Origin of the sequence: Rhodoferax potami (assembly GCF_032193805.1) — a bacterium.
Taxonomy (GTDB): domain Bacteria; phylum Pseudomonadota; class Gammaproteobacteria; order Burkholderiales; family Burkholderiaceae_C; genus Allorhodoferax; species Allorhodoferax potami_A.
In genome coordinates, this window is record NZ_JAVBIK010000001.1 from 3,416,562 (window position 1) to 3,473,744 (window position 57,183).

Consider the following 57,183-nt stretch of genomic DNA (forward strand, 5'->3'; position numbering starts at 1 on the left):
AGCTTGTGTGTGCAGGTCTGCCCGACCGGTATTGATATCCGCAAGGGGCTGCAGTACGAGTGCATTGGCTGTGGTGCCTGTGCCGATGTGTGCGACACCGTCATGGACAAAATGGGCTACGCCCGTGGTCTGGTGAAGTACTCGACCCAGAATGCAGTGAACCAGCGCTGGAGTGGTGCCGATATATTGCGCCATGTGCTGCGCCCCCGGGTGCTGGTGTACAGCAGTGTCCTGCTGGCGGTGGTGCTGGCGATGCTGGTCAGCCTGTGGATGCGCGCGCCTTTCAAGGTGGACGTGGAGCGCGACCGCAGCACACTGGCCCGCATCGTGTCGGGCGGCCGGCTGGAGAATGTGTACCGCCTGCAGATCATGAACGCCCGGGAGACCCACCAAACCTTTGAGGTGAGCGCCGAGGGCTTGCCGGACCTGACGCTTTCCACCGATTCCAGCATGGAAGTCGGCCCGACCGAATCCCGCTGGATTGCGATTCGCGTGCAGTTGCCGTATGAAGGTGCAACTCCGGGATCGCATCCCATCCATTTCACGGTGAAATCGGCCCCTGACGCTGCCGTGGTAACCGAGAAGTCCGTATTCATAGTTCCGCGTTAAGAAAGCCACTTTATGACCAACCCGTCAAGCTCATCGACCCCCGCAGCCCCCTGGTGGAAGTTCGGCCATGTGTGGCTGGTGGTGTCCGGCCCGCTGATCGTGGTGGTGGCGAGCTTCCTGACTTTCTATCTGGCCGCCCGCGGTATGGACCCGGTCGTCGATGAAAACTATTACCAGACTGGCCTGGACATTAACAAGACCCTGGCCACCCAACCTGAAAGCCTGGCACCCGCCATGCAGGCCCGTAACCATGCAGCTACTGGCATCGTGCCAGCCGCTGCGCCTGCCCGTTGAGCGGTAGGCAAGGAGCAACGTGATGCCGAGAGCCCCATGGATGGCTGTCGTGTGGCCCGCTTTTCTGGCGGCAGGCGTGCTGGAAATCGTGGTGTTCGCATTCATCGATCCCCACGATCTGCATTGGAACGACGCGGCTTTGCCGCTGTCACGCCAAGGAATTTACACCGTGGCGTTTTTCGTGTTCTGGGGGGTGACGCTGGCTTCTAGCGCGCTCACGGCTTTGCTCGCTATGAGCGCTGCAGACGTCAACAACTAGCGAGCGTGTTATCGCTCAGTTGCAGACTTTGGGGTTGACGATGTCTTTGAGGGCATCGGTGTTCAGGATGCGCACGTGCCGTTGCTTGACTTCCACAATTCCGTCGTCCACGAACTTGGAGAAGGTGCGGCTCACGGTTTCGAGTTTCAAGCCCAAGTAACTGCCAATTTCTTCACGCGTCATCCGCAGCACCAGTTCTGACTGCGAGAAGCCGCGGGCGTGCAGGCGTTGCACCAGGTTCAGCAGAAATGCGGCGAGTCGCTCTTCGGCCCGCATGCTGCCCAAGAGGAGCATGACGCCATTTTCGCGCACGATTTCGCGGCTCATGATTTTGTGGACATGGCGCTGCAGCGAAGTCACCTCGCGCGACAGCTCTTCAATCCGGTCGAAGGGCATGACGCAGACCTCTGCGTCTTCCAGAGCCACGGCGTCGCAAGTGTGGTGGTCGTTCACGATGCCATCGAGTCCGACGACCTCTCCCGCCATTTGAAAACCGGTGACCTGGTCGCGCCCGTCTTCAGAGGCTACGCAGGTTTTGAAGAAACCGGTGCGGATGGCATAGAGGCTGGTGAACTTTTCACCGTTGCGAAACAGGGTTGCGCCGCGTTTGATTTTGCGGCGGCTTGCGACCACGTCGTCGATTTTGTCGAGTTCGGCGGGGCTCAGGCCCAAGGGCATGCACAGCTCGCGCAGGTTGCAGTTGGAGCATGCGACCTTGATGGTGTGGGTATTCAATGCCCCGGCTCCCACCGGCGTGATGGCGATAGAAGCGTGGGCGTCCTGAGACTTGGCGGTAGGCATTGCGTGTTCGAGCATGGTGTTCCCCTGATGCAAGTCAATTATGGTCCGGGTCATCCTGAAACTCCTTGATGTAAATCAAGGAGCCTGAAGGCTGTTTCGTTCACAGTCTGTGCGCTAGCTTGGAGTATTCATGAACGCAGCCCTTGGTTCCGCACCCATTTCAGAACAACTGTTGACCCGCTTTGATGTTTCCGGGCCACGTTACACCTCGTACCCGACCGCCGACCGCTTTGTAGAGGCGTTCAGCGCGGACGATTACTCCCAAGCACTATTGCAACGCCGCTCCGGTGCTGCCGCGCTGGCCTTACCTTTGTCTTTGTATGTGCACATTCCGTTTTGCGAATCGCTGTGCTACTACTGCGCCTGCAACAAAATTATCACCAAGCACCATGACAAAGCGGCCACGTATTTACGCTATTTGACACGGGAGGTGGAGTTACACACCCGGTTGATGGGTACTGGGCAGTCCGTCAGCCAGTTGCACCTCGGGGGCGGTAGCCCCACCTTTTTGAGTGACACCGAGCTGCGGGAGCTGATGGCGATGCTGCGCCGCAACTTCAGCTTTGTCGCCGGTGGTGAGTATTCCATTGAAGTAGATCCCCGGACGGTAGACGCTGCGCGCCTGGATACCCTGGCCGAACTCGGCTTCAACCGCCTGAGCTTCGGGGTGCAGGATTTTGACCCTGCGGTGCAAAAGGCCGTACACCGGGTGCAACCTGCCGATCAGGTGTTTGCCTTGGTAGAGGCGGCACGCGCACGCGGGTTTGAGTCCATCAATGTGGACCTGATTTACGGCTTGCCCCGCCAGAGCCCCGAGTCGTTTGACCGCACATTGGCTCAGGTGAACGCTTTGCGGCCGGACCGTATCGCGCTATATGCCTACGCCCATTTGCCTGAGCGCTTCAAGCCTCAGCGCCGTATTGCGACTGTGGAGTTGCCGGGTGCTGCTTCCAAGGTCTCCATGTTGGCGCATTCCTTGGCGTCTTTCATGGGGGCGGGCTATGTGTATGTGGGCATGGATCACTTTGCACTGCCGGACGATTCGTTGGCAGTGGCGAAGCGGCAAGGGCGCCTGCACCGCAACTTCCAAGGCTACAGCACCCAGCCCGACTGCGACTTGATCGCTTTGGGCGTGTCTGCCATCGGCCGCATCGGCGCTACCTACAGCCAGAACGCTAAAACGCTGGAAGAGTATTACGACTACCTGGACCAAGGCCGTTTTCCCATCGTGCGGGGAATGGCGGTTACGCGGGACGATCTGGTTCGTCGCGCAGTGATCATGGCGCTGATGTGCCAAGGCAATTTGCAGTTTGAGTCGATCAATCTTGCCTATTTGCTGGACTTCAAGAGCTACTTTGCCGCCGAGCTCGAAACCTTGCGGGGGCTGGAAGAGCAGGGACTGGTGTCCTTGGACGACACGGGAATTCAAGTCACCAGCCAGGGCTGGTTTTTTGTGCGGGCCGTGGCCATGGTGTTTGACCGTTATCTCCAGACGGACCGCACCCGTGCCCGCTTCTCCAAAATCATTTGACGCGTCCGGATGCAATCTTCTTTGGCAGTGACAGCATTGCTCATGGGCTTGGTGGGTGGGCCTCACTGCATTGCTATGTGCGGTGCGGCGTGCGCCGGCATCGGGCAGGCAGCTGGACCCCGGCGGACACCGGCCATGTTGAGCTTCCAGGCGGGCAGGGTCATTGGCTATGCCGCACTCGGTGCCTTGGCCGCAGCATCGGTGCAGGGTTTGGGTTGGCTCACCGTGCAGTCTGCTGCGCTCCGGCCAGTGTGGTCTTTGCTTCATGTGGCCGCCACTGTATTGGGGTTGGTGCTTTTGTTTTCTGGGCGTCAGCCCCTGTGGTTGCAGGCAGGGGCGCGTAGCGTCTGGGCCAGGGTGCGCAAAGTCGGGGCAGGGGGCGTGTTGGCCGCTCCCCTGGGGTTGGGGGTGGTGTGGTCCCTGTTGCCTTGCGGCTTGCTGTATTCGGCGTTGCTGCTGGCATCCCTGTCGGGCGAGCCCTTGTCCGGTGCAGCAACCATGGCACTTTTCGCCCTGGGCACCTCGCTGACCATGATGGCGGGGCCGTGGTTGTGGCTGCGCTTGGGTTTGTCCCGCATGGGCGATGGAACGTGGGGTATCCGCCTGGCCGGCGCGGCCTTGGCAGTAGCCTCAGGGTGGGCTTTGTGGATGGGATTGGTGCACAATAAAGCTCCGTGGTGCGCCACCGGCTAGCCCTGAACAACCCCGTTTTCAGGCGGCCTACTGCTTACGCAGACCCAACGAAAGTCCGCCTGCATGCTAGACCCCTCCCACTCGGAAGAGAAGCTTCGGATCGAAGACCTGCGCAGCTTCAAGATTCTGGATACCCCTGCTGAGCAGGCCTATGACGATGTGGTCAAGCTGGCCTCTTACATTTGCGACACGCCGATCGCCCTGATCTCCCTAATTGATGAAGACCGCCAGTGGTTCAAGGCCCGTGTGGGCCTGAATGCGATGGAAACGCCGCGAGGTCAGGCCTTTTGTGCCCACGCCATTCTGGATCCGGACCGGGTGATGGAGGTGCCAGACACCCAGCAGGACGCGCGCTTTGTAGACAACCCACTGGTGACTGGCGACCCGGGTATCCGGTTTTATGCCGGCGCGCCGCTGCTCACCCCTTCGGGTGCAGCACTCGGCACGGTATGCGTGATCGACAGGGTGCCCCGCAAATTGACCGAGCGCCAGTCAGAGGCCTTGCAGGCCCTCTCCCGCCAGGTGGTGCAGTTGTTGGCGTTACGCCGCGTGAATGCCGAGCTGGAGCTAGTGACCAAGGCGCAGACATTGCGCCACCAGCAACTGGAGAACCAGCAGCGTCGCATTGAAGAGCTCAACCATGACCTGCAGGAGCAGACCCTGACGGATCCCTTGACGGCTTTGAAAAACCGCCGCGCTTTTGATACCTTGTTGTCCCATGAGTTTGCGCGCTCCCTGCGCTCCAAATCGCCGCTGTGCCTGTTGATGGTGGATGCAGACCATTTCAAAGCCTACAACGATGCCTTTGGCCATGTGGCGGGCGATCAGGCCTTGATGTTCATCGCACTGGCAATCAAAAGCCAGGCGCGCGCTTATGACCACGTGGCACGCTATGGTGGCGAGGAGTTTTGCGTCATCCTGCCCGATACCCAGCTGAACGAAGCGCTGGTGGTGGCCGAACGCATCCGGGATTCGATCAAGTCCATCCACGGCCTGCGCAGGCCCATGTCTGCCAGCATTGGTGTGGCGTATTCCGAAGGCATCAGCAGCCCCAAGCGGTTGGTGGAGCTGGCGGACCGCGCCATGTACCTGGCCAAGCAGGGCGGGCGTGACCGGGTAGAGATTTTTCTGCCTCCGACCTGAGCCCGCGGCAGGGTGGGCGCGAGGCTGGGATAATCCGGCCATGCCCGCTTTAGAAAACAAGTCTGCTGTGCCGGACTCCCTGTGGCGCCTGTCCGTGGCGCCGATGATGGACTGGACTGATAGACATTGCCGCTATTTCCACCGCCTATTGAGCCGCCATGCGCTGCTGTACACCGAGATGGTGACCACGGGTGCGCTCATCCATGGGGATGTGCCGCGCCATTTGCGCTTTAACGCCGAAGAACACCCCGTCGCCTTGCAGCTGGGCGGGAGCGAGCCTGCTGATCTGGCGCGTGCTGCCAAGTTGGGCCAGGAGTGGGGTTATGACGAGATCAACATCAACTGCGGCTGCCCGTCCGAGCGGGTGCAGCGCGGCGCATTTGGCGCCTGCCTGATGAACGAAGCCCCGCTAGTGGCGGACTGCGTGAAGGCGATGGTGGATGCGGTGGATGTGCCGGTGACCGTGAAGCACCGCATCGGGATTGACAAGGAAGAAAGCTACGGCTTTGTCCGCGACTTTGTGGGTACCGTGGCCGATGCCGGTTGCACCGTGTTCATTGCCCACGCGCGCAACGCGTGGCTCAAAGGCCTGAGCCCCAAAGAGAACCGCGAAATACCGCCCCTGCGCTACGAGCTGGTGTACCAGCTCAAAAAAGACTTTCCGCACCTCACCATTGCCATCAATGGCGGCATTACCAAAACAGCCCAAGTGGCGGGACATCTGGAGCACGTAGACGGCGTGATGCTGGGGCGCGAGGCGTACCACAACCCCTGGTGGTTGGCCGAATGGGACAGCGCGTTTTACGGCGCCCCCGAGCGGGACATTACCCGCGAGATGGTGGAAGCGCAGATGGTGGACTACATGGAGCGTGAGGCCGCGCAACACGGTACCCACTGGTACAGCATTGCGCGCCACATGCTGGGTTTGCGCCACGGCTTGCCCGGTGCCCGGCGCTGGCGGCAGGTGTGGACCGATCACCGCCTCAAGCACCTTGGCGCCCGCGAGGTGATGGCCCTTGCTCATCTACCAGAGTCAAATAGGGCTCCAGCGCCCGTATAGCCTGCGGGAGGTGCTACTAATTCAGTAGCGTTTCAGCGACTTCTGTGGGTTGGGTGCCGGCCAGGATGGACTTGGCCCGCGCCACTTCGTCGTCACTGCCGTGCACCATCAGCACGTATTTGTCGGCCTTGAGGGCGGTCTCGTACACGATGACTTGGTCCTTGGGAACACCCAGCTGGCTCAAGGCGGCGCCTACTGCCGAGAGGCCCCCAACCAACACCGCGCCTTCGAGCGCGCTGATGACGACCGACACAATCGGCCCTGCCATGGCGATCATGCCCAAGGGCGGCAGCATGAAGACGGCAGGTGCCATCAAAATGCCCCACATGCTGCCCCAGAAGGCGCCGGTGCTGCCCCAGGCGCGGATCTTGTCGCCGGTGCTGTAGAAGCCCACCGGGTGCTCTTCGCTGTGGTAGCCCTTGCCGATGAGCGAGAGTTTTCTCACATCAAAGCCGAACTTCTTGAGCGTTTGAATAGCGGTCTCTGCCTCCTCGTGGGAGTTGCAGATGGACACTGAAGCGTTGGTATGGGCTTGCATGTGCTGCCCTCAGAAGGTCATGGTCATTTTGTCGACCACGCTAGTCACACCGGGCGTGCTCCAGGCGGCTTCTTTGGCGGTGTCCCGCTCGGTCCAGTTGCTGACATTGCCAGTCAGGGTGAGGGTGCTGCCGTCAATGTCGATGTTGATCTTGCCGGCGTCCGTGTGGGCGCGGCGCACCAAGGCGGCTTCGATGTCGGCTTTGGCCGCGCTGAGCTTGGTGCCGGGCTGCAAAATGATCTGGTTGGACACCCCATTCACGCCCATCAGGTAGCGCACAGCTACAGCGGCAGCCAGTTTCTGGAACTGCCATTCGGTTTGGCCTGTCAGGGTGATCCAGCCTTTTTCAACGGTGACGTTCACCTTGTTGCCCAGTGGGGTGGACATCCATTGCAGCGCGTTTTTGGCGGAGTTGGCAATGTCGCTGTCGTTGCGGATGCCACTGGAGGCCAGCTTTACATCGATTTCAACGGCCAAGGCGCGCACGCCTACTACGCGGCGCGCGGCTTTTTCGGCGTGGTATTTCTCTTGGTAAGTCATCACATGGCCGGCCAGAGTGACGACGCCATCTTTGGCTTCCACGCCGATGTTCTCAGCGTGGACCGAGGGTTCCCAGTGGAGTTCAGCCAGCACGTCTTGTTGGAGTTGGAGATCGGTTTTCATGGGTTTCCTTGGGTGGTTGGAGGAGGGGGCAAGGTCAGGGGGTTAGTAGTGGTAGCGCAGGCCGAGCTTGGTGGCGCTGATGCGGTCGGTGCTGCCGCCGGGGAACTTCATGGTGTGCTCCTCGTACATCAACACGCCGGACCATTGGGCTGCCAACTGCAGCTCCACGCCCAGGCCATAGCTCCAGCCAAAATCACGTTCGCTGCCGGATTGCACGCCGGACGTAGGCGCGCTGCTGACATCGGTGCGGCCGTAGGTGGTACCCACCTTGCCCAGTAGGTTCCAGGAGGGGTTGAGCGGCATGCGGCCGATCAGGTTCAGGTTGATGCCATCCGCGGTGGTGCGGCCGCCGGCACGGTTGACCGAGCCGAAGTCGGTGTAACCCACCTCCAAACCCCAGTTGGGGCTGAACACATAGTTGCCCATGCTGACGCTGTAGGCGGTGGCCCGTTGGTCATTGTCGAAAATGCCGAATCCGTTGCTGGGTTTGGAATAGTCGGATGAGCCGACACTGATGTCGATATAGCCCGGGCTGTAGGCGTTGCCGCGGGCGGGTGACATCTGGGCGGCGGCGGGCGCCATGGCAAACGGCGCGGCAAGACACAAGGCCAGTCCTGCCAACGTGGCGCCTCGAGCGCGCGGGGTGTGGCGGGGGGCGGGGATACGGGGTGTGTGCATAGTGAGCAGCCTTTAAAGAGAAAAGAACCGGATCACTCCGGGAGACAACCTCACTGTGGGCGACTTAAGCGCCGCCATCTGTGCGCAAGCGCGCCTAGGCAGCACGGATCTGATAAATCGACACACCCGTGACAGACGGCTGCCAACAGGTGCGGCACTATGTACTTTGTAGTTGGCGATTTTTAAGCCAAATTGGCATGTAGCGCAGGCAGAATATGCGCGAGTAGCTATTAAAAAAGGAGCAAATTCCCATGGCAGATAACCCGCAGAAACCCGCGTTCGATGGCGACATGGCGGCGTACACCGCATTGGGCGGCGCGGTGTACCGCGCATCTGCGCTCACGCGCGGCCCCTGGCACCCGCAGCAACAACACGCCGGCCCGCCGATCGCCCTGGTGAGCCACGCCTTGGAGGCCGCGGCCCAAGCGCATGGGCTGCACCACCTAGCCCGCTTGACTGCCAATTTGTTGCGCCCCGTGCCGATTGCCGATATCGAAGTCAGGGTACAAGAAGACTATGTGGGTCGAAATGCCGGCCACTTCTCTGCGGTCGCCCTGGCGGATGGCAAAGAGCTGATTCGCGCCACCGCACTGTTTCAGCGCGAGGACGAGGTCGGCCTGCCCGATGGCCTGCCCGGTCACCCCTTGCCGCTGGCACCCAAGCAGCCGGATGTGTCACCCGTGCAGCGCTTCCCGTTTGCGCACCATGAATGGGGCTACCCCGATCTGGTGGAAACGCGCACGGCCCAGGGCCGTATGTTTGACGGCCCGAGCGCGGTGTGGTTTCGCATGAGCCATCCGCTGGTGATGGGCCAAACGCCTAGCGCCTACCAGCGTGTGGCGGTGGCAGCCGACTCGGGCAACGGCATCAGCGCGATTCTGGATTTGTCCACCCACGTGTTTGTGAACTCCGACCTCACCATCAACCTGCTGCGCAAACCGGTGGGTGAGTGGGTGTGCTTGGACGCTCGCACCCATTTGTCCAGCCATGGCGGAGGGCTGGCGGAGTCGGCTCTGTACGACGAGCTGGGATTGATCGGGAGGGCTACGCAGAGCTTGTTTGTGAGGCGTCGCTACAGCGCGTAGCGGTGGCGGCCGACTCGGGCAACGGCATCAGCGCGATTCTGGATTTGTCGACCCACGTGTTTGTGAACTCCGACCTCACCATCAACCTGCTGCGCAAACCGGTGGGTGAGTGGGTGTGCTTGGATGCCCGCACCCATTTGTCCAGCCACGGCGGGGGGCTGGCGGAGTCGGCTCTGTACGACGAGCTGGGATTGATCGGGCGGGCGACGAAGAGTTAGTTTGTGAGGAAACGATAGCTAGGTGGTTTGGGGGATCGTCCTTTCCGAGCAGGGTAGACTAGAGGAGTTTTGGCTTGGTGCTGCTGATGGGCAATAAAAGACCCAGGCGCGCTTTCATCGGCACCACTTAAGACTGGTGGCCTAGTTGTGTTGATCTAGAGCTGATGCCGGATTGATGAACCCGTTCCAATGGCTCCTGAAGTGTGCTACCCGCGCTATTGCTTGGCGGTCCTCGTGTACCTTAGCGCCGGAGGCCTGATAGATATTCTTAGTCGAAGTTTTATTTCTGGTTAGGCGTGTTTCTTATGAAGTTTTCGTATTTTTTATCCCGAATCACACTGGCCTTGGGTGTGTTGGGCTGTGCTTCTGTCGTCAACGCCCAGTTCGGCAATCCCAGCACTTTTTCTAATGCAGGCCAGGTTGGAGCAGAAGCGCCCGTTCGCAACTTGCCATCTACCGCCAATGGTGCCGCAAGCGCTCCCAATCAAGTCAGGGGCGTTGCTTTGCCCAGCAGGCAGGCTAGGTCCAATGAACCGCCTGTCGCCAGTGAGTCGGCGTTGACGTTGCCTGAAACGGGTGGTGCGGCATGGAAAGAAGAGCCACCGAGCCAATTTCAGAAGTTTGCCCAAGAGTCGACAGGGACTTTGCTTCCGATATTCGGAAGTCAGCTTTTTGAGTTTCCTCAGAGCTATGCACCCGATGCGGGCCTCGCCGCGCCGGCAAACTATGTACTTGGCCCAGGCGACGAAGTGCAGGTACAAATTTGGGGCGCGATAGACGAGTCCGCCTCGTTCGTATTGGACCGCGAAGGCCGAATTTTCATTCCTAAGGTCGGGTCGCTTTCGTTGGCCGGCGTGACCAGTGTCAATCTTGAGTCCGCCCTGAAAGGGCACCTCAGCAAGGTGTTTACGAACTTTGGTTTGAGCGCCAGTTTAGGGAAGTTGCGCAGTGTCCAAGTTTATGTGGTGGGGCAAGCGCGTCGCCCTGGGACCTATTCTGTCTCCAGCCTCAGCACCTTGGTGAATGTTCTGTTTGCCAGCGGTGGCCCAAGTGCAAATGGGTCGATGCGGAGTATTGAGCTGCGTCGTGCGGGCCGTGTGGTGACGAAGCTTGATTTGTATGACTTCATCGCCAAAGGCGATAAATCAGCCGACATGGCTGTGTTGCCTGGAGACGTCGTCTTTATTCCGCCAGCGACCCGTCGTGTTGCCATCGCGGGTGCATATGACCAAAAAGCGGTTTACGAACTCAAAGACGCTACCACCACCATCGGCGATGTGTTGGCCTTGGGCGGTGGTGCTTCTCCGGTCGCAAATTTCCGTAAAGCATTGCTTGAACGAGTCTTCGCGGACAAAACACCACCGCGGCAAGTGGTCGATATTGCTCTTGATGCCAAAGGCTTGGCGCAAGTCTTGGTGCCCGGCGACATCTTGACACTGTTGCCAGTGAGCGGCGCGTTTTCCAACGCGGTAACGCTGCAGGGAGTGGTCGCTGAGCCTCTTCGGTACAGCTGGTTCGACGGAATGCGTGTTTCAGATTTGATCCCAGATCGGGATGCGCTCATCACCCAAGAGTACTACCGCCGTATGAATGGTTTGACCCGTATTCCAAGTGACACCGATACGAAAGGTGCTGGTAGTCGGGAGGAAAAGCGTGGTTTTGACGAACGGGTGAGAAATAAAAATGAGCAAATCAACTGGGATTACGCGGTCATTGAACGTTTGTCTCGCGCTGATCTGAGTGTCTCGTTGATTCCGTTCAACTTGGCCAAGGCAGTCGTGGGGCGTGATCCTCAGCACAATCTCGTGTTGCAACCAGGGGATGTTTTGACGATCGTCAGTCAAAAAGACATCGCTCTCCCTCAGGAAAAACAGACGAGGTTGGTTCGCTTGGAGGGGGAAGTAGCAGCTCCCGGTGTGTACGAGGCGCTTCCCGGCGAGACCTTGCCGCAGCTCATCAAGCGCATCGGCGGTTTGACCCCACAGGCCTATTTGTTTGGCACAGAGTTCAGCCGTGAGTCGGTCCGCCTGCGGCAGCAAGAAAACCTGAGGTCACTGGTTCGGCGTTTGGAGGGCGAGCTACAAAGTAAGGTGCAGACCAGTCCCGCCGCCAATGGACAAGACGCTGCCACCTTGGCTTTGGTCGCCCAACAACAGCAAGCGCAACTGAAATCGCAAATTGATAGGCTAAAAGCGCTCAAGAGCAATGGCCGGTTGGCGCTAGAGCTCGATACCGCGGCCCAAAGTTTGGCAGGGTTGCCCAACCTCCCCTTGGAGGATGGAGATCGTGTGCTGGTGCCATCGATGCCTGGATTTATCTCGGCTTTCGGTGCTGTTTATAACGAGAATGCAATGATTTACAAGCCAGGAAAGACTGTGGGCGATGTCGTGCGAGCCGCAGGAACTACAGAAGACGCCGAGTCCAGCGGTGCTTTCGTGCTGAGGGCGGATGGCAGTGTGGTGTCTAGGCGGGATAGCAATCGGATATTTGGCGGTGGTTTTGAGTCGCTTGCCGTGATGCCGGGGGACACATTGGTGGTGCCCGCCAAGCTTGACCGTGAATCTGTGTATGCATTTACCGTGCGGTCACTGAAAGAACTGACCCAGATTTTTGCCAATTTGGGTATCGGTGCCGCTGCTATCAAAACTCTGCGGAACTGATGAATTCCATGAATCATGAATCCAACACCGAAGCAGCTGAAGACGATGAAATCAGTCTTTTGGACCTGCTACAAGTAATTGCTGAAAATCTGCGTTTATTGATATTGGCTCCGATTGGTTTGGGGCTTGCGGCACTTGCTATTTCATTCGGCCTGGCGCCAACGTACACTGCGAGCACCGTATTCATGCCTCCGCAGCAGCAGCAGGGAAGTGCAGCGATGATGCTGCAAAGTCTTGGTGCCCTTGGCGGTGTGGCTGGTGCAGCCGCGGGCATCAAGAGTCCGAATGATCAATATGTTTCGCTGCTTAAGAGCGACGCTGTGGCCAACGCGCTGATTGGGAGATTTGGTTTACTTGAACAATTTGAGCTCAAATCCTTAACCGATGCCCGAGCGCAATTGGATGGAGTCAGCAAAATCACGTCAGGCAAAGACGGCCTGATCGTTGTCTCGGTCGACAATGGCTCTCCCAAGCTCGCTGCGGATATTGCGAATGCGTATGTTGAAGAGCTTCGGACACTGCTTGCCCGGCTGGCGGTTACTGAAGCTCAGCAGCGCAGGGTCTTCTTTGAAACCCAGCTCGAAGCGACCAAGCGGAATCTGTCGATTGCGGAGACCGCACTCCGTAGTTCGGGCGTCAACAGCTCCGCTCTAAAGTCCAGCCCTGTTGCCACGATCAGCGCAGTAGCGCAAGTGCAGGCGCAAATAGCAGCCCAAGAAGTAAAAGTGGCCAGTATGCGGGGCTACCTTACAGAGTCTGCACCCGACTTCAAGCAAGCGATGACAGAGCTCTCTGCACTCAGAACACAGTTTGCAAAATTGGAAAAGCCATCTCCGGTCGACGGTGATAACGCGGGTTACGTTGGGCGAGTTCGGGATGTCAAATACTACGAAACCCTTTTTGAATTGTTTGCCAAACAATACGAATTAGCCCGGGTAGACGAAGCCCGTGAAGGTGCGCTGATTCAGGTGGTGGATGCAGCGGTTCCTCCAGAGAAGAAAAGTAAACCCAAAAAAGCGCTAATTGCTACGCTAGTGACCCTTGCATCTTTTTTTGTGTTGTTGCTTTTTGTATTCATGCGCCATGCCGTTAGAAATGCAGTCGCCGACCCTGAGTTGGCAGAGAAACTGTTGCGTTTGCGACACGCGGCCCGACGTTCTATCGGTGTGAATTGAAGGCCTGAGTGTAGTAATATCCGTGAGTCTGGGGCGGCTGTACGTTGGCCTGGCTTGGTCTGATTCATAGATTTTTAAAAAGGGGTTTGCTATGAAAGTTTCTAAATTGTTGGCCGCAGCTGTTGTTTTGGCGTCCTTGACTTCCCAGTCAGCATTAGCTCAAGCTGGCGGTGCAGGTGCTGGCGGTGGTGCTAGTGCTGGCGGTGCAGGTGCTGGCGGTGCTGCAGGTGCGGGTGCAGGTGCTGCAGGTGCTGCAGCGGCTGCTGGTGGCGCTGTTGCTGTTTCTGCTGCTTCTTTGCTGCCTTTGGCGTTGGTAGCGGGTGTCGTGACAGTAGCTACAACTAACCAAAACTCTTCTGGAACTACGCCAGGAACAACTGCCGGTTCAAACTAACCAGCTTCTGTTCTCCCAGGCGCCTGCGGGCGCCTTTTTTATTGGGGCATCCTCCATTGAATCTTATTGCTCGACTCATCTTGGGGGGGCTCGTAGTCTTGGCAAGTGGCTGCTCCTCGCTGCTAGGCCCTGAGACAGAAACAGCCGCCTATTTGTTTCATAAAGAAGAATCGACTAAGGCCCGGCTGAATAAGTTAGCGTCCCGGCTAAACCCCTCGATACGCTATTTGCTGGTCCATCAGGAAGGAAACCTGCCAACCTTACTGGTACTTGGCAATGTGCTTCAAGTCCCAGAGGGGCCTATAGAGGTGTGGTATTCGGCGGGAGCTGAGCTCTTCAAGTTTCAATCGGGAAGACTGGTGGGAACCAACGGGCTCCCAGTTGATTGGACCTCCGTTCGGTTCTTGTCAAAAATTCCTTCGTGGGAAACCTTGTCCCCGGACAATGCTCCTGTCTACATGCGGTCGAGAAGCGAGTTGCCGGGCTATCTCTCGAACAAAAAGGAGTCCGTGAGGCTCACACGTATGGTAGTTTCAGCTGATGGTGTTCTTCGGTTGCCTTTCTCTTTGTCAGAGGCTATGCCCCCGTCCTCGCTGAAAAACTACACCTGGTTCCGTGAGCAAGTTGTTGCAGATAGCCCGCACGCTGTATTGCCGGAGAGTTGGTTTGCAGTTGCCCAAGATGATGGGGAGGAACGAGTGGTTTTTTCCCGGCAATGTGTAAGCGCGCAAATGTGTTTTCAATTTCTCCAATGGCCTTTGCGTGGGGCAGGGCGATGAATAGCCGTTTTTCAAATCGAAATGTGACTCTTGTGGTCCTGTTGAGCTTAGCTTGGGTGCCACGGGTCTCAGCCGAGTTGCTGTCCCCTCCGCCATTTGAAAGTGCGCCATCGACTGGAGTTGTTTCCGGAGCAGTTCAGGCAGGCGAGCGCTTGAGTGATTGGGTAATTCGCAATGTGCCTGCAATGCCAAATTCGTATGCCTTGCATTGGTTGGTTGCTGCGGAGAGAGGTCCGCAATTGGCCTTGCGCAATGCCGTGGTTTCGGGCCTTCGCATGACTAGCTTGGGTGAAACGGGGGGTACTGGGGCTTTGCGTGTGTTGGAGTCACTTCCCGTCACGGGGCGTGTGCCGCTTGCCAGTTCCGATGGATATTGGTTGCAAGTGTCACCACAGTTTGACCCGGTGCTGGGCGATCGTGACCATGTTCGTTGGTATGGCGAACCGAGCACGGTCGGGGTAATGGGGCACGATGGGCAGCTTTGCCTTGTGACGCATCAGCCTCTTTCACAACTACAGCAGTATGTTCGCGCTTGTATTGCTGCCGAATTGCCTGTTGATACGGTTTGGGTCGTTCAGCCGGATGGCCGGGTGATCAAAGTAGCCTTTGCGGAGTGGAATGCTGAGCAAGATATCGAGTTGGCGCCCGGTGCCTGGGTTTGGGCTCCCGGCCGCGGTGCTGTGGGTGAAGGCACGTCTGCCAATCTGGCGCGGTTTTTGGCGACTCAGCCACCGGCTGAAAGTATTTTGCCTGAAAAGCCTAGGTTTGAGCCCGCTGCGCTTCCAGAAAAACGTGTGATCACTAAGCAGCAGTTAACGGCAAGTGATTGGGGCGAAATCGGCTTGTTGCAAACGCCGACGGCACGAATGGCGCCAGCCGGGAGTGTCAGGACCCATTTTTCAGGCTCGTATCCCTATACGCGTGGAACCGTCATGCTGCAGCCATTCGATGGAATGGAAGCAGGTTTCAGATACACCGACATCGCCAATCGTTTGTACGGAGAATCCATTGCAGGCGACCAGACGTACAAAGATAAATCGATCGACGTGAAGCTGCGGCTTCTGAAAGAAAGCGCAAATCTGCCCGAGCTGGCGGTGGGTATGCGTGATATTGGTGGTACCGGCTTATTTTCCGGCGAGTATTTGGTGGCCAACAAGCGCTGGAGCGCCTGGGATGCTAGTTTGGGCTTGGGTTGGGGCTATCTAGGGGGACGGGGTGACATCCAGTCGCCCCTCGGCTTTTTGGGGAGCTCCTTCAAGAAGCGAGCTACCATCAGCACCGCATCTGGTGGCGAAACCAATGAGCAGAACCTGTTTCGTGGTGACGCATCGGTTTTCGGAGGCATCCAGTGGAGTTCTCCCACAGGAAAATGGGTGCTCAAAGCCGAATACGAGGGAAACAACTACGCCTCTGAGCCGTTGGGTGGACGCGAAAAACAAGACTCTCCATTCAATTTCGGACTGGTCTATCGTTATTCCCCCAATGTAGATTTATCTGCCGGCTTTGAGCGTGGTAATCGCGTGATGTTCGGCTTAACGCTCCATCTTGGATTGCATCAGCTGGAGATGCCAAAGCTTCTAGACCGACCTTTGCCAGTGTTGGCTGCCAAGCCCCTGTCGCCAGCGGAGCCGCTTAACTGGTCAGCGATTGCCGCTGAAATCAACGCTCAAACGGGCTGGACCGTCCGCGCGCTTTCGATCCAAGGGCATCGCCTCGTTTTGTCTGCTGAGTCGGATGGCGCAGTCTTTTTGAAAGAGCGGGTGGAGAAGGCCATTCGTGTATTGCATCACCGAGCACCCGTAGTTGTGAGGCACTTTTCCTTCGAGTTGAGCGAACGCGGCTTGGCCATGATGGGGCTTGATATCGATCGCGCCGAATGGTTGACCCAGCAAACTCAGGCTCAAGCGCCGGCTTTAACGCTGCCGGCCCTTCAAGCGCGTGCTTCGACTGCGCGGATGGCCCCGGTCAGCGCGAGCGATGGAAGCGATGGGCTTCTTTTCGACAAGAGCGTCTCGAGTTTTGTAGTGGCTCCAAGTTACAGCCAGAGTTTTGGGGGGCCCGACGGCTTTGTTCTTTACCGTGCCGGGGTACACGCCAAGTTCGAGCAGCGCTTGACTCCGACAACGTGGCTCAGCGCAACCCTAAACGGTCGAGCTTTCGACAACTACGATACCTTCATATACAACGCGCCCAGCAATCTACCGCGGGTGCGCACAGACGTTAGACGCTATGTAACGTCTTCTAGGGTGACCCTTCCTGAGTTGCAGGTTACGCATGTCGAAGATTTCGGTGGCGGGCACTATGCCAGCGTTTACGGGGGCTTTTTGGAGTCCATGTACGCAGGCGTGGGCGGTGAGTGGTTGTACCGGCCATGGCAAAGCAACTTTGCTTTTGGCGTGGATGTCAACCGTGTGCGACAGCGAGGCTTTTCGCAGGATTTTGCGCTTCGGGACTACCAAGTGAACACCGGCCACGCGACGGCGTATTGGGATACCGGGTGGAATGGGCTGCGGGCCAAGCTGCAGGTGGGTCAGTATTTGGCTGGGGATGTGGGTGCCACCTTGGACCTGCATCGTGTTTTTGCCAACGGCACGACGATTGGTGCATGGGCTACCAAAACCAACGTGTCTGCAGAGCAGTTTGGTGAGGGCAGCTTCGACAAGGGTATTTACGTCACGATCCCGATTGATCTGCTCCTTCCGAAAACCAGCGCTGGAACTGCCAACGTAGTTTGGTCACCCCTCACTCGGGATGGCGGCGCCCGTCTAGCTAGGAGTGTGGGGCTGTTCAACTTGACGTCTCAGCGCGATGCACGCGCCATGCAATGGGTGTCCGACCCCACAACCCGCCAAAAAAATCGTTTCCGCTTTGGCGAAGATCTCTCGCTCATTGAGAGTGACCCCGTGAATTCATGGGGTCAAGTGGGTGGCGCTGCCAAACAATTCGGTCAACGTGTGTCCGGTGTTCCGGCATCTGCTTGGGCTACGGGTGTCGCTGGCGTGATGCTCTCTGGTTTTGCAGATACTGGGTTGAAGAATTGGGCAGCCAATCATCAAGGCGGCGGCTGGGAGCGTGCGGCGAAGTTGAGCAATGCACTGCCGGTAGCACTAGCCCTTTGTACTGGCGCTTTGGCAACGGGTCTCGCGGGCGATAGCGCTGCGGACACTGCGCGTTCCTCTCTCATGGCTGCTGGCGTGACTTTGGGCGCCAACACCGTCTTGAAATATGCAGTGGGCAGATCTCGTCCCAAAGACGGGCTCGGGGCAGCTGATTTCCAAGGCGGAACGGTGAATGCAGGCCAATCAAGCTTCGCATCCAACCATGTGGCAACCACTTTTGCGCTGATCACACCTTTTGCCCAAAGGTACGACCAACCTGGCCTGTATGCGTTGGCTGCTACCAGTGCTTTGGGTCGTATACAGCAGGGGGAGCATTGGTTTTCGGATACGGTTGCAGGCGCCTTCTTGGGCTACGCCATCGGCTCTTTGATGCCAAGCTTGTCCGCGCAAAAGCCAAAGGGTTGGCAGGCGGATGTCAGCCCGCAATACATCGGCGCCACCAAGCGCTTTTAACGGCTGATTATTCAGCTGCGGTCAGCCCATTGGCAAAGTGTTCGGCCATGCGCTGCGCGGTGAGCGCAGGGTCGCGGGCAGCCAGGGCGTCCATGATGGCGCGGTGCTCAGTCAAGGATTCTTCAATGCGCCCGGTTTTGAGCAGGGAATTGTGGCGGTTGAGCTTCATGACCTTGCGCAGGTCAGCCACCATCTGGTCGCGCCAGCGGTTGTTGGCAATCTCCAGTAGGCGCATGTGGAACTTCTCATTCACCGCAAAAAACTGGTCGGTGGTGGCAGCCTTGTCTTTGCCGGGTTTGGCCGCTGCCTCCAGTGCTTTGTGCAGAGCCTGCAGTTCTTTGATTTCCGCCTCGGTGGCCTTGGTGGCCACTACGCCGGCCGCGTCGCTCTCGAGCAAGCTGAGCAAGTGATAGATATCGGCCAGGTCTTGTTGCGACACCTCGGTCACATAGGCGCCACGGCGCACCTTCATGGTCACCAGGCCTTCGGCGGCCAGCACTTTCAGGGCCTCGCGCAGGGGGGTGCGGCTAATGCCGAACTCTTCGGCAATTTTCAGCTCATCAATCCAGCTGCCGGGCTCCAACTCGCGCTTGAAGATGCGCTGGCGCAGTAGCTCCGCCACTTCCTCATACAGAGGGCGGGGGGCCAGCGATACAGCGGGGCGGGCATCAGACATCAAGGCGGACATGCGGTAGGGCTCAAAAAGTGGGTGGATTGTAAGCTGCAACCAATATTCTGAATCAATAATTATGAATAATGTAAACTTGCCGCGCTGATCCTGCCAGCGGTAACCCATAGATTGCGACCCCGCCATGACCGACAAGAAGCCTGAATTTCAATCCGCCACACTGGAAGCCTGGGCCAAGGCTGCAGCCAAATCCGCCCCCGGCGGCAATGTGGACGCGCTGAACTGGATCACGCCCGACGGCATCGCGGTCAAGCCGCTGTACACCGCAGCAGACACGGCAGACCTGAAGCACGCCGACACGCTGCCCGGCTTTGAGCCCTACCTGCGCGGCCCGCAGGCCACCATGTATGCGGTGCGCCCCTGGACCATCCGCCAGTACGCCGGCTTCTCTACCGCCGAAGAGTCCAACGCCTTCTACCGCAAGGCACTTGCTGCAGGCGGGCAGGGCGTGTCAGTCGCGTTTGACCTGGCCACCCACCGTGGCTACGACTCTGACCACCCGCGTGTAACAGGCGACGTGGGCAAGGCCGGCGTGGCGATTGATTCGGTCGAGGACATGAAGATCCTGTTCGACCAGATTCCGCTGGACAAAGTCTCGGTTTCCATGACGATGAACGGCGCCGTGCTGCCGGTGTTGGCCGGTTATGTGGTGGCCGCTGAAGAACAGGGCGTGAGCCAGGACAAGCTATCCGGAACGATTCAGAACGACATTCTGAAAGAGTTCATGGTACGCAACACCTACATCTACCCGCCTGCGCCCAGCATGCGCATCATCGGTGACATCATTGGCTACACCGCCAAGAACATGCCCAAGTTCAACTCGATCAGCATCTCGGGTTACCACATGCAAGAGGCGGGCGCTAATCAGGCGCTGGAGTTGGCCTTCACGCTGGCCGACGGAAAAGAATATGTGAAGACCGCCATCGCTTCCGGGCTGGACGTAGACGACTTTGCCGGGCGTCTTAGCTTCTTCTGGGCGATTGGTATGAACTTCTATTTGGAGGTCGCCAAGATGCGCGCCGCGCGCCTGCTGTGGTGCCGCATCATGAAGGGCTTTGACGCCAAGAACCCCAAGAGTCTGATGCTGCGCACCCACTGCCAGACCAGCGGCTGGAGCCTGACCGAGCAAGACCCGTACAACAACGTGGTGCGCACCACCATCGAGGCGATGGCCGCCGTGTTTGGCGGCACGCAAAGCCTGCACACTAACAGCTTTGATGAAGCCATCGCGCTGCCTACCGAATTCAGCGCGCGCATCGCCCGCAACACGCAACTCATCATCCAGGAAGAGACCCACATCACCAACGTGATCGACCCTTGGGCTGGCAGCTACATGATGGAAAAGCTGACGCAGGACATGGCCGACGCGGCGTGGAAGATCATCGAAGAAGTGGAAGCCATGGGCGGCATGACCAAGGCCGTGGACAGCGGCTGGGCAAAGCTCAAGATCGAAGCCGCCGCTGCCGAGAAGCAAGCGCGCATCGACAGCGGCCAGGACGTGATCGTGGGCGTCAACAAGTACAAGCTCAAGAACGAAGACGTGATCGAAGCCCGCGACATCGACAACGTGGCGGTGCGCGAAAGCCAGATCGCCCGCATTAAAGAAATCAAGTCAAAACGGGATTCAGCCCTTGTGGAATCTGCGCTGGCTGCTATCACTTCTGCAGCAGAGACCAATACCGGTAACCTATTGGACTTGAGCATCAAGGCGATCCGCCTGCGCGCGACAGTGGGTGAGGTGAGCGATGCGTTGGAGAAAGCCTTTGGCCGCCACCGTGCCGACACCAACAAGGTCAGCGGCGTGTACGCAGCCGCCTACGACAGCGCCCAAGGAGACTCCATGGAGTACTGGAACGCCCTGAAGGCCGACATTGCCAGCTTTGCCGAGAAGCAGGGCCGCCGCCCGCGCGTGATGATCAGCAAGTTGGGCCAGGACGGCCACGACCGCGGCGCCAAGGTAGTAGCCACCGCGTTTGCCGACTTGGGTTTCGACGTGGACATGGGCCCGCTGTTCCAGACCCCCGAAGAGTGCGCCCGCCAAGCGATCGAAAACGACGTGCACGCAGTCGGCGTGTCCACCTTGGCCGCAGGCCACAAGACCCTGGTGCCCGCCATCATTGCCGAGCTGAAGAAACAGGGCGCAGACGACATCATCGTCTTTGTCGGCGGCGTGATCCCGCGGCAGGACTACGACTTTTTGTACGCCGCAGGCGTCAAAGGCATCTATGGCCCCGGCACCCCCATTCCGGTGAGTGCGCGTGATGTGCTGAGCCAGATCGAAAAGGCACTAGGGTGACCCCTGAAGCCGTGCAGGCCGGTCTGCTGGGGGGCGAGTCCCTCTTGCAGCGCAGGTCAATAGCCAAAGCCATCACCCTGCTGGAGTCCACCCGCGTGGACCACCGGGCGCAGGGCGACGCGCTGCTCACCGCGCTGCTGCCGCACACCGGCAAGTCGTTCCGGCTGGGCATCAGTGGTGTGCCAGGCGTGGGCAAGAGCACGTTCATTGAAGCGCTGGGCTTGTACCTGATTGGGCAAGGCCACCGGGTCGCGGTGCTGACGATTGACCCCTCCAGCTCGGTATCCGGCGGCTCCATTTTGGGTGACAAGACGCGCATGGAGCATTTGTCCATGCACGAGAAAGCCTTCATCCGACCCAGCCCGTCCAGCGGCACATTGGGTGGAGTGGCCGAGAAAACGCGCGAGGCCATGCTGGTCTGCGAGGCAGCGGGTTACGACATCGTGATCGTCGAGACCGTGGGCGTGGGCCAGTCTGAGACAGCGGTGCAGGGCATGACCGACATGTTTGTGCTGATGCAGTTGCCCAATGCGGGCGACGACCTGCAAGCCATCAAAAAAGGTGTGATGGAGCTGGCCGACCTCGTGGTCATCAACAAGGCCGACATTGACGCCGATGCCGCCACCCGCGCGCAGGCGCAGATCACCTCCAGCCTGCGCTTGCTGGGTATGCATGGCAACCCGAATGACCCGCACAGCGACAAGCATTGGCAGCCCAACGTCATGAGCCTGAGCGCGCTGCTGGGCAAGGGCGTGGATACCTTTTGGGCTGCAGTCACCGAATTCCAGACCCTACAAACCGCCAATGGCCTGTTCAGCCAGCGCCGCCAGAACCAGTCGCTGGCATGGATGTGGGAGCGCATTGACGCGGGTCTGAAGCAGGCCTTCAAGCAAAACCCGGCGGTGCGCGAGCAGCTGCCCCAGCTCACTGCGGCGGTGCAGGCGGGTCAGTTGGCCGCCAGCACCGCAGCACGAAATCTGCTCTCTGTCCTCGAATTAACTGCGCAAGCAGCTCCTAATTTAGGAGCGAAATCCTGATGTTTTTTCTGAAGTGGTTGAAATTCGGAGGCGATAAGGCGGTTGCAAGCTTGCCTCTGGAGCAATTTTCCGTTGGACACGACTGGCTGCCTTTCGGCTCAACTCTCTTCGATTTAGAGGCGAGAGGCATTGCCATAGAGGGCCACTTTTTGCAAAAGCGCAACGCAGTTATCGAGGGCCCTGGTGGTGTTTTGGGTTTGTCCTATGGATACGTTGAAGCTCACTGTTTCGCTGTTAATCGACCCATTGAACAGGTTTGGTACCAACTTCCTCTAGATCCAGCCGCAGGGCATTTGGGAACCATTCGTCAAGGGTATGAGCAATTGCTTCAGGTATTGGGTAGGCCTACAACCACATCAGGGGATTTTTCCGAACTTCAGACCACTTCGGAGGGGGATGTGGTTTTACATGCAGTCTGGAGGCGCAAACATTGTCTGTGGGGTGCGTCATGGTTCGGAGATACGCGGCATCAGCGCGGGCTAGCTTTGTCGGGGATGCTCTATCAGCACTGGGATGATGAAAAGGCTGCGGCAAAGCCCTATTTGCCTGAGTTCCATAGACAGTTGAGCAAGTTAGATCAAATGCCTGATCCGATAGCAATAGCTCGCTTGCGTGATAGCGACTTAGACCGCCCGAGCATTAGAAAGTGGTATCACGTTGGCGCTGTTTCTGATCCTGCCAGTGACCGATCGTTGATCGAGGCACAGCGCGCGCTGTACTCGCCGAGATTGCTCCTAACTCCCCGAGCATGGTTAAGGACGTTGCCGATTGATGACTCTGGGGAGTTAGTGATGTGGAAAAGCAAGGGTGGTTCGCTAGGTTTTTCAACCCTCTGCGATACATGGATAGTTGAATCAGGTGGATTGCTAGTCATTGACGAATTCTTGACCCATCCTGCAAAAGGTCCGGGCTCGCACGCGGTGAGATTGGGCGAACTTGAAGCCACAGTTTCTTACATTGAAGGTGGCAACCCTGAAATTCGAGATTTCATCGCAGCGATCAAGTCGGTAGTTCAAACTGAACACCGTTTCCACGAATCATCTAACTGTTGAACAGTCGCGAATCATTAAAGGTAATTTTTTGGAGACAAACATGCAAGACATCCTCGTACAACTGGAAGCCAAGCGCGAGCTGGCCCGCATGGGCGGTGGGCAAAAGCGCATCGACGCGCAGCACAAAAAAGGCAAGCTCACTGCGCGCGAGCGCCTCGAAGTGCTGCTGGATGAAGGCACGTTTGAAGAGTGGGACATGTTCGTCGAACACCGCTGCGTGGACTTCGGCATGGACGAGCAGAAGATCCCCGGCGACGGCGTTGTTACTGGCTACGGCATGATCAACGGCCGCTTGGTGTTCGTGTTCAGCCAGGACTTCACGGTGTTCGGCGGCGCATTGTCAGAAGCCCATGCCGAGAAGATCTGTAAGGTCATGGACCAGGCCATGAAAGTGGGCGCTCCGGTCATCGGCCTCAATGATTCGGGCGGTGCCCGCATTCAGGAAGGTGTGGCCTCTCTAGGCGGTTATGCAGATGTGTTCCAGCGCAACGTCATGGCCAGCGGTGTGATTCCGCAGATCAGCATGATCATGGGGCCCAGTGCCGGTGGCGCGGTGTACAGCCCAGCCATGACCGACTTCATCTTCATGGTGAAAGACAGCTCCTACATGTTCGTGACCGGCCCCGAAGTGGTGAAGACCGTGACGCACGAAGAGGTGACCGCCGAGGAGCTGGGCGGCGCACTCACCCACACCACCAAGAGCGGCGTGGCCGATCTGGCGTTTGAGAACGATGTGGAGGCGCTGCTGATGTTGCGCCGCCTCTACAACTACCTGCCCCTGAGCAACCGCGAGAAGGCCCCGGTACGCAAGAGCGGCGACCCCATCGACCGCAAAGACCTGAGCCTGGACACCCTGGTGCCCGATAACCCCAACAAGCCCTACGACATGAAGGAGCTGATCGTCAAAACCGTGGACGACGGTGACTTCTTCGAGATCCAGCCCGAGTACGCCAAGAACATCATCATCGGCTTCGCGCGCATGGACGGTCAGACCATCGGCATCGTGGCCAACCAGCCGCTCGTATTGGCAGGTTGCCTGGACATCAAGAGCTCTGTCAAAGCCGCGCGCTTTGTGCGCTTTTGCGATGCTTTCAATATCCCCGTGGTCACGTTTGTGGACGTGCCCGGCTTCATGCCCGGTACCAGCCAAGAGTACGGCGGCATCATCAAGCACGGCGCCAAGTTGCTCTACGCGTATGCCGAATGCACCGTGCCCAAGATCACGGTCATCACCCGCAAGGCCTACGGCGGCGCGTATGACGTGATGGCCTCCAAGCACCTGCGTGGCGACGTGAACCTGGCCTGGCCCAACGCAGAAATTGCGGTGATGGGCGCCAAGGGCGCGGTGGAAATCATCTTCCGCGAAGACAAGGGCGATCCTGCCAAGCTGGCTGCCAAGGAAGCTGAGTACAAAGCCCGCTTTGCCAACCCCTTTGTGGCTGGCGCGCGCGGCTTTATCGACGACGTGATCCTGCCGCATGAAACCCGCAAACGCATTTGCCGCTCGCTGGTGATGCTCAAGGACAAGAAGCTGGAAAACCCTTGGCGCAAGCACGGGAACATTCCGCTGTGAGGTTACCCGTCGCTATGAAACGTGTGACTTCGCTTGCTGTCGCTGGATGGGCTGGAATTTGCATAACCACGGCAGCCGCTGCTGCACCAGTTGTGCAGACCGCCGCCGCGGACTTGCCGGTTGCTTTGCGAGGGGCCAAGGTGACCGTGGTGCATTTTTGGAGCCCCGACCCGCGCTGTGGCTATTGCGTGAACGACGATCAGGCTTTTGATGCCTTGGCGCAAACCTACGGATCGGAGGTGAGTTTTCGACGTGTGCAGTGGACGCCTTGGCGCAGCTTCCCGAAGATTGATCTGGATATCCGCCTGCAAGGCGTCCCCAACCTCTATGTCTTTAACGGCAGCCAGGCGGTTGCAGTTCTGGCGCGGCAGATCAAGAACGAGGCCGGGTGGGTGAAGTCCCATATCGACGGCGCGCTCGCAGGCAAGCACTTGCCACTGTTTGGTTCTCCTCCGCCAGCCACACCGGGGCCGCATGCTGTGCCCCCCGGGGAGCCCACCGCAGGCGAACTGCAAGTGGCACAGCAATTGGTAACAGGGCTGGTCTTGAGTGAAGGTGTACGCCAGTGCACAGACCTGAATGCCAGCTCGGCCACAGGCCTTGCATCCGCTATGCGGCAGTGGCGCAAACGCGGCTTGGTGCCTGCTGATAGCGATGCACCGATGTTGGTGCCCAAATTCGGCGTGACGGCAGTGCAGCAAATGCTGGTCGAGGCGCACCGCCAACTGGCAGGGGCGCTAACGCTGAACAATGCCACCCAAGCCGGCTGCCAAGAACTTCAGACGTGGCTGTTGAAAAGCTAACCCTACGTGCCACTGAAATTCTTCCAATCAGATATCCCATCAAGGAGTCCCCGATGTTCACCAAAATCCTGATCGCCAACCGTGGCGAAATTGCCTGCCGAGTGATTGCCACCGCCAAGAAAATGGGCATCAAGACCGTAGCGGTCTATTCGGACGCCGACAAAGAGGCCCGTCATGTCGCGCTGGCGGATGAGGCCGTCAACATCGGCCCCGCGCCCAGCCGCGAAAGTTATTTGCAGGCCGAGAAAATCATTGCCGCCTGCAAACAAACCGGCGCACAAGCCGTGCACCCCGGCTACGGCTTCTTGAGCGAGAACGAAGCCTTTGCCAAGCGCTGCGAAGACGAAGGTATTGCCTTCATCGGCCCCAAGGCGCACTCCATTGCCGCCATGGGCGACAAGATCGCGTCCAAAAAACTGGCCAACGAGGCCAAGGTCAACACCATCCCTGGCTACAACGACGCGATTAGTGGCCCTGAGCAGGCGGTGGAAATTGCCAAGGGCATTGGCTACCCCGTGATGATCAAGGCCTCGGCCGGCGGCGGCGGCAAGGGTCTGCGCGTAGCGTTTAACGACAAGGAAGCGTTTGAAGGCTTTGCCAGCTGCCAGAACGAGGCCCGCAACAGCTTTGGCGACGACCGCATCTTCATCGAGAAGTTTGTGCAGGAGCCGCGCCACATCGAGATCCAGGTGCTGGGCGACAGCCATGGCAATGTGATCTATTTGAACGAGCGCGAGTGCTCCATCCAGCGCCGTCACCAGAAGGTGATTGAAGAGGCGCCCAGCCCTTTCATCAGCGACGCGACCCGCAAAGCCATGGGCGAGCAGGCGGTGCAACTGGCCAAGGCCGTGAAGTACCAGAGCGCCGGAACCGTGGAGTTTGTGGTCGGCAAGGACCAGGACTTCTACTTCCTGGAAATGAACACCCGCCTGCAGGTGGAGCACCCGGTGACCGAATGCATCACCGGACTGGACTTGGTGGAGCTGATGATCCGCGTGGCGGCAGGCGAGAAGCTGCCGCTGACGCAAGCAGACGTGAAGCGCGACGGCTGGGCCATTGAGTGCCGCATCAACGCCGAAGACCCTTTCCGCAACTTCCTGCCCTCCACGGGTCGCCTGGTGCGCTTTGCGCCGCCTGAGCAGACCATGTGGCAGAGCGACACTGGGCACTTGCAAGGTGTACGCGTGGACACCGGCGTGCAGGACGGTGGCGAGATCCCCATGTTCTACGACTCGATGATTGCCAAGCTCATCGTGCACGGCAAGGACCGCAATGATGCGATTGCCAAGATGCGCGAGGCTCTTAACGGCTTTGTGATTCGCGGCGTGTCCAGCAACATTCCGTTCCAAGCCGCGTTGCTGGCTCATCCCAAGTTTGTAAGCGGCGATTTCAACACGGGCTTCATCGCCGAGAACTACGGCAAGGGCTTTTTTGCGGAAGACGTGCCGCATGACGACGCAGCATTTTTGACCGCGCTGGCCGCCTTTGTGCGCCGCAAGTCGCGCGAGCGTGCAGCGGGCATGTCCGGCCAGTTGCCGGGCTATGCGGTCGACGCGGGCAAAGACTATGTGGTGGTCACGTTAGATGCCGCGGGCAACAACAGCTACACCGCTGTGCATGTGGACGATTTTGAAGGTGAAACTGGCTCTGCCCAAGTACGGGTGGGCGCGAGCAGCTATGTTATTCGTAGCAAATCACGCTTGAACGACATTGCCATCACCGGCACGGTCAACGGCAAAGCCTTCACCGCCCAGGTGGAGCGCGGTACTCCCAAGAACCCGCTGGCCCTGCGCGTGCAGCACAACGGCACCCGTATCGATGCGCTGGTCATGTCCCCCCGCATGGCCGAACTGCACAAGCTCATGCCGCACAAGGCTCCGCCCGATATGAGCCGCTACGTGCTCTCGCCCATGCCCGGCCTGCTGGTCGATGTGGCAGTGGTGCCCGGCCAGAAGGTACAGGCCGGTGAACGCGTAGCAGTGATCGAAGCCATGAAGATGGAAAACGTGCTGTTTGCCGCCGCCGATTGTGTGGTGGGCAAGGTGCTGGCCGCTAAGGGCGAGAGCCTGAGCGTGGACCAAGCCATCGTGGAGTTCGTATGACCGGCGCTGCAGTCAAACGCCCCTTCAAGGTCTTGGGCATCCAACAAATCGCCATCGGTGGCCCGGACAAAAAGCGCCTGCAAACCCTGTGGGTGGACATGCTGGGGCTGGAGGTCACGGGTACCTTCCAAAGCGAGAAGGAAAACGTGGACGAGGACATCTGCGCCATGGGCACCGGCCCCTACAAGGTGGAAGTCGATCTCATGCAGCCCATGGACCCTGACAAGAAGCCTGCGGTGCACACCACACCCTTGAACCATGTGGGCCTGTGGATCGACAACCTGCCGGTGGCGGTGGAGTGGCTCATGGCCAAAGGCGTACGCTTTGCGCCCGGTGGCATCCGCAAAGGGGCAGCGGGCTACGACATTACCTTTTTGCATCCCAAAAGCAATGACGAATTCCCGATTGCAGGCGAGGGGGTGTTGATCGAATTGGTGCAGGCCCCACCCGAGGTGATTGCTGCTTTGGGCTAACACTCGCGCATGGCGCTGCCGCTTGAGGGGAAACACGGGGGGCTATGCCCCCTTTTTTGTCCCCAACAAGAACACAAAAAGCGATAGAGTCAGTCTATTCGCGAGATTTGCAAGGAACGCCCGTTATGAGCTTTGTAAAGATTCTGTACCCCGGCATGTGGGGCATGCGCAAGATGCGTTTCGGTGCCAAGTTGGCCATCGTGTTCCTGGTTGCTTTGCTCCCCATGATCTTGATGGTTTCGCAGCTACTGCGACAAACGCTGAGCGATACCGCGATCATTAGGGCGGAGGTTGACGGCGTGGTGGTGGTGGAGCAAGCGACTGATTTGATCCGCTTGATTCAGTCGCACCGCGGTCAAACCAATATGCTGCTGCTGGGCAATGCAGCAGCCCAGACCCCCCGTGACAAAACACGCACCCAACTCGCAGAGGCGCGCACCGAGTTGGAAAAAGTGATGGGCGAAAAGCTCGCACTGGACGTGCCCAATGAATGGGCAGATTTGCGCAGCCGTTTAGATGCCCTGTTTGCCAGCCTTGACGGCAAAGATGCGCCGCAAGCGTTTGCTGTCCACACCGCATTGGTTGAAGACTTGACCCGGTTTGTTTACGGCGTGGCCGACAAATCCGGCTTGCTCTATGACCCTGTGCCCGTGACTTACCTGCTGATGGATATGTCGGTGTCACGCTTGATCCCCCTGCGTGAGCAGATCGGACGTTTGCGCGGCGCGGGAGCCGGTTTCCTGAGCCAACCCACGGTCAGCGACTCTGCGGTTGCGCGGGTCAATGTGTTGGCCGATGCCCTGTCAGCGTGGATGCGGGATGTGCAGTATTCGCAAAAAATTCTGGCCGGTGTCGGTTTCAAGAACGCGAGTGGTGACGCAGCAGAGTCCGCGGTGAACGCGTTTGTCGCCCTCACTAAGGAGCGGTTCAAGCCGGGTGCTGCCAGTGGGGACTCCGAGGCGTATTTTGCTGCGGGTACCCAAGCCATCGACGCCATCGGCGCATATCACAAGGCCGTCAATACTGAAATGGTGCGCCAACTCCGTGAGCGCGAGGCCGACCTGAACACCTCGCTCTACCTGTTGATCGCCGGGAGCGCGCTTGCACTCACGATACTGATTTACCTAATGCTCTCTTTCAACCTGAGTTTTCTCTCCGATTTGCGTCAGGTGCTGTTGTTCATGCAAGAGACGGCCAGTGGCAATTTGCGCCACCGGGTTCGTATCCGGGGCAATGACGAGCTCTCAGACATGTCCCATTCGATGGATGTGATGGTGAACAACATCTCGGTGATGGTCGCCAGTGTGCGGAGCAATTCGGCGCTGGTTGCCAATTCGGGTGAAGTGCTGGTCATGGGTAACCGCAACCTGTCTGACCGCACCGAGCAGCAAGCCGCGAATCTGGAAGAGACCTCTGCCAGCGTTCAAGAGCTAGCGTCGACCGTCCGGGACAACGCCAATTCTGCGCAAGAGTCAGACCGGGTGGCACAGGGTGTGCGCCAAACCGCAGAGCAAGGCGCCGTCGGCATGAGTCAGGCCATTGCGTCGATTGAGGCGATTGAAGCCAGCACCCGCCGAATGGATGAAATCGTCGGCGTGATTGACGGCCTGGCCTTCCAGACCAACATCCTTGCGTTGAATGCGGCGGTAGAGGCCGCGCGCGCCGGGGAGTCGGGGCGGGGCTTCGCGGTGGTGGCAACTGAAGTGCGCTCTTTGGCGCAACGGTCTGCAGCCTCTGCCAAAGAGATCCGGCAGCTCATTTCCACTTCGTCACAGCAAGTGGCCGCCGGGGTGCAACAGATCCGGGCAGCTGGCAGCAATATCTCCGCGATCGCAGAAGGCGTGCGCGGTGTGGCAAGCCATATGTCGCTGATTTCAGCGTCCAGTTCAGAGCAGAGCGCGAGCTTGACGGAAATCACCACGGCCATCCGTCAACTCGATGAGATCACCCAGCAAAACGCATCGATGGTCGAGCAGGCCGTCAGCCAGGCCACCGCGCTGCAAGACCGGGCCAGTGTGCTGGCCGATGCGGTTGCGGTGTTTAAACTCCAACAAGGTTCTGCCGACGAGGCCCGCCAGTTGGTGGATAGGGCCTTGGAAGTAAGGCGCACCCATAGCGGGCGCGATTCCTTTGTACGAGAAGTCACCGCGCAGCACACCGGCCTGTTTGATCGGGATATGTATGTTTTCGTGCTGGACCGCAGTGGCCAGTATCTGGCTTTTGCCGGCAACCAGGCCAAAGTGGGCACGCGGGTGCAAGACGTGGCGGGTATTGATGGCAACGCGCTGATCGCCGCCATCGTGAACCAGGCGGACCACGCGCCGGGCTGGGTGGAGTACGAAATCGCGAACCCGCTGACGGGCTTGGTGCAAACCAAGATGTCTTATGTGGTGAAGGTGGACGATATGTACGTGGGCTGCGGCGTCTACAAGAGCCTCATGGCCAGCGTCTAATTGCCCAGTGCTCTCACCGGGCGGCAGGGCGACTGGTAGACTGGTAGATTCAGTCAGCCTTGCCAGCCTTCCGAGCCCGGGCTTTGGCGAGCACGGCTTGAATAACTGCACGTTTTTGGTCCAACACCGCTTCATCGGTGTGTTGGGAATGGGTGGCTATATCTGCCAGCTTCATGCGCGCTTTGGCTTCCAACGCTTGGGCGTGCTCTTCAGCCTCGCGGGCCTGCCGCACTTGGCGGCTTTCATAGCGCTGGCGTGCCTTCAAGGCGTCTTCCGTGCTCCAGGCATCCCACCCGGTGCGATCGTCTGAGACGGTTTCCACCAACATGCAATCCACAGGGCACACCGGCAGGCACAGGTTGCAGCCGGTGCAGTGTGCCTCGATCACCGTGTGCATGCGCTTGTTGCTGCCGATGATGGCATCGGTCGGGCAGGCCTTGATGCACAGGGTGCAGCCTATGCACCAGTCTTCATCAATAAAGACGACGGTGCGCGGCCCTTCCTGCCCGAACTCCGGGTTCAGGGGAATGACTGGATTACCGGTGATGGCCGCTAGGCGCGCAATACCCTCTGCGCCTCCAGGAGGACACTGATTGATGGGAGCTTCGTTACGCGCCATTGCGCCGGCATAGGCGGCGCAATCGGGATACCCGCAGCGGGTGCACTGGGTTTGTGGCAGCGCGTCCAGCAGCAGCTGCGCCAGCAGAGGCGCAGCCTCCGGGACCGTACTCACTTGGTGGTGCTGACCCGCTTGCGTGCTACCTTTTTAGTAGCTGCTGGCGCAGTCTTTACGGGCGCTGGAGTCGCTTTTGGCTCTGAAATGGTGGCGGGCGCAGCTGCGACAGCCTCTACGACAGCAGTCTCTACCGCAGCCGTCTCTGTAGAAGCAGGTGCACTCGCTTGGCTGTTGTGGCTCTTGATGAAAGCCTTGACCTGCGGGTACACCATCTCGCGCCAGCGGCGACCGGAGAAGATGCCATAGTGCCCGGCACCCATGGCCTCGTAGTGCTTTTGTAGCGATTTGGGCACGCCACTGCAGATGTCGTGTACTGCACGGGTCTGGCCGGAGCCAGAGATATCGTCCAGCTCGCCTTCCACCGACAGCAGGGCGGTGGTGGTGATGTCGGCAGGCTTGACGCGTTCGATCTTGCCGTCTTCACCCCGCACATCCCAGGTGCCGCTGACCAGCGCAAAGTCCTGGAACACCACGCGGATGGTCTCGAGGTAGTAGTCGGCGTCCATGTCCAGCACCGCGTTGTACTCGTCGTAAAACTTGCGGTGGGCTTCGGCCGAGGCGTCGTCGCCCTTGATCAGGTCCTTGAAGTAGTCGTAATGGCTCTTGGCATGGTGATCGGGGTTCATGGCCACAAAGCCGGTGTGCTGCAAGAAGCCGGGGTACACGCGCCGCCCGGAGCCGGGGAAGTTACTGGGCACGCGGTAAATCACGTTGTTTTCGAACCAGCTATGGCTCTTGTTCATGGCCAAGTTGTTCACCGCAGTGGGGGACTTGCGGGCATCAATCGGGCCGCCCATCATGGTCATAGTCAGGGGCGTGGTCTCACCGCGGCTTGCCATCAGCGACACCGCAGCCAGCACCGGCACGGTGGGCTGGCAGACGCTCATGACGTGGCAGTTGCCGTATTTGCCCTGCACGTAGCGGATGAACTCTTGCACGTAGTTGACGTAGTCGTCCAAGTGGAATTCACCGTCTGACAAGGGCACCAGACGGGCATTTTTCCAGTCGGTAATGTAGACCTTGTGGTCTTTCAACATGGTCTTGACGGTGTCGCGCAGCAGGGTGGAATAGTGGCCCGACAGGGGTGCCACGATCAGCACCACCGGCTGGCCCTTGATCTTTTCTAGGATTGCGGTGTCGTCGGTAAAGCGCTTGAAACGGCGCAATTCGCAGAAGGGTTTGCTGAGTTCTATCCGCTCATGGATGGCGATGTCCACGCCATCCACGTCGATGGTGCGCAGGCCGAATTCGGGCTTTTCGTAGTCCTTGCCCAAGCGGTGCATCAGGTCGTAGCTGGCGGACAGGCGTTGGGCAAAGGGGTTTTGTCCGGCTAAGGACAGCGGGTTGCTATACAACTTGGCCGCTGCCAATGCCAGGTCGGAAAACGGCTCCATCAGGGAGCGTTGGGTTTCGTAGAGCTGGTACAGCATGTGAGGCTCACTTTCGGAGAAATGTTGCAGTGCAATATAACAGGAGTACGCAAATTAGCGGTTACTTGCCTTGAGAATCCCTCGGACCGCATTGCGGCTGTGGGCTCCGAAGTTGGCGAGCAACTCCGCGACGAGCGCGTCCAGCCGGAGTTTGGCCTCGGTGGGGACGTTCACCAGTTCCTTCACCAAAGTCACCCGTTCTTCATTGGCGCCGAAGTCGTAATTCGGGTCAGAAACGAATCCTGGCGGGATGCTGTCCACGAGTGTTTGGGCGATGCGATTGCCATACGAGGCCGCCTGTGCAGCCACCACGTTGCGAAGGTACAAGTCGTGCCACTCGGGGTAGCTGGCGTCTTTGTCGGTTTGCCGTAGGGCCTGATCAATCGGGGTGTCTTGCTTGGCCAGCGCGGAGTTCAGCAGTACTTCAGACTGGTATTTTTCCAATGCCAAGTGCCGGTTTGACAGCAAGGTCACCATGTCGTTTTTCATGCCGGAGAGCCCCGCCATGGCCATGGCGTTGACGGCGAGCAGTTTCAGCGTCGAGTCGCCGGGTGACAGGCTCGCGTGGTAAGGCTGGGTCAGGTCTTGGATGTAGTGCAATGCCAGGCCGGTAAAGCGCCAACCCCAATAAGGATGGCCGGTGCGGAAGGCCAGAGAGGCCAGGGTGGAGTACTGGTACACCCGCAATTGGGGAAAAGTCCGCTTGATAAAGGGCGCCGCGGTGTACAGCACCTGGTTCTCATGCATGAAACCCATGTGGAATGGCGCCTGGCTTCCATACACCAGCAAGGGGTTGCCGAAGGGAAGGGTACCGAAGCCGTACATCTTGCCCCACTCGGAAGGGCTGTCTTCAAACAGGTTGATGTCCAGCCCGTAGTCCGGCTCGTCAGCGGCACTGGCGGCAACCACCAAGGGCGCCACGGTGTCACCCACCTTGATGGGTTGAAATTTTTGACTGGCATTGCCCAGCATGGGCAAGGTGGTGACAGTCTCCGAGGCCAAGCGCGGTGCGGGCGAGGCGTTGAGCTTCGGGTCGGGCTGAATGAACAGTGCAAACCGGCTGTTAGGGGCGATTCGCAAGGCATGGGTAAATGCCAAGCGGCGTGCTTCGTCACTGCGGTTAGGGTTGGCAACAAAAGCCAGCTTGGAGGGGCGGGGTGGGTAACTTTGCAGATTTGCCGCCGCCCAAGCCTCATGGCTTGCCAGCAAGGCCTCGATGGTCTTTTCTTCGGCCTTGAGGAAGCTTTCCAGGGTCTCAACGGTTACAGGCGCCGCATTGGCGACTTCGGGCATCGCCTCCAGTGCCCGGTAGGCTGCGAGGGTGTGGTTGCCCCATGCACCTGCGGTGGTGGAAATCAGCCCAAGCAGGGCTCCCAACGCATAGGCTATTTTCTTCATGCACTTGTCTCCATTGACGCCCGTGGAATATGCGCAAGCAGCTATCAAAAAGATAGCTGCTTCAGCGGGGCATCCGCCCCGCATAGGGTCTTAGACGACCTTGGCGATCGCCTGGCAGACGTAGTCGATGTTCTTGCTGTTCAGGGCAGCTACGCACATGCGGCCGGTGTCGGTGCCGTACACGCCGAACTCGGAACGCAGGCGCACCATCTGGTCCTTGGAGAGGCCGGAGTAGCTGAACATGCCGATCTGGGTCGTGATGAAGGACATGTCCTTGGTGACTCCAGCAGCCTTCAGGCCGTCCACCAGTTTCTGGCGCATGGCCTTGATGCGCACACGCATTTCGCCGAGTTCCTGTTCCCACTGGGCACGCAGCTCGGGGTTGTTCAGCACCGCAGCCACGATGGCGCCACCGTGGGTGGGTGGGTTGGAGTAGTTGGTGCGGATGGCGATCTTGAGCTGGCTCAGGACGCGGTCGGTTTCTTCCTTGCTGCTGCCGACCACGCTCAGGGCCCCCACACGCTCGCCGTAGAGGCTGAAGCTCTTGGAGAAGCTGGTGGACACAAAAATGTTTAGCTCAGCGGCCACAAACTTGGCGATCACGGCGCCGTCTTCAGCGATGCCGTAGCCGAAGCCTTGGTAAGCCATGTCGAGGAAGGCGGTCAGCTTGCGGGCCTTGACCACAGCAATCACCTGGTCCCACTGGGCGGCGGTGATGTCGTAACCGGTAGGGTTGTGGCAGCAAGCGTGCAGCAGCACGATGGTGCCTTCTGCGGCGCCGTTCAACTTGGCCAACATGCCGTCAAAGTTGATGCCGCCCAGGCCGCCGTTGGCGCTCTGGTCGAAATAGGGGTAGGTGTCCACAGTGAAGCCGGCGTTGGTGAACAGCGCGCGGTGGTTTTCCCAGCTGGGGTCCGAGATCAGCACAGTAGCGTTGGGGCTGATCTTCTTGAGGAAGTCAGCACCGATCTTCAGGCCGCCTGTGCCGCCGATGGCTTGCACGGTGGCCACGCGGCCGCTCTTGACCACGTCAGAGTCTGCGCCGAATACCAAGGCTTTCACTGCTGCGTCGTAGGCCGCAATGCCGTCGATCGGCAGGTACCCACGGGCAGTGGGCTTGTCCATCATGGTCTTTTCAGCGGCTTGCACGCACTGCAGCAGGGGTAGCTTGCCGTTGTCGTCGAAATACACGCCCACGCCGAGGTTCACTTTGCTGGGGTTGGTGTCAGCGTTGAATTGTTCGTTCAGACCCAGGATAGGGTCACGGGGAGCCATTTCGACGGCAGTAAAAAGAGACATGAATAAGTCCTGAACGGAGGGGGCGATGAACGGTTCTGTGGAGAGCCGCGGAGGAAATGCGTATTTTAAACGGCGCCGAGATGGTGCCCGCTCTTACGATGGGATGGTCCCAAAGCCTTTTGCGAGCCTGCGGGTGGTGTCCGCTGCGGATTCGCTCAAGCAGCCTTGCATGTTGGTGCCGGCCCACAAAGCGCTGAAGTCGTCCGAGCCGGCTGCCTCGGCACGGGCCCTGAGCGGGGCTACGGCCGCCGTGGCCAGCGGGAATGCGGGTGCCTCAGTGTTCATGGGGCCCAGGCTTTGCATGGCGTGGTTCACGATGCCGCGGGCTGGCCTGCCGGTGAAAATGTTGGTGAGCGCGGTGGTGCGCGGGGGTGTCGCTTGGAGTGCCCTCCGGTGCAGCGCGCTGGTCGTGGCTTCGTGACAGGTCAGATAGGCTGTACCTACCTGCACACCCGCAGCGCCCATGGCCATCGCGGCGGCGACATCGGCATCGCTTGCAATGCCACCCGCGGCTAGCACCGGGATGCGCAATGATTGGACCAATGGCGGAAGCAAGTCCGCCAAGGGGCGCTGGGTATTGAGGTCTGTATGCAAGAACACCCCCCGGTGCCCACCCGCCTCCAGACCCTGTGCAATCACGATATCGGCACCATGGTTCTGCAACCAGAGACCTTCTTCCACTGTGGTGGCGGAAGACATCACCAAGCTACCCATAGCTTTGACCCGCGCGAGCAACGCAGGAGCCGGCAGGCCAAAATGAAAGCTCACCACCGCAGGCCGAAACGACTCCAGCACCTCGGCCATGGCCTCTGAAAAAGGTGCCCGACCCGGCCCGGGCACCATGTCTTGCACGGTCAAATGCCATTGCTGGTAATGCGGATGCAGGGTTTCCATCCAACGCGCCTCGGTGACCGGATCCGGTACAGGTGGCGAGTGGCAAAAGAAATTCACATTGAATGGGTGTGGCGTGAGCGCGCGCAGCCCGGCGAGCTCACGCTCCAGCGACTCGGGTGTGTGCATGGCCGCTGGCAAAGAGCCCAGTGCGCCTGCGTTGCAGACGGCAGCGGCCAAGGCAGCACCTTGTGCACCAGCCATGGGTGCCTGAACAAGGGGCAGCCGTACCCCGGGAAACAAAGTGCTTTGCAAGTCAAACCCCCTACAGTTGCGCAGCTAGTCTACAGTCTTGGGTTTAGTGCTTTTTCTGCTGTCCGGACCTACTCTCATGCCTGCCTCCAAAAATCCCGTGCCCCTCGCCGTCGTGGAAAACGATGATTCGGCGCAAGTGCGTACCGGTACCTTTGTCAGTTTCCCGGGGTCGCCTTTTGAGCTGTACCAGCCCTATCCGCCCGCGGGAGACCAGCCGGAAGCGATTGATCAGCTGGTGAGTGGCGTGGAAGATGGCGAGGTTTTTCAAACCTTGCTGGGCGTGACCGGGTCGGGCAAGACTTTCACCATGGCGAACGTGATCGCCCGTTTGGGCCGTCCTGCGATCGTGTTTGCTCCAAATAAGACACTTGCTGCCCAGCTGTACAGCGAGTTTCGCGAGTTCTTTCCGAAGAATGCGGTGGAGTATTTCGTGAGCTACTACGACTACTACCAGCCCGAGGCCTATGTGCCTCAGCGCGACCTCTTTATTGAGAAAGACAGTGCGATCAACGAGCACATTGAACAAATGCGCCTGAGTTGCACCAAGAGCATCATCGAGCGGCGGGATGTGGTGATTGTGGCGACCGTGTCGGCCATTTACGGCATCGGCAAGCCAGAGAGTTACCACCAGATGGTGATGACCCTGCGCACCGGCGACCGTATGGGCCAGCGCGACATGATCGCCCAACTGGTGCGGATGCAGTACCAGCGCAATGACATGGATTTCAGCCGGGGTGCCTTCCGGGTGCGGGGTGACACCATCGATATCTTTCCGGCTGAGCACAGCGAGATGGCGATCCGCGTCGAGCTGTTTGACGACGAGATTGAGAGCCTGCAGTTGTTTGACCCGCTGACAGGGCGCATCCGCCAGAAAATCCCCCGCTTTACCGTCTACCCCAGCAGCCACTATGTCACGCCCCGCGACCAAGTGCTGGCAGCGGTGGAGACTATCAAAACCGAGCTGGCGGGTCGTTTGAAAGAGTTTGTCGGCATGGGCAAGCTGGTCGAGGCGCAGCGCCTGGAGCAACGCACCCGCTTTGACCTGGAAATGCTCAGCGAGGTGGGGCATTGCAAGGGCATTGAAAACTACTCGCGCCATTTGAGCGGGTCTGCCCCTGGCGAGCCACCGTCGACCTTGACCGACTATTTGCCCAAAGACGCGATGATGTTTTTGGACGAGAGCCATGTGTTGATCGGTCAATTCGGTGGCATGTACAACGGCGACCGCGCTCGTAAAACGACTCTGGTGGAGTACGGATTCCGTTTGCCTAGCGCCTTGGATAACCGGCCGCTCAAGTTTGAAGAGTTCGAGACCAAAATGCGGCAGGTCGTGTTCGTTTCGGCCACGCCGGCTCAGTGGGAAAACGAGCATGCCGGGCAGGTGGTGGAGCAAGTGGTGCGCCCCACGGGCTTGGTGGACCCTGAGGTCGAGGTGCGTCCGGCAGGAAGCCAAGTGGACGATGTGCTGCAGGAAATCCGGATCCGGGTCGACAAAAACGAGCGCGTGTTGATCACGACCCTGACTAAACGGATGGCGGAGCAGCTCACCGATTACCTCACCGATAACGGCGTAAAGGTGCGTTACTTGCATAGCGATGTGGACACCGTAGAGCGGGTTGAAATTTTGCGCGACCTGCGTTTGGGTACCTTTGATGTGCTGGTCGGGATCAACTTGCTGCGGGAGGGCTTGGATATCCCGGAAGTCTCACTGGTCGCAATTCTGGATGCCGATAAAGAAGGCTTTTTGCGCTCCGAGCGCTCATTGATCCAGACCATCGGCCGTGCTGCCCGAAATCTGGAAGGCAAAGCTATTTTGTATGCCGACAAAATTACGGACTCCATGGCGCGCGCCATCGGCGAAACCGAGCGCCGCCGCAAAAAACAAATCGCCCACAACCTGGAGCGAGGCATTACGCCCAAAGCCATTGTCAAAAAGGTACGCGACTTGATTGATGGTGTCTACAGCGAAAAAGCGGGCAAAGAGGCCGAGCGCCTGGAGCGCGATGCCCATCAGCGTGCCCAAGTGGAAGATATGAGCGAGAAGGATGTGTCGCGCGAAATCAAGCGCTTGGAAAAGCTCATGATGGAGCACGCACGCAATCTCGAGTTCGAAAAAGCAGCGCGGGTACGCGACCAATTGACCATCCTGAAAGAGCAGGCTTTTGGCGCGCCAGGGACAGACAACATCGTCAATCTGTAAAGTTGATTATTTCTATCGGGTAAATAGACTGGCCAGTCTGCTTACCCGACTGATATGCGGGGTTTAGTGCTATACTTGAGTCCGCTAGTCAACAACCCTGCCACCAAGGAGCAAGCGATGCGTCTCACCACCAAAGGCCGTTTTGCGGTCACCGCGATGATCGATCTGGGCCTGCGTCAAAGCTCAGGGCCTGTGACTCTGGCTGCGATCAGCCAGCGCCAACAAATTTCCCTCTCTTACCTTGAGCAGTTGTTCGGCAAGCTGCGTCGCCACGATTTGGTAGAGTCCACCCGCGGCCCCGGCGGCGGTTACACCTTGGCCCGCAAGGCGTCTGACATTACCGTGGCAGAGATCATTACGTCGGTAGACGAGCCGATCGACGCCACCCAATGCAGCGGCAAAGAGAACTGCTTGGGCGAAGGCGCCCGCTGCATGACGCACGACCTCTGGGCCTCTTTGAATACCCGCATGGTGGAGTTTTTGGATTCAGTCACCTTGCAAAAGCTGGTGGATGATCAACTCGCCAAGGGTTTGCAAATCGAAGACAAGCCGAGCATCAAGCGCGCAATTTCTGCAATGCCAGTGGTTAAGCCGATCCGGGTGAATGCGCCGAATTCGGTGTTCGCCTTGGGCAATGCTTTCTCTAAATCCTGATTTTTTACTGCAGCCAGCACTGAGCCAGCTATGGACACAACACCTCATTTCCCGATTTACATGGACTACAGCGCAACCAACCCCTGCGACGAGCGGGTGGTGGATGCCATGGTCCCTTGGCTGCGTAACCATTTTGGCAATCCGGCATCCAGGAGCCACGCCTGGGGCTGGGAGGCCGAAGCGGCTGTCGAAAAGGCACGCGAGCAAGTCGCATCCTTGATCGGTGCGGATCCTCGTGAAATCGTCTGGACCTCGGGTGCTACCGAGTCCAACAACCTTGCGATCAAAGGTGCCGCGCAGTTCTACAAGACCAAAGGCAAGCACATCATCACGGTGAAAACCGAGCACAAGGCGGTGCTGGATACCTGCCGGGAGCTGGAGCGCCAAGGGTTTGAAGTCACCTACCTTGATGTGCAGGACGATGGTTTGGTTAACCTCGATACATTCAAAGCCGCCATCCGCCCCGATACCATTCTGGCGAGTGTGATGTTTGTGAATAACGAGATCGGCGTGATCCAGGATGTCGTGGCTTTGGGCAACGCGTGCCGCGAAAAAGGCGTGATTTTCCATGTGGATGCAGCACAGGCTACCGGCCGCGTGGACATTGACATGACCCAGTTGCCCATCGATTTGATGAGCCTGACCTCCCACAAGACTTACGGCCCTAAGGGTATTGGTGCCTTGTTTGTTCGTCGCAAGCCGCGCATCCGTCTGGAAGCCCAAATGCACGGCGGTGGCCATGAGCGCGGTATGCGCAGTGGCACCTTGCCTACCCACCAGATCGTGGGCATGGGCGAGGCGTACGCCATTGCGAAGGCCGAGATGCATGAAGAAAACAAGCGTATCAAGGCCCTGCATGACCGCATGTTGGCTGGCTTGGAAGGCATTGAGCAGGTCTTTATCAACGGCCACAAAGAAAAGCGCGTTCCGCATAACTTGAACATGAGCTTCAACTATGTGGAAGGCGAGTCCCTGATCATGGGTATCAAAGGCTTGGCAGTCTCCAGTGGTTCGGCTTGTACTTCCGCATCCTTGGAGCCCAGCTATGTGTTGCGCGCTCTGGGCCGCAGCGATGAATTGGCGCACAGCAGCTTGCGTATGACGATTGGCCGATGGACCACCGAGGCAGACATCGACTATGCGGTCGACACTATCAAGCAAAACGTGGCCAAGCTGCGTGATTTGAGCCCGCTGTGGGACATGTACAAAGAAGGTATTGACCTGTCCACTATCCAGTGGGCGGCGCACTGATCAAAGTTACGAGGTATAGCAAATGGCATATTCAGACAAAGTCGTTGATCACTACGAAAACCCCCGCAACGTAGGCTCCTTTGACAAGGGCGATGACTCGGTGGGTACTGGCATGGTGGGTGCGCCCGCCTGTGGTGACGTGATGAAATTGCAAATCAAGGTGAACGCCGAGACCGGTGTGATCGAAGATGCACGATTCAAAACCTACGGATGCGGTTCTGCGATTGCGTCCAGCTCCCTCGTTACCGAATGGGTCAAAGGCAAAACGCTGGACGAGGCTGCTGCCCTGAAAAACAGCCAGATCGCTGAAGAATTAGCGCTTCCACCGGTCAAAATCCATTGCTCGATCCTTGCGGAAGATGCGATCAAAGCAGCCGTGGATGACTACAAGAAAAAGCACCTGAACTGATATGGCCGTCACCCTGACAGAGGCCGCTGCACGCCACGTGACCCGCTACCTGACCAAACGTGGAAAGGGCGTGGGGGTGCGCTTGGGCGTAAAGACCACAGGCTGCTCCGGACTGGCGTATCAGTTGGAGTACGTGGATGAGTTGGCGCCGGAAGATATCGTGTTTGAAGGCCATGGCGTGAAAGTCCTGGTCGATCCCAAGAGCTTTGCCTACATTGACGGTACACAGCTGGATTTTGTCCGAGAGGGTTTGAACGAAGGTTTTCGCTTCAATAACCCCAACGAGCGCGACAAGTGCGGGTGTGGTGAGTCCTTCCGAGTGTGAACCTGCAAGACGATGACTTTGCCCTCTTCGGTTTGACGAGGGCGTTCGCGCAGGATCGTGCATCCATCGATGCGCGCTGGAAGGAGCTTCAAAGGGAAGCCCACCCGGATAAATTTGCGTCTCATGGCCCTGCAGCCCAGCGAGTGGCGTTGCAATGGTCCGTTAGGATTAATGAGGCCTACCAGCGCTTAAAAGATCCCCTCAAGCGTGCTGCCTACTTGTGTGAGTTGGCCGGCAAGCCCATTCAGGCGCACAGCAATACCGCCATGCCCGCTGCATTTCTCATGCAGCAGATGGAGTGGCGGGAAGCGCTGGATGATGCAGACGGCGCACGCGCGCTGGAGGCGCTACTGGCTGAAGTGCAACAAAGCCGGCATGAGCTGCTGGGCGCCTGCGAGACTGCGTTGGATCAAACAAAAGACTTTGAAGCCGCGGTGAGTCACGTGCGGGCTTTGATGTTTATCGATAAGTTCGCGCTCGACCTGCATCAGCGTTTAGATCAATTTGAATAGTGTGAGATGTCATGGCGCTTTTGCAAATTTCAGAACCCGGCCAATCCCCCAATCCGCATGAGCGCCGTATCGCTGTCGGTATTGATTTAGGGACCACCCACTCTCTGGTGGCCGCGGTGCGCAGCGGTGTGGCGGAGTGCCTGCCTGACGCGCAGGGCCGGGTGGTGTTGCCCAGTGTGGTGCGCTATCTGGATGCTGATCGCCGACAGATCGGCTTTGACGCCTTGTCGAATCAAACCACCGACCCTGGAAACACAATTGCATCGGCCAAGCGTCTGATGGGGCGCGGTTTTGCGGATATTGCGCACGCCGACAAGCTGCCGTTTGCCTTGGTGAACGAGCCCGGGATGGCAAGAATACGCACGATTGCAGGGGTGAAGAGTCCGGTGGAAGTCAGTGCGGAGATCCTGGCGACCTTGCGGTTTCGGGCTGAAGACAGCTTCAATGACGACATTTACGGTGCAGTCATCACGGTGCCGGCGTATTTTGATGATGCGCAGCGCCAAGCCACCAAAGACGCAGCCCAACTTGCGGGCCTGAATGTCTTGCGCTTGATCAACGAGCCTACTGCGGCCGCCATTGCGTATGGTCTGGACAACGCCTCGGAAGGGGTCTACGCCATTTATGACTTGGGCGGTGGTACCTTCGATGTTTCCATTCTTCGTTTGTCGCAAGGCGTTTTTGAAGTGTTGGCCACCGGCGGCGACTCTGCGCTGGGGGGCGATGACTACGATCGCGCATTGGCGGAGTGGTTGCTGCAAACTTCCGGCCTTGCAGCCCCCACTCCTGAGGACCAGGCGGTGTTGATGGCAGAAGCGCGGTCTTGCAAAGAGGCTTTGTCGGCTGAAGAAATCGCTAGCGTGGAAGTGGATCTGTCTGCAGGCGCTATCGATCTGGGTGTCCGGCGCGAGGATTTCGAGGCGGCTACCAAAGACCTGACGGCGCGTACCTTGCAAGCTGTGCGCAAGGCTTTACGGGATGCGTCGCTCAGCAAAGAAGATGTGCAGGGCGTGGTGCTGGTGGGCGGCTCTACGCGCATGCCCCAGATCAAGGCTGCTGTGCAGGCCTTTTTTGGTCAAGAGCCGTTGACCAATTTGAATCCGGATGAGGTGGTGGCGCTGGGTGCCGCCATTCAGGCCAACCAGCTGGCAGGCAACAACCCCGGTGGAGATTTGTTGCTGCTGGACGTGATCCCTTTGTCGTTGGGTGTGGAAACTATGGGGGGCTTGGTCGAGCGCATTGTGCCGCGCAACCAAACCATCCCTACCGCCATGGCGCAGGACTTCACAACCTACAAAGACGGCCAGACCGCGTTGGCCTTGCATGTCGTCCAGGGCGAGCGGGACCTCGTCGCCGATTGCCGCAGCCTGGCCCGGTTTGAGCTGCGCGGCATTCCCCCCATGGCAGCGGGCGCAGCCCGCATCCGGGTGACCTTCACCGTGGATGCTGACGGCTTGTTGAACGTCTCTGCCAAAGAGCAAGTGAGCGGTGTGGAAGCCCGGATTGATGTGAAGCCGTCTTACGGTCTCACTGATGATCAAATTGCCGCCATGCTCAAAGACAGCTTTGTCACTGCCGAGGCCGATATGCGAGCCCGCGCCTTGGTGGAAGCCCGGGTGGACGCCGACCGTCTGATCTTGGCGACTCGCAGTGCCTTGGATGCAGACGGTGAACTGCTCAATGCCGCAGAGCGCACTGTCATTGATGCCGCAATTGCCGAAGTGACCGCTGCCACGCAGGTCACCGATCCTGCCGTTATTGAAACCGCGATCAAGGCGCTGGCCGATGTGACTGAGCCCTTTGCCGCCATGCGGATGAACAAGGGTATTTCACAAGCGTTGGCCGGCAAAAGCATTGAATCCATTTGAAGTGAACTGACCATGCCTATCATCAAAATCCTGCCGCACCCTGAGTATTGCCCTGAAGGGGTTGAGTTAAGAGCGGCGCCCGGCACTTCCATTTGCGAGGCGCTGCTGGAAAACGGTATCCAGATTGAACATGCGTGCGACATGAGCTGCGCCTGTACCACCTGCCACGTGATCGTGCGCGAAGGTTTGCAAAGCTTGAATGCGGCAGAAGAAACCGAAGAAGACCTGTTGGACCGCGCTTGGGGCTTGGAGCCACAGTCCCGATTGAGTTGCCAGGCTTACCTGGCGCAGCAAGACCTGGTGGTGCAGATTCCCAAATACACCATCAACCACGCCCGCGAAAACCACTGAGACAGACCATGCGCCAGATTGTTCTCGACACGGAAACCACCGGTTTTTACGCCAACCATCCGGACCATCCGGACCGCATGGTGGAAATCGGCTGCGTGGAACTCGTCAACCGCAAGCTCACCGGGAACAACCTGCACTTTTACCTGAACCCGGGGCGGGACAGTGATGAAGGTGCGTTGCGGGTCCACGGGCTGACAACCCAGTTTTTGAGCGATAAGCCCCGCTTTGAGGAAATTGCCCAAGAGTTGGTGGACTATGTAGCGGGCGCCGAAATCATCATCCACAACGCGCCTTTTGACCTGTCCTTTCTGGACATGGAGCTCAAGCGCACGGGCAGGAAGCCGTTCAAGAGTTTTGTCGGCAGTGTCTTGGACACCTTGGTGATGGCCAAGGAAATGTTTCCGGGCAAACGCAACAGCCTGGATGCTTTGTGCGATCGTTTGGAAGTAGACAACTCCGGGCGCACCCTGCACGGGGCGCTCTTAGATGCAGAGCTGTTGGCCGACGTTTACATCAACATGACCCGGGGCCAAGATGCCTTGTTGATGGAGAGTAGCGATACCCAAGAGCCCGGCTTGGTAGTGGAGCAGTTGGACTTGCGCAGCATGCAACTGCCAGTCCTGGAAGCGAATGCCCAAGAAATGGCCGCGCACGATGATGTTTTGGCCCAGTTGGACAAATCTAGTGGCGGAAAAACGGTCTGGAAGCAAATGGCCTAAAAAATGGTATATAATTTGAGGCTTCCTTGATACGGGATCACAGTTTCAAGGGCGATTAGCTCAGGGGTAGAGCACTGCATTCACACTGCAGGGGTCGCAAGTTCGAAACTTGCATCGCCCACCAGATAAAAAGCCTTCCAAGTTCGCTTGGAAGGCTTTTTTGTTTGTCTGAGCAGCGTGGGGGCTAGGCCCCGGTGTTCACCAAATAGTGTAGTCGCACGATGTCCTCGGCGCTCAGTTGCTGAAACGCCAATCCCACAATCCAATGGTCGAGGCCCGTAGGGCGGCTGTGATGGCATATTTTGGCTTGCAGCTCCAGCTGGACGAGTGTGGGCCCCGTCTGGGCCACCAGCTTCCAGGCGATGGTATCGCCCACACTTCCCAAAGCCTCCGCGCTCAGAACCATGGAGCCGTAGGGGCTCAAATCCGCCAGGGTGACAGGGCGGAATGCACCCTCCGATGCGCTGCGCACCTCCGCAGGCCAAGCAACTTTGGTCCGCATGGACTGGCGCACCCGTTTAGCATCGACTTGCGCAGGGTAGGCCAGCAACGCGTAGGCAAACGGCGCCTCAAAAGTCTGCAAGACTTTGCTGATGAAAGAAAACTCGTACTGCCCCGTGAAGCCTCGCACGATGCAAATCTCGCCAGTGGTCAGCCCGGTTTGCACCGCATCCGAGTTGGCAGGCCCGACCATCACGCCCTTGCCCTCGATCGCACCAAAAAACTGGGCCTCTGTTTTGCTGGTGCCCTCTACCAAGCGCCGAGTCTGCAACGCCATTCCGGAGCGCAGGCCCAGTTGGCGCAGCGGCAGGCGTAGAAATTCGGGGGTATCGCCGGGGGTGGTGGCCTGGGGGGTCATGTCAGGTGTCATGGTGCAAGCGGGCCGAGTGTGGCGACCCATTGAAGAATGCTTTGTGCCATAGAGGCGGTGGCTGCCGGGGCCCGGATCTCGCCTGCCAGCACATGCTGGCCTTTGGCTTCGCTGTAGTCGACCTTTACCAAGTGTTTGTTGCTTGAACTGAAGCGGTCCAACGCAGCTTGCGAGAGGCGGGGTTCTACCGTTTTGTCGTCGACGCTGTACAGCATCATGACGGGCGCTGAGAAGCGCTCCAGCGGGCTCTCACGGGTGGCTTTGACCAGCGCCATCATGGGAAACAGGCTGCGGGTAGGGTAGCTGCTGGTCCAGGCTTGGCTTTCAGCATCGCTGGCGGGCGTGTGGGTACGCTCTTGGCCCAGTAAGGCAAAAGCGATCTGGTGGCCCCATGGGCCGTTGATCAGATCTGCGCGCTCGTCTTTAGGCCCGAAGTTGGGGGATACAAACACATGTCCGGCTACACCGGTTTTGGGGCCGTTGACTTCGAGCCAGGTCGCCAGCGTTGCACCGGTAGAGCAGCTGATGACCAACACCCGATCGCCCAACTGACGCCCGATATTCAGCGCTTCTTGGGCGTCTGCCAGCCAGTCTTGCACCTTGGTCTCGCCCATGGTAAAGCTGGGCACGCCATGGCCCGTCAGACGGGGGTAGAACACGTTGGCGCCCAGACCCTGCGCCACTTGTCCGGTGAGGGGGGCGGTTTCCAGCCTGCTGGCAGAGAAACCGTGCAGGTAGACCACAGCCCTCGGTGTTTTCTGGCCGGGGCTTTTCGCCCAAACGATGCCCTTGGCATTACCGGCCTTGATACCGGGCACGGTGGCCTCTTGTGCCGCTATCCAGGTATCCAAAGCGGCCAAGTCCCGGGGAGCTTGGGCGCGCGGTGTCGCTGTTGAGGCGCCAAATTCGTTGCGGGGGCCCACCAGATAGACCGCCACCAGCACGGCCAAAACAGCCAGTGTCCCGGTGATCCCTTTGAACCAACCTTGCCTGGCAAAAGCAGGAACCACGGCCGTTGCGGCTCGATGGGCTGATGGATGAGCAGGCTTCAAGAAAAGGTCTCCTGGGTACTGGGGGAGCTCGCGGCGTCGGAAATGCCCCGTCAGATCCGCGCTTTTGTCAGGGTCAGAACAGCGTTGCGTCGATAAGATAGTACAACGGCTCCTCGTTGGCCGGACTGAAGGAGTTACGATGCGATTTGCTCCGGGGCCACAGTTGTTGCGCATGTGCCGAGTGCTCGCCACCATGGCGATAGCAGCGTGGCTCACCGCTTGTGCTTTGGTAGAGCACGTGGGCTGGCGGCTTATCACAACCCCACGTCCTGCACTGATGCAAACCGGAGGGCAGCGCCTGGAGGGCGTGGTGAATTTGCGGCCCGACCGCACGGGCGACATGAGCCTCTCCGGCACGGGCAGCATCGCCAGCTGTGCCGGCTCACTCCGGTTTACCAGTGTCACCGGTGGTTCCATGGACATGCGCTGCAGCGATGGTGCGATGTTCGCTATGCAGTTTGTCATGGTCAATGAAGCCAAGGGCTACGCATTCGGGCTTCATGGTGAGGCCACCGCCGCCTTGACATTCGGTATGGATGCCAATCAAGCCCAGGCCTACTTGTCGCGCGCCACTCCACTCGCGAGCCCTTGAAACGATGGAGCACGTAGATTGCGTGGTGGTGGGGGCGGGCGTTGTGGGCTTGGCAGTCGCACGGGCTATTGCCCAAACGGGGCGGGATGTGTGGGTGCTTGAGGCCTGTGATGCGATAGGCACCCAGACCAGCTCGCGCAGCAGCGAGGTGATCCACGCCGGCATTTACTACCCCAGTGGCTCGCTCAAGGCACGCCTCTGTGTCCAAGGCAAACAGCAGCTGTACCACTATCTCGAAGAGCGGCAGTTGCCTTTTCAGCGGTGTGGCAAGTTGATGGTGGCGACCCGGCCAGAGCAGATGCAGCAGCTGGAGAGCTTGCACCGGCAGGCAATTGCCAATGGCGTATTCGACCTTGAGTTTTTGAGTGCCGCACAGGCAACCGCCATGGAGCCCCATCTCCACTGCGTGGGTGCCTTGTGGTCACCTAGCACCGGCATTCTGGATAGCCATGCGCTGATGGTGTCTTTGTGGGGCGATCTGGAGGCGGCGGGCGGTGTTGTGGCATTGAATTCGCCCTTGGCCAGCGCAATGTATGCGCATGGCGCTATAAATTTGGTAGCAAGTGATGGCACGGAGTTGCAAACTGCGCTAGTCATCAATGCGGCGGGTTTGCAAGCCTGTGCGGTAGCTCGCCACTGCAAAGGAATGCGGGTCGACACCATCCCACAAGCACGCTACGCCAAGGGCAACTATTTCATCCTGGCTGGGCGCAGCCCCTTCACCCATCTGGTGTACCCGATGCCGGAGGCTGCGGGCTTGGGCGTACACCTGACCCTGGACCTCGGCGGGCAAGCTCGCTTCGGGCCGGATGTCCAGTGGGTGGATGATCCTGCGGATTTGGAAGTGGAACCCGGCAGAGGCGAGGCTTTTTACCAAGCGATTCGCAGCTATTGGCCGACTTTGCCGGATGGTGCCCTTCAACCCGCATATGCGGGCATTCGACCCAAGATTTCCGGTCCCGGTGAGCCCGCGGCTGACTTTTTGATCCAAACCGCAGAGGCACACGGCGTGCCCGGTTGGATCAATTTGTTCGGCATCGAGTCCCCGGGCTTGACTAGTGCACTGGCAATCGCCGACCATGTGGTCGGACTGATTCACGCAACCTGAGCCACATCGCTATTGCGCAGGCCAGGGCTTTTTTCACCCACAGAAAGGACCCATCTCATGAAAATTTCGCCCACACTGCGCCGCAGTGCGTTAGCCGGTAGTGCGGTTATCGCCTTAGCCTTGAGCGGATGCGCCGCGATGCAAGAAGGCGCCGGCACGCCGAGCAAAGAAACCTTGCAAGTGGTGACCGACAAACTGGAGCTCTTGACGCTCAATGCAGGCCAGCCCACTAAGGTCCTGAAGCGGGTGCAGCTCTCCGGGCTGGCCGCGGGCGATACCTTGGTAGGTATTGATTACCGCATCGCCAAAGGGGTGCTGTTTGCGTTGGCCAAGTCCGGCCGGCTCTACACCGTGGATACCGCCACCGGGGTTTTGAAGCCGGTGGGTGCAGCGCCTGCGGTCGCCTTGCAGGGCGATGCCATCGGCATGGATTTCAACCCGGTGGCCGACCGTGTGCGGGTCATGAGCACCAGTGGCCAGAATGTGCGGCTGCACCCCGACACCGGTGCCCTGGCCGCGACAGACCCTGCGCCGTTTTATGCCGCGGGCGACCGGCGTGCAGGTGTGAAGCCAGAGGTGGCCGCAGCGGCCTATACCTACAACAAAAAAGACGACAAGCTGACCACCAACTTTGCGATCGACCGCAACGGTGGCTTCTTGGTCACCATGGGTAGCGCGGAAGGCGTGCAGCCCGTGGTGTCATTCAATACGGGCCAGCTCTACACCGTGGGTGCCCTCGGTGTGACCGAGATGTCGGATACGAGCATGGACATTGCAGACGTCAGCGGTGCCGCATTTGCGGCCGTGCGCCTGAAGTCCCACGCCACCACACGCTTGTACAGCGTGGATTTGCAGAAAGGCAAAGGCACCTTTATTGGCACCATCGGAGATGGAGCCAGGGTCTTGGGCTTGGCCGTCGAGCCCTGATTGCTATGAAAAATATAGCTGCTGGCGCAGGCTGAACGTGCGCTAGCGGCTTATTTCTTTAAGTTTTTGATGGCCACGGCTGCGTCTTTCACCAGCTGGGGGCCTGAGTAAATCAAACCGGTGTAGATCTGCACTGCATCCGCACCCGCTTTGATTTTGCTCACTGCATCGGCTGCGCTCATGATGCCGCCCACGCCGATGATCGGGAAGTCTTTGCCCAGCGCTGCACGCAGTTGGCCAATGACAGCGTTGCTTTTCTCCAGCACCGGCGCACCTGAAAGGCCACCTGCCTCGTCGCAGTGAGGCATGCCCTTGACGGCTTCGCGTGACAAGGTGGTGTTGGTGCCAATCACACCCCAGGCGTTGTTGACCTTACCACTGCTGTCGGTGCCGTAGCGCTTGAGGGTGGCGGCAATCACGGCAACCTGGTCAGCTTCCAGGTCCGGGGCGATTTTCAAAAAGACGGGTTTGCGTTGGCCGTGCTTCTGGGCCAGCTGTTCGCGGCGTTCGGCAATGGCGCCTAGCAGAGCGTCCAGCGCCTCGTCGCTTTGCAGGCTGCGCAGGTTCTTGGTGTTGGGGCTGGAAATGTTGACGGTGATGTAGTCCGCATGGGGGTACACACCGTCGAGGCAAACAAGATAGTCGTCGGTGGCCTTCTCGATGGGGGTGGCCGCGTTTTTGCCGATGTTCAGGCCCAGCAGCAGCGACGGATTTTTGCTCTGGCGCAGGGCAGAACGCTGCACATTGGCAATGAAGGCATCCAGGCCATGGTTGTTAAAGCCCAGCCGGTTGATCAGCGCGTTGGCTTCGGGCAAGCGGAACATGCGGGGCTTGGGGTTGCCCGGTTGGGCCAGCGGGGTGACGGTGCCCACTTCCACAAAGCCGAAGCCCATGGCACCTAGGCCGTCAATGCAGCGCGCGTTTTTGTCCAGGCCGGCGGCCATGCCCACGCGGTTGGGAAACTTCAAGCCGGCGATGGTGACAGGGTCGTCCACCCGGCTGTTGCAGTAGGCCAACTTGAGCGGGTTGCCTTGGCTGGCGGCGAGGCCGGCCATGGTGATGTCGTGGGCGACTTCGGGGTCCAGATTGAACAAAACGCGGCGGGCGAGGGCGTAGGGCACCAGAGACATCGGATAATTCCTGCTTTCAGATTTCAACTCCCCCGATTGTCCGTCAGGACGCGCTCACCATTTTTCGCCATGACCACATCTACACCCCCCGCACTGACCCAAGACGAACTCAAAACCCTGGTAGGCCAAGCCGCCCTGCAGTACGTGGTGCCAGGCGAGATCGTGGGCGTGGGTACCGGCTCCACCGTCAACAAGTTCATCGATGCGCTGGCCACCATCAAGGACCAAATCAAGGGTGCAGTGTCCAGTTCTGTGGCCAGCACCGAGCGCTTGCAGGCGCTGGGCATCCAGGTGTTTGACAGCAACGAAGTGGACAAGCTCTCGGTCTATATCGACGGTGCCGACGAGATTGACGGCGCTGGCAACATGGTCAAAGGTGGTGGCGCAGCATTAACCCGGGAGAAGATCGTGGCCGCTCAAAGCGCCAAGTTTGTGTGCATTGCCGACGAGTCCAAACTGGTGCAAACGCTGGGCAAGTTCCCCTTGCCGGTGGAAGTCATCCCCATGGCGACGCAGCGTGTCATCGCCCAGTTTGCGGCCAAAGGCGGCAAAGGGGCTATCCGCTTGAAAGACGGCAAACCCTTGGTGACCGACAACGGGCAGTACATCGTGGACGTGACCGGCCTGCAGATCACCGACCCGCTGGCGTTTGAGGCCGAAGTCAGCCAGTGGCCCGGCGTGGTGACGGTGGGTGTGTTTGCCTACCAGCGCGCCCAAGTGTGCTTGCTGGGCACTGCCACTGGCGTCAAAACGTTGACGTTTCAGTAAAACGCAGACGTTTTAAACCGCGGGCGCAGACATCATGCGCTCTACATAGCGCGCCACCGTATCAATCTCCAAGTTGACACGGCTGCCTTGGGCGAGAGTGCCCAATGCGGTGTTTTCAACCGTGTGGGGTATCAGATTGATGCTGATCTCACAACCGTCAGGTAGGTCTGCCACACGGTTCACCGTCAGGCTCACGCCATTGACCGTGATCGAGCCTTTGTAGGCCAAGTACTTGGCCAAACTGGGAGGCGCCAACACCCGCAGCTCCCAGCTTTCACCCACTTGGGCAAAGTGGCTGATGCTGCCCATACCGTCCACATGGCCCGACACGATGTGCCCACCCAAACGATCGTTGGCGCGCAAGGCCTTCTCGAGGTTAACGGTACCCAGTCCGTCGAGGCCTGCTGTTTTGTCGAGGGACTCTGCAGAAATGTCGATGGTGAATTTTTGCGCCGCTACATCAAAGGTGGTGACGGTCATGCAGGCGCCGTTGAGCGCAATACTGTCGCCGAGGCCCACATCGTCCAGGTAGCCGGCCGGCGCCTCGATCGTCAGGCGCTTGCCGTGGGTGGTGGATTCGCCCAGAGCCTGGACGGCGGAAATGCGGCCTACGCCGGTAATGATGCCTGTGAACATGCCTGCATTTTGGCAGGGAAAGGGCGGGGCAGAGATGGCCCCACCCGCAAAACCCTAGAATCGGTCGCGCCCTTGCACGCGGGCTACTACGCGCAAGTCAGGGCCCACCATCTCCGTGGATTTGAACTCCAGCTGTACGCCTTGGCTCAATTCGGTGAGTGGCCCGATATGGAACATTCCAGCGCCCTGGCCCAGCAGTTTGGGCGCGAGATACACCACAAACTCGTCCACCAAACCAGCGCGGACCAGCGAGCCATTGAGTTTGAAGCCGGCTTCCACATGGAGCTCGTTGATTTCGCGGCGGCCGAGGTCACGCATCATCGCCGCTAGGTCCACTTTGCCCGTGAGCTCGCCTTGGGGATTGCGCTCAGGCATATCCACGATCGTTGCGCCAACCTGCTCTAGAGCGGCTCTTTTAGAAGCGTTTTGGCCGTTGGTGTAGATGAAGACTGCGCGACCCGCTATAAAAAACGGAGCATCCGGCGGCGTTTCCAACGTGCTATCCACCACCACGAGATGCGGCTGCCGTGGGGTGTCCACCAAGCGGACATCCAATCGGGGCCGGTCTGCCAACACGGTGCCTATGCCGGTCAGGATGGCGCACGACCGGGCGCGCCAGGCATGGCCATCCGCCCGCGCGTCGGGCCCAGTGATCCACTGGCTAGCGCCGTTGTCCAAAGCAGTAGTACCGTCCAACGACGCCGCCACTTTCATCCGCACCCACGGGGTCTTGCGGATCATGCGGCTGAAAAAGCCGATGTTCAGTTCGCGGGATTGAACTGCCAGCGGGTGGTCAGGTGCAAGCACTTCGACCTCAACACCCGCCGCGCGCAGCCTGGCAAAGCCGTTACCCGCCACCAAGGGATTGGGGTCCAGGTTGGTAGCCACCACCTTTTTAATGCCCGCCTGTATCAGCGCATCGCAGCAGGGGCCGGTGCGGCCATGGTGGGAGCAGGGCTCAAGGGTGACATAGGCGGTGGCGCCTTCGACGGAGTTGCCTTTTTCAGCCGCGTCGCGCAAGGCCATGACTTCGGCGTGGGGTCCACCGGCTTTTTGGGTGTGGCCTTGGCCTAGGACTCGCCCAGAAGCGTCTTCAATGTAGCAGCCGACTCTCGGGTTAGGGTTAGTGAGCTTGATCGCGGATTGGGCAAGCAAAAGAGCATTACGCAAATGGCTATCGTTCACTGTGTACCCGAAGCTGTATCCGAAGCCTTGCAATTCTCATCCGTTGCAGTTTGCGGTTTACACACCCTTGCTCGCCCCGTGTTGGCAATAATAATTCGTCGCGTTTGGTCCAGTAAATCGGCGCCAGTCAGGTCGTTGCGTTGAATGTTAAGAGTAAGCCCTCCAAACGCATTACTTTTGTCTTTTGCATAGCCCGAACCATCAAAAAGAATGTACGGCGTCGTGCCGGTGGCGGTGCCATTGCCTCCAACCGAGAAGTAGGACGTCAAGGGCCTTTGTTGTGCAACTATTGTGTCCGAGGCAGACGTATAGCTTTGGTCACGGTTATTGTCTACAAACACCACCCATCCTTGTGACCAGTCAGAGCCGTTGTTGACCGGTACCACCATCGTGTTACGACCACTTTTCATCGCTTCACTGCGTGCTGTGTTGATGCCAGTTAAAAGTGCTGTGCTGGCGGCGGAGAGTTCGTTGTTTCGTAGAAACGATTGAACACTCGGCACTGCAACCGCGGCCAAGGCGGCCGCGATCGTAAGGGTAACCATGAGTTCGATCAACGTGAACCCACGCGCGTTTAAGCGGCAAAAATTCATGGCCAGCACATTCTGAAGTTGGAAGCGCTTGCGGTACCCGTACATGCTTTTTCGCCATTGCTGGTCATCGACAAATTGCCAACCTCGGCGTCCGCAACTTTGGGGGTCGCGGTGACGCGCACACACTCTCTGATCGTCAGCGTTGCATCGCAAGTGCCGGCTGATAGCCAGTAGTGGCCGGAAGCAGGGGCATCGCCAGAGAAGGTTTTAAACGGTACCGATGCCGGACTGGTAGTTCCGCCGGTGTTGGTAAAGGCCAAATAGGTGTTTTGCTGGGTGAGGTAACGTTCTTGTTGCTGGAGCAGCGATACCAAATCCGTACGTGCCTGTGCTCGCCGCCCTTTTAAGACGGCCGAGTTGTAAGACGGTAGTGCAATGGCGGCAAGAATGCCGACGATGGCAACCGTGATCATCACCTCGATCAAGGTGAAACCTTTGGAGTGTTTTCTGTATGGCATGTGGCTAATTGTTTTTGAGATCCTGATAATTGTTGACCTGGCGCCAGCTCAATCGCCCCGAGACCGTGGTGACCGTGATTCTGCTCCCTTTGGTAGCCGAGCCCGAACCGGTGTCTAAGCGGTCAGAATATTCAGTCTTCGTCCTTCGCCCGGTGGTCCTGCTCTTGGTGTAGGTGATTGCGCTTGGAATTTGAACAATCAACGATTCACCGAGTAAGCCCACCGTGGAGGTTCTGAAGGTTCCGTTACCGCTATCCAAGTCCAGGTCATAGGTTCTGCCACTACCGCCCGCCGCCGTACAGCCGCCGGTGCTACCCGGTGCAGCAGGTATCAAGGTGTTAAAGGTTAGATTGTTGCCAATGATCTTGGGGTTGCTAACGGCTTTTTCACCAGATGATGGAAAGTCAAAGTAATAGCCTGCCCGCGTCGTGGTGTCTGCGTCGCTCGACGGACGCCCCCATTTGAAAGAGGAGACCGTCACTGTGCCTGCCGTCGTGTTGATCACGCCCTGCACGAGCCTCCCGCGCCCTGAAATGGCGGGTGGCACTACTGGCGAACTGGTATCTGCAGTCCGGGTGTTGTTGTCATAAATCGAATAAAAGCTTTGCTGTGCCGTGCTGTTCTTATCGCCTGACTCCATAAATTTGCCGGTTGCAAACGACACCACGATATCGGTGGTGCTTGAAACAACAGCGGCTGCTGACAAGGCCGGTGCCATGGTGATGGGCTGAATAGCCCCTGATGCGCTTTTTGCGATGTACATCGGATACGGGGCAATAGTCAGCCCTGATCCGGTCTTGAAGTACGAGAGCTTGTTAATGTTCCAGTCCGTACTGCCTAGCTCTGAGAAATCCAGCTTCCAAAGGTTGCCATGTAGATCACCTGCATACAACTGTGTGACTTCACGGCTCGGTCCAATAATCGTCTGAAAATTCACCACACCTGTTGGGTTGGTCAACGAAGTCGTAGCGTTGAAAGGCAGCGCTATTTTGTAGTAGTTGGGCTCACCGCCTGTCGAAGTCCAGGCGGTGCCAGCAGGTTTATCCAGCGCGAGCAAGAAAATCGTCGGTGCACCTGTGCTGCTGAAATTACCCAGGCCGTCATTCACATAGTTGTTGACGCCACTCGCCACTGCCGCAAACCAGCGGTAGGTGGGGCTAGCAGCGCTGGGGGCGCTGGTTCTCATTTTGACCAGTTTGGGAGCACCAATCACAAAGCCCATGTCGGCGTCATGTAGTTGGGTGAACTCCCACAACACTTTGCTGGCACTGAAACTTGAGGGGTCTGTCACATCCAAGGCGTAAACACCGCGACCACCCGCACCCGTGCCGCCAACCAGCACGGTTTTCCAGTCACTGGCACTGGCCGGCGATGAGTTCGCAACCTTGACCTCGCCGACCACTGGTGTTGCATCTACATAGGCCTGGTGGTTGGCAGCGTAGGTAGGGGCAGTGAGTGCCGCAAGTTTGGGGCCCATCCAGCTAGGGATATAGCCAAACAACTCGTCGCCGGTGGCGGCGCTGAAAGCGTGCAACATGCCATCGTTGGCACCCACATACACCGCAGCGGTGCGCGCGGCATTAGCAGCCACAAAAAGTGAGTAACTGCTGTCGCTTGGAACGCTGCTCGAAGGGGCGCCCGCATACACCACGCCTGAGTTCACAATGTCGCCCAACAGCTTGCCGGTGCGTTGGCGGAAGGTAGTGCCATCCCGTGTGTTGGCGCCCCGCAGGTAGCTCAGGCGGTCTGAACCAAGCGTGTCCTCAGCAGATGACGGTGTGAGCTTGCCCAGGTTGGTTTTCAAATCCGCATCAATCTCTGCCCATTTAAAGTCGGTGGCTATTGGGTTTGGGTTCGTGCTTGTGCGGCCCACCACGATGTTGCGGGTGGTCGCGGGGTTGGCCATCGCTGTCAAGCGCGCAGCCGCAGACCACGTCGCAGTGGTGCCGATCACGAGTTCGTTGCTTGTGTTGAGCGTAAGGGGGGTCGAAATCACATCCCCAGTCCAATTGGAAGTATCAAAAGCACCTTGATAAAAAGCCGTGCCGCTAGAGGTCAGGTTTTTGTTTTGCAAGGCAGCCCCAGCAATACTCCGCGCCTGAGTGGATGCCCGCGAAAAAATCTCATCGAACGCAGTCAAAATTCCGCGCGCGCTGCTTTGCAGGTAATACGAGTTGGCCTCCCCCGCGGGGCGCACGGTGTCTTGCCACACATTGTTGTTGGTGTTGCCGTCTTTGTCTTTGAACGGGTTGCCATAAGTGTTGTAGGGGTTGCCTTCTGGGTTGGAAGGGTCTGTTTCAAAGCCACCGTATTTCGCTGCCATGAAAAACTGATTAGCGAATCGGCGGTAGTCTCGTTGACCGGCGGTTTCGGCGCCTGTGCCGCCGCTGGAGCCGTTTTCGTTCACGTCAAATGTGAAGGTGCGCACTCGCAAGCCCGGGCGCTGTTTGCTGGGTGCATTGGTCCAGTCGCTGCCGCGGATGTCGTGGGTTCTTGCCCAATAAGCAGTCCCCATGATTTGGGAGGTCCGAACGTTAGTGGGTACGCTGTTGTTGGCGCCATTCGGGTTGCCGGTAGTCCGGGTGGTGACACCTTGGCCGTCGGTGTAGTTCGCCACTTCGTTTTTTTCGAATTTTTGAACAATGGTTCGCCAAGCATTGATATTGGGAATGTTGTTGGCTATATCTGTGGTTGGCAAGCGGTTACCGTCGTGCGTGTTGACATCCCCAATCACCACGATGTTTGCCTTGGTGCAAGAGTAATCCGCTGTCGAGGTGCGAGAGCCTCCGTAGGGGTCTGTCCAAGTGGTGTAAATAGGGAAACCGTCATACATGTCCGCCGTGAGGGAGCTGATTGCGGCAGAGGATGGCCCCAAGCCTTGCAGATACCGCAAGGTTTCGTAGTGCAACTCACCTACAGGGTCGAAACGTTTGTAA

52 protein-coding genes and 1 tRNA gene (2 of these 53 running past the window's edge) are annotated in these 57,183 nt (G+C 58.7%); 35 read left to right on the forward strand and 18 right to left on the reverse strand.

Features of this window, described 5'->3' with window-relative positions; translation table 11 throughout:
* The 3 genes in view from ccoG to RAE19_RS16470 are tightly spaced (at most 22 nt apart) and all read left to right on the forward strand, a layout consistent with a single transcriptional unit that may run on beyond the window.
* Nucleotides 1-609: the 3' portion of a cytochrome c oxidase accessory protein CcoG gene (ccoG, locus tag RAE19_RS16460; RefSeq protein ID WP_430962553.1), read on the forward strand. The gene continues 861 nt to the left of window position 1, outside the view; 609 of the gene's 1,470 nt are visible here — the last part of the coding sequence; its start codon lies beyond the left edge, outside the window; it ends in the stop codon at nucleotides 607-609.
* 12 nt (nucleotides 610-621) lie between these two features.
* A complete protein-coding gene (locus tag RAE19_RS16465) occupies nucleotides 622-903 on the forward strand; it encodes a FixH family protein (RefSeq protein ID WP_313875890.1) in 282 nt (93 codons plus the stop codon).
* Nucleotides 904-925: 22 nt separating this feature from the next.
* Nucleotides 926-1,162, forward strand: a complete 237-nt coding sequence (locus RAE19_RS16470; protein ID WP_313875891.1) for a hypothetical protein — start codon at nucleotides 926-928, stop codon at nucleotides 1,160-1,162.
* Nucleotides 1,163-1,177: 15 nt separating this feature from the next.
* Here RAE19_RS16470 and fnr read toward each other — a convergent pair whose 3' ends face one another.
* The gene (gene fnr / locus RAE19_RS16475) at nucleotides 1,178-1,897 is read right to left on the reverse strand and encodes a fumarate/nitrate reduction transcriptional regulator Fnr (RefSeq protein WP_313876267.1); all 720 of its coding nucleotides are present in this window, start codon (nucleotides 1,895-1,897) and stop codon (nucleotides 1,178-1,180) included.
* A gap of 196 nt (nucleotides 1,898-2,093) precedes the next feature.
* Here fnr and hemN point away from each other — a divergent pair, with 196 nt between their 5' ends.
* The 4 genes from hemN to dusA all read left to right on the forward strand — a co-directional run bounded on the left by hemN (nucleotide 2,094) and on the right by dusA (nucleotide 6,390).
* Nucleotides 2,094-3,494, forward strand: a complete 1,401-nt coding sequence (hemN, locus tag RAE19_RS16480; protein WP_313875892.1) for an oxygen-independent coproporphyrinogen III oxidase — start codon at nucleotides 2,094-2,096, stop codon at nucleotides 3,492-3,494.
* Nucleotides 3,495-3,503: 9 nt separating this feature from the next.
* Nucleotides 3,504-4,187, forward strand: a complete 684-nt coding sequence (locus RAE19_RS16485) for a sulfite exporter TauE/SafE family protein (RefSeq protein ID WP_313875893.1) — start codon at nucleotides 3,504-3,506, stop codon at nucleotides 4,185-4,187.
* A 63-nt stretch (nucleotides 4,188-4,250) separates the two neighbouring features.
* Entirely contained in the window at nucleotides 4,251-5,330 is a 1,080-nt protein-coding gene (locus tag RAE19_RS16490; RefSeq protein WP_313875894.1) for a GGDEF domain-containing protein, read from the forward strand.
* Nucleotides 5,331-5,370: 40 nt separating this feature from the next.
* Nucleotides 5,371-6,390 (forward strand): tRNA dihydrouridine(20/20a) synthase DusA, encoded by a 1,020-nt coding sequence (dusA, locus tag RAE19_RS16495; protein ID WP_313875895.1) that lies wholly within the window; start codon nucleotides 5,371-5,373, stop codon nucleotides 6,388-6,390.
* 16 nt (nucleotides 6,391-6,406) lie between these two features.
* On the opposite strand, the gene RAE19_RS16500 is transcribed toward dusA, so the two are convergent.
* From RAE19_RS16500 to RAE19_RS16510, 3 genes are read right to left on the reverse strand one after another with little or no spacing between them, the layout of a single operon-like run.
* Nucleotides 6,407-6,928, reverse strand: a complete 522-nt coding sequence (locus tag RAE19_RS16500; protein WP_313875896.1) for a DUF1269 domain-containing protein — start codon at nucleotides 6,926-6,928, stop codon at nucleotides 6,407-6,409.
* A gap of 9 nt (nucleotides 6,929-6,937) precedes the next feature.
* Nucleotides 6,938-7,591, reverse strand: a complete 654-nt coding sequence (locus RAE19_RS16505; protein ID WP_138515929.1) for a BON domain-containing protein — start codon at nucleotides 7,589-7,591, stop codon at nucleotides 6,938-6,940.
* 42 nt (nucleotides 7,592-7,633) lie between these two features.
* Nucleotides 7,634-8,269 carry an outer membrane beta-barrel protein gene (locus RAE19_RS16510; protein WP_313875897.1) on the reverse strand — a complete coding sequence of 212 codons (636 nt, stop codon included), beginning with the start codon at nucleotides 8,267-8,269 and terminating at the stop codon, nucleotides 7,634-7,636.
* Nucleotides 8,270-8,520: 251 nt separating this feature from the next.
* Between RAE19_RS16510 and RAE19_RS16515 the strand changes: the two genes are divergently transcribed.
* The 6 genes from RAE19_RS16515 (at nucleotide 8,521) to RAE19_RS16540 (ending at nucleotide 18,152) form a co-directional block, all read left to right on the forward strand.
* Nucleotides 8,521-9,354, forward strand: a complete 834-nt coding sequence (locus RAE19_RS16515) for a thioesterase family protein (protein ID WP_313875898.1) — start codon at nucleotides 8,521-8,523, stop codon at nucleotides 9,352-9,354.
* Nucleotides 9,355-9,356: 2 nt separating this feature from the next.
* Nucleotides 9,357-9,572, forward strand: coding sequence for an acyl-CoA thioesterase domain-containing protein (locus tag RAE19_RS16520; protein ID WP_313875899.1), 216 nt, complete (start codon nucleotides 9,357-9,359; stop codon nucleotides 9,570-9,572).
* A 350-nt stretch (nucleotides 9,573-9,922) separates the two neighbouring features.
* Nucleotides 9,923-12,232, forward strand: coding sequence for an SLBB domain-containing protein (locus tag RAE19_RS16525; RefSeq protein ID WP_313876268.1), 2,310 nt, complete (start codon nucleotides 9,923-9,925; stop codon nucleotides 12,230-12,232).
* A gap of 8 nt (nucleotides 12,233-12,240) precedes the next feature.
* Nucleotides 12,241-13,407, forward strand: a complete 1,167-nt coding sequence (locus tag RAE19_RS16530; protein WP_313875900.1) for a Wzz/FepE/Etk N-terminal domain-containing protein — start codon at nucleotides 12,241-12,243, stop codon at nucleotides 13,405-13,407.
* A gap of 170 nt (nucleotides 13,408-13,577) precedes the next feature.
* Complete coding sequence (locus RAE19_RS16535) at nucleotides 13,578-13,724, forward strand: hypothetical protein (protein ID WP_313875901.1); 147 nt, start codon at nucleotides 13,578-13,580, stop codon at nucleotides 13,722-13,724.
* Between the two features lie 810 nt (nucleotides 13,725-14,534).
* Entirely contained in the window at nucleotides 14,535-18,152 is a 3,618-nt protein-coding gene (locus RAE19_RS16540; protein ID WP_313875902.1) for a YjbH domain-containing protein, read from the forward strand.
* Between the two features lie 7 nt (nucleotides 18,153-18,159).
* Here the strand turns inward: RAE19_RS16540 and RAE19_RS16545 are convergent, their stop codons facing one another.
* A complete protein-coding gene (locus tag RAE19_RS16545; protein WP_313875903.1) occupies nucleotides 18,160-18,840 on the reverse strand; it encodes a GntR family transcriptional regulator in 681 nt (226 codons plus the stop codon).
* Between the two features lie 124 nt (nucleotides 18,841-18,964).
* Here RAE19_RS16545 and scpA point away from each other — a divergent pair, with 124 nt between their 5' ends.
* The 8 genes from scpA to RAE19_RS16585 all read left to right on the forward strand — a co-directional run bounded on the left by scpA (nucleotide 18,965) and on the right by RAE19_RS16585 (nucleotide 30,629).
* On the forward strand, nucleotides 18,965-21,136 hold the full coding sequence (gene scpA / locus RAE19_RS16550; protein ID WP_313875904.1) for a methylmalonyl-CoA mutase: 2,172 nt from the start codon (nucleotides 18,965-18,967) through the stop codon (nucleotides 21,134-21,136).
* On the forward strand, nucleotides 21,133-22,173 hold the full coding sequence (gene meaB / locus RAE19_RS16555) for a methylmalonyl Co-A mutase-associated GTPase MeaB (protein ID WP_313875905.1): 1,041 nt from the start codon (nucleotides 21,133-21,135) through the stop codon (nucleotides 22,171-22,173). The genes scpA and meaB overlap by 4 nt, the downstream gene beginning before the upstream one ends.
* Nucleotides 22,173-23,225, forward strand: coding sequence for a hypothetical protein (locus tag RAE19_RS16560; RefSeq protein ID WP_313875906.1), 1,053 nt, complete (start codon nucleotides 22,173-22,175; stop codon nucleotides 23,223-23,225). The genes meaB and RAE19_RS16560 overlap by 1 nt, the downstream gene beginning before the upstream one ends.
* Before the next feature lie 40 nt (nucleotides 23,226-23,265).
* Nucleotides 23,266-24,798, forward strand: a complete 1,533-nt coding sequence (locus RAE19_RS16565) for an acyl-CoA carboxylase subunit beta (protein ID WP_313875907.1) — start codon at nucleotides 23,266-23,268, stop codon at nucleotides 24,796-24,798.
* A 14-nt stretch (nucleotides 24,799-24,812) separates the two neighbouring features.
* Nucleotides 24,813-25,601 (forward strand): hypothetical protein, encoded by a 789-nt coding sequence (locus RAE19_RS16570; protein WP_313875908.1) that lies wholly within the window; start codon nucleotides 24,813-24,815, stop codon nucleotides 25,599-25,601.
* Between the two features lie 53 nt (nucleotides 25,602-25,654).
* Entirely contained in the window at nucleotides 25,655-27,703 is a 2,049-nt protein-coding gene (locus RAE19_RS16575; RefSeq protein WP_313875909.1) for an acetyl/propionyl/methylcrotonyl-CoA carboxylase subunit alpha, read from the forward strand.
* Entirely contained in the window at nucleotides 27,700-28,176 is a 477-nt protein-coding gene (locus tag RAE19_RS16580; protein ID WP_313875910.1) for a VOC family protein, read from the forward strand. The genes RAE19_RS16575 and RAE19_RS16580 overlap by 4 nt, the downstream gene beginning before the upstream one ends.
* A 125-nt stretch (nucleotides 28,177-28,301) precedes the next feature.
* The gene (locus RAE19_RS16585; RefSeq protein ID WP_313875911.1) at nucleotides 28,302-30,629 is read left to right on the forward strand and encodes a methyl-accepting chemotaxis protein; all 2,328 of its coding nucleotides are present in this window, start codon (nucleotides 28,302-28,304) and stop codon (nucleotides 30,627-30,629) included.
* A 49-nt stretch (nucleotides 30,630-30,678) separates the two neighbouring features.
* On the opposite strand, the gene rsxB is transcribed toward RAE19_RS16585, so the two are convergent.
* The 5 genes from rsxB to RAE19_RS16610 form a co-directional block, all read right to left on the reverse strand.
* Complete coding sequence (rsxB, locus tag RAE19_RS16590; RefSeq protein ID WP_313875912.1) at nucleotides 30,679-31,362, reverse strand: electron transport complex subunit RsxB; 684 nt, start codon at nucleotides 31,360-31,362, stop codon at nucleotides 30,679-30,681.
* A complete protein-coding gene (locus tag RAE19_RS16595) occupies nucleotides 31,359-32,795 on the reverse strand; it encodes a polyhydroxyalkanoate depolymerase (RefSeq protein WP_313875913.1) in 1,437 nt (478 codons plus the stop codon). The genes rsxB and RAE19_RS16595 overlap by 4 nt, the downstream gene beginning before the upstream one ends.
* Before the next feature lie 54 nt (nucleotides 32,796-32,849).
* Complete coding sequence (locus RAE19_RS16600; RefSeq protein ID WP_313875914.1) at nucleotides 32,850-34,193, reverse strand: hypothetical protein; 1,344 nt, start codon at nucleotides 34,191-34,193, stop codon at nucleotides 32,850-32,852.
* Between the two features lie 90 nt (nucleotides 34,194-34,283).
* On the reverse strand, nucleotides 34,284-35,492 hold the full coding sequence (locus tag RAE19_RS16605; protein WP_313875915.1) for an amino acid aminotransferase: 1,209 nt from the start codon (nucleotides 35,490-35,492) through the stop codon (nucleotides 34,284-34,286).
* 93 nt (nucleotides 35,493-35,585) lie between these two features.
* Complete coding sequence (locus tag RAE19_RS16610) at nucleotides 35,586-36,638, reverse strand: NAD(P)H-dependent flavin oxidoreductase (protein ID WP_313875916.1); 1,053 nt, start codon at nucleotides 36,636-36,638, stop codon at nucleotides 35,586-35,588.
* A gap of 76 nt (nucleotides 36,639-36,714) precedes the next feature.
* On the opposite strand from RAE19_RS16610, the gene uvrB reads away from it, so the two are divergent.
* The 10 genes from uvrB to RAE19_RS16660 all read left to right on the forward strand — a co-directional run bounded on the left by uvrB (nucleotide 36,715) and on the right by RAE19_RS16660 (nucleotide 45,051).
* Nucleotides 36,715-38,838, forward strand: coding sequence for an excinuclease ABC subunit UvrB (gene uvrB, locus RAE19_RS16615; protein ID WP_313875917.1), 2,124 nt, complete (start codon nucleotides 36,715-36,717; stop codon nucleotides 38,836-38,838).
* A gap of 117 nt (nucleotides 38,839-38,955) precedes the next feature.
* Entirely contained in the window at nucleotides 38,956-39,492 is a 537-nt protein-coding gene (gene iscR, locus RAE19_RS16620; RefSeq protein ID WP_313875918.1) for a Fe-S cluster assembly transcriptional regulator IscR, read from the forward strand.
* Nucleotides 39,493-39,522: 30 nt separating this feature from the next.
* Entirely contained in the window at nucleotides 39,523-40,743 is a 1,221-nt protein-coding gene (locus tag RAE19_RS16625; protein ID WP_313875919.1) for an IscS subfamily cysteine desulfurase, read from the forward strand.
* Between the two features lie 22 nt (nucleotides 40,744-40,765).
* Entirely contained in the window at nucleotides 40,766-41,152 is a 387-nt protein-coding gene (iscU, locus tag RAE19_RS16630; RefSeq protein ID WP_313875920.1) for a Fe-S cluster assembly scaffold IscU, read from the forward strand.
* A 1-nt stretch (nucleotide 41,153) separates the two neighbouring features.
* Entirely contained in the window at nucleotides 41,154-41,477 is a 324-nt protein-coding gene (gene iscA / locus RAE19_RS16635; protein ID WP_296508458.1) for an iron-sulfur cluster assembly protein IscA, read from the forward strand.
* On the forward strand, nucleotides 41,474-41,989 hold the full coding sequence (gene hscB, locus RAE19_RS16640) for a Fe-S protein assembly co-chaperone HscB (RefSeq protein WP_313875921.1): 516 nt from the start codon (nucleotides 41,474-41,476) through the stop codon (nucleotides 41,987-41,989). The genes iscA and hscB overlap by 4 nt, the downstream gene beginning before the upstream one ends.
* Nucleotides 41,990-42,000: 11 nt before the next feature.
* Nucleotides 42,001-43,857, forward strand: coding sequence for a Fe-S protein assembly chaperone HscA (gene hscA, locus RAE19_RS16645; RefSeq protein WP_313875922.1), 1,857 nt, complete (start codon nucleotides 42,001-42,003; stop codon nucleotides 43,855-43,857).
* Between the two features lie 12 nt (nucleotides 43,858-43,869).
* A complete protein-coding gene (fdx, locus tag RAE19_RS16650) occupies nucleotides 43,870-44,208 on the forward strand; it encodes an ISC system 2Fe-2S type ferredoxin (protein ID WP_313875923.1) in 339 nt (112 codons plus the stop codon).
* An 8-nt stretch (nucleotides 44,209-44,216) separates the two neighbouring features.
* Complete coding sequence (gene dnaQ / locus RAE19_RS16655) at nucleotides 44,217-44,927, forward strand: DNA polymerase III subunit epsilon (protein ID WP_313875924.1); 711 nt, start codon at nucleotides 44,217-44,219, stop codon at nucleotides 44,925-44,927.
* 49 nt (nucleotides 44,928-44,976) lie between these two features.
* A tRNA-Val gene (locus RAE19_RS16660) sits at nucleotides 44,977-45,051 on the forward strand.
* Nucleotides 45,052-45,111: 60 nt separating this feature from the next.
* Here the strand turns inward: RAE19_RS16660 and RAE19_RS16665 are convergent.
* Both RAE19_RS16665 and RAE19_RS16670 read right to left on the reverse strand, forming a co-directional pair.
* Nucleotides 45,112-45,798 (reverse strand): hypothetical protein, encoded by a 687-nt coding sequence (locus RAE19_RS16665; RefSeq protein WP_313875925.1) that lies wholly within the window; start codon nucleotides 45,796-45,798, stop codon nucleotides 45,112-45,114.
* A complete protein-coding gene (locus RAE19_RS16670) occupies nucleotides 45,795-46,742 on the reverse strand; it encodes an alpha/beta hydrolase (protein WP_313876269.1) in 948 nt (315 codons plus the stop codon). The genes RAE19_RS16665 and RAE19_RS16670 overlap by 4 nt, the downstream gene beginning before the upstream one ends.
* Before the next feature lie 247 nt (nucleotides 46,743-46,989).
* On the opposite strand from RAE19_RS16670, the gene RAE19_RS16675 reads away from it, so the two are divergent.
* From RAE19_RS16675 to RAE19_RS16685, 3 genes are read left to right on the forward strand one after another with little or no spacing between them, the layout of a single operon-like run.
* The gene (locus tag RAE19_RS16675) at nucleotides 46,990-47,442 is read left to right on the forward strand and encodes a hypothetical protein (protein WP_313875926.1); all 453 of its coding nucleotides are present in this window, start codon (nucleotides 46,990-46,992) and stop codon (nucleotides 47,440-47,442) included.
* A gap of 4 nt (nucleotides 47,443-47,446) precedes the next feature.
* Nucleotides 47,447-48,550: an NAD(P)/FAD-dependent oxidoreductase gene (locus tag RAE19_RS16680; protein ID WP_313875927.1), complete on the forward strand. Its 1,104-nt coding sequence runs from the start codon at nucleotides 47,447-47,449 to the stop codon at nucleotides 48,548-48,550.
* 57 nt (nucleotides 48,551-48,607) lie between these two features.
* Nucleotides 48,608-49,477 (forward strand): DUF4394 domain-containing protein, encoded by an 870-nt coding sequence (locus RAE19_RS16685; protein ID WP_313875928.1) that lies wholly within the window; start codon nucleotides 48,608-48,610, stop codon nucleotides 49,475-49,477.
* A gap of 50 nt (nucleotides 49,478-49,527) precedes the next feature.
* On the opposite strand, the gene RAE19_RS16690 is transcribed toward RAE19_RS16685, so the two are convergent.
* Complete coding sequence (locus RAE19_RS16690; protein WP_313875929.1) at nucleotides 49,528-50,607, reverse strand: quinone-dependent dihydroorotate dehydrogenase; 1,080 nt, start codon at nucleotides 50,605-50,607, stop codon at nucleotides 49,528-49,530.
* 69 nt (nucleotides 50,608-50,676) lie between these two features.
* On the opposite strand from RAE19_RS16690, the gene rpiA reads away from it, so the two are divergent.
* A complete protein-coding gene (rpiA, locus tag RAE19_RS16695; RefSeq protein ID WP_313875930.1) occupies nucleotides 50,677-51,375 on the forward strand; it encodes a ribose-5-phosphate isomerase RpiA in 699 nt (232 codons plus the stop codon).
* Between the two features lie 12 nt (nucleotides 51,376-51,387).
* On the opposite strand, the gene RAE19_RS16700 is transcribed toward rpiA, so the two are convergent.
* The 5 genes in view from RAE19_RS16700 to RAE19_RS16720 are tightly spaced (at most 54 nt apart) and all read right to left on the reverse strand, a layout consistent with a single transcriptional unit that may run on beyond the window.
* Entirely contained in the window at nucleotides 51,388-52,011 is a 624-nt protein-coding gene (locus tag RAE19_RS16700; protein WP_313875931.1) for a riboflavin synthase, read from the reverse strand.
* A 54-nt stretch (nucleotides 52,012-52,065) separates the two neighbouring features.
* Nucleotides 52,066-53,196: a bifunctional diaminohydroxyphosphoribosylaminopyrimidine deaminase/5-amino-6-(5-phosphoribosylamino)uracil reductase RibD gene (gene ribD, locus RAE19_RS16705; protein ID WP_313875932.1), complete on the reverse strand. Its 1,131-nt coding sequence runs from the start codon at nucleotides 53,194-53,196 to the stop codon at nucleotides 52,066-52,068.
* Complete coding sequence (locus tag RAE19_RS16710) at nucleotides 53,193-53,834, reverse strand: GspH/FimT family pseudopilin (protein ID WP_313875933.1); 642 nt, start codon at nucleotides 53,832-53,834, stop codon at nucleotides 53,193-53,195. The genes ribD and RAE19_RS16710 overlap by 4 nt, the downstream gene beginning before the upstream one ends.
* Complete coding sequence (locus RAE19_RS16715; protein WP_313875934.1) at nucleotides 53,786-54,247, reverse strand: type IV pilin protein; 462 nt, start codon at nucleotides 54,245-54,247, stop codon at nucleotides 53,786-53,788. The genes RAE19_RS16710 and RAE19_RS16715 overlap by 49 nt, the downstream gene beginning before the upstream one ends.
* A gap of 4 nt (nucleotides 54,248-54,251) precedes the next feature.
* On the reverse strand, nucleotides 54,252-57,183 hold the 3' portion of the coding sequence (locus RAE19_RS16720; RefSeq protein ID WP_313875935.1) for a pilus assembly protein. It continues 1,469 nt past the right edge of the window; the window shows 2,932 of its 4,401 coding nt (coding positions 1,470-4,401); the start codon falls outside the window, past its right edge; its stop codon occupies nucleotides 54,252-54,254.

Bases quoted from the DNA above. Each gene is read 5' to 3' on its own strand.
- RAE19_RS16465 (WP_313875890.1), top strand. From the start codon at position 622: ATGACCAACCCGTCAAGCTCATCGACCCCCGCAGCCCCCTGGTGGAAG.
- RAE19_RS16470 (WP_313875891.1), top strand. From the start codon at position 926: ATGCCGAGAGCCCCATGGATGGCTGTCGTGTGGCCCGCTTTTCTGGCG.
- hemN (WP_313875892.1), top strand. From the start codon at position 2,094: ATGAACGCAGCCCTTGGTTCCGCACCCATTTCAGAACAACTGTTGACC.
- RAE19_RS16485 (WP_313875893.1), top strand. From the start codon at position 3,504: ATGCAATCTTCTTTGGCAGTGACAGCATTGCTCATGGGCTTGGTGGGT.
- RAE19_RS16490 (WP_313875894.1), top strand. From the start codon at position 4,251: ATGCTAGACCCCTCCCACTCGGAAGAGAAGCTTCGGATCGAAGACCTG.
- dusA (WP_313875895.1), top strand. From the start codon at position 5,371: ATGCCCGCTTTAGAAAACAAGTCTGCTGTGCCGGACTCCCTGTGGCGC.
- RAE19_RS16500 (WP_313875896.1), bottom strand. From the start codon at position 6,928: ATGCAAGCCCATACCAACGCTTCAGTGTCCATCTGCAACTCCCACGAG.
- RAE19_RS16505 (WP_138515929.1), bottom strand. From the start codon at position 7,591: ATGAAAACCGATCTCCAACTCCAACAAGACGTGCTGGCTGAACTCCAC.
- RAE19_RS16510 (WP_313875897.1), bottom strand. From the start codon at position 8,269: ATGCACACACCCCGTATCCCCGCCCCCCGCCACACCCCGCGCGCTCGA.
- RAE19_RS16515 (WP_313875898.1), top strand. From the start codon at position 8,521: ATGGCAGATAACCCGCAGAAACCCGCGTTCGATGGCGACATGGCGGCG.
- RAE19_RS16530 (WP_313875900.1), top strand. From the start codon at position 12,241: ATGAATCATGAATCCAACACCGAAGCAGCTGAAGACGATGAAATCAGT.
- RAE19_RS16545 (WP_313875903.1), bottom strand. From the start codon at position 18,840: ATGTCCGCCTTGATGTCTGATGCCCGCCCCGCTGTATCGCTGGCCCCC.
- scpA (WP_313875904.1), top strand. From the start codon at position 18,965: ATGACCGACAAGAAGCCTGAATTTCAATCCGCCACACTGGAAGCCTGG.
- RAE19_RS16560 (WP_313875906.1), top strand. From the start codon at position 22,173: ATGTTTTTTCTGAAGTGGTTGAAATTCGGAGGCGATAAGGCGGTTGCA.
- RAE19_RS16565 (WP_313875907.1), top strand. From the start codon at position 23,266: ATGCAAGACATCCTCGTACAACTGGAAGCCAAGCGCGAGCTGGCCCGC.
- RAE19_RS16570 (WP_313875908.1), top strand. From the start codon at position 24,813: ATGAAACGTGTGACTTCGCTTGCTGTCGCTGGATGGGCTGGAATTTGC.
- RAE19_RS16575 (WP_313875909.1), top strand. From the start codon at position 25,655: ATGTTCACCAAAATCCTGATCGCCAACCGTGGCGAAATTGCCTGCCGA.
- RAE19_RS16580 (WP_313875910.1), top strand. From the start codon at position 27,700: ATGACCGGCGCTGCAGTCAAACGCCCCTTCAAGGTCTTGGGCATCCAA.
- RAE19_RS16585 (WP_313875911.1), top strand. From the start codon at position 28,302: ATGAGCTTTGTAAAGATTCTGTACCCCGGCATGTGGGGCATGCGCAAG.
- RAE19_RS16595 (WP_313875913.1), bottom strand. From the start codon at position 32,795: ATGCTGTACCAGCTCTACGAAACCCAACGCTCCCTGATGGAGCCGTTT.
- RAE19_RS16600 (WP_313875914.1), bottom strand. From the start codon at position 34,193: ATGAAGAAAATAGCCTATGCGTTGGGAGCCCTGCTTGGGCTGATTTCC.
- RAE19_RS16605 (WP_313875915.1), bottom strand. From the start codon at position 35,492: ATGTCTCTTTTTACTGCCGTCGAAATGGCTCCCCGTGACCCTATCCTG.
- uvrB (WP_313875917.1), top strand. From the start codon at position 36,715: ATGCCTGCCTCCAAAAATCCCGTGCCCCTCGCCGTCGTGGAAAACGAT.
- iscR (WP_313875918.1), top strand. From the start codon at position 38,956: ATGCGTCTCACCACCAAAGGCCGTTTTGCGGTCACCGCGATGATCGAT.
- RAE19_RS16625 (WP_313875919.1), top strand. From the start codon at position 39,523: ATGGACACAACACCTCATTTCCCGATTTACATGGACTACAGCGCAACC.
- iscU (WP_313875920.1), top strand. From the start codon at position 40,766: ATGGCATATTCAGACAAAGTCGTTGATCACTACGAAAACCCCCGCAAC.
- iscA (WP_296508458.1), top strand. From the start codon at position 41,154: ATGGCCGTCACCCTGACAGAGGCCGCTGCACGCCACGTGACCCGCTAC.
- hscA (WP_313875922.1), top strand. From the start codon at position 42,001: ATGGCGCTTTTGCAAATTTCAGAACCCGGCCAATCCCCCAATCCGCAT.
- fdx (WP_313875923.1), top strand. From the start codon at position 43,870: ATGCCTATCATCAAAATCCTGCCGCACCCTGAGTATTGCCCTGAAGGG.
- dnaQ (WP_313875924.1), top strand. From the start codon at position 44,217: ATGCGCCAGATTGTTCTCGACACGGAAACCACCGGTTTTTACGCCAAC.
- RAE19_RS16665 (WP_313875925.1), bottom strand. From the start codon at position 45,798: ATGACACCTGACATGACCCCCCAGGCCACCACCCCCGGCGATACCCCC.
- RAE19_RS16675 (WP_313875926.1), top strand. From the start codon at position 46,990: ATGCGATTTGCTCCGGGGCCACAGTTGTTGCGCATGTGCCGAGTGCTC.
- RAE19_RS16680 (WP_313875927.1), top strand. From the start codon at position 47,447: ATGGAGCACGTAGATTGCGTGGTGGTGGGGGCGGGCGTTGTGGGCTTG.
- RAE19_RS16685 (WP_313875928.1), top strand. From the start codon at position 48,608: ATGAAAATTTCGCCCACACTGCGCCGCAGTGCGTTAGCCGGTAGTGCG.
- RAE19_RS16690 (WP_313875929.1), bottom strand. From the start codon at position 50,607: ATGTCTCTGGTGCCCTACGCCCTCGCCCGCCGCGTTTTGTTCAATCTG.
- rpiA (WP_313875930.1), top strand. From the start codon at position 50,677: ATGACCACATCTACACCCCCCGCACTGACCCAAGACGAACTCAAAACC.
- RAE19_RS16700 (WP_313875931.1), bottom strand. From the start codon at position 52,011: ATGTTCACAGGCATCATTACCGGCGTAGGCCGCATTTCCGCCGTCCAG.
- RAE19_RS16710 (WP_313875933.1), bottom strand. From the start codon at position 53,834: ATGTACGGGTACCGCAAGCGCTTCCAACTTCAGAATGTGCTGGCCATG.
- RAE19_RS16715 (WP_313875934.1), bottom strand. From the start codon at position 54,247: ATGCCATACAGAAAACACTCCAAAGGTTTCACCTTGATCGAGGTGATG.